The organism is Dyella terrae, assembly GCF_004322705.1.
In the GTDB taxonomy this organism is placed as follows: domain Bacteria; phylum Pseudomonadota; class Gammaproteobacteria; order Xanthomonadales; family Rhodanobacteraceae; genus Dyella_D; species Dyella_D terrae.
In genome coordinates this window covers 171,372-226,393 of record NZ_SIZZ01000002.1, presented here as the reverse complement: position 1 = coordinate 226,393, position 55,022 = coordinate 171,372, and the positions used below count along the sequence as shown (strand labels likewise).

Sequence of the window (55,022 nt, the reverse complement as noted above, 5' to 3'; positions counted from 1 at the left end):
GTGCAGTTCGAACTGCTCGATCACCTCGGGCAGGGCTTCGTATGAAGTTGCGGTTTCCGGATCGAGCCGGCGTACCAGGCGCTGCGCAAGGATGCCGTTGACGGTCGAGCCCAGGAGGTAATCCTCCACGCCCATGTCGAGCATGCGGGTGATGCCGCCCGCAGCGCTGTTGGTGTGCAGGGTCGACAGCACCAGGTGGCCGGTCAGCGCGGACTGGATGGCGATGCGGCAGGTTTCCAGATCGCGCATTTCGCCGATCATGATCACGTCCGGATCCTGGCGCACGATCGAGCGCAGGGCACCGGCAAAATCCAGGCCGATCTGCGGCTTCACCTGGATCTGGTTGATGCCTTCGATCTGGTACTCGACCGGATCCTCGACTGTGATGATCTTCACGTCGGGCGTGTTGATCTTCGAGAGCGCGGTGTAGAGCGTCGTGGTCTTGCCCGAACCGGTCGGACCCGTCACCAGAAGAATGCCGTGCGGACGCTCAAGCACGTCGACGAAGCGCGACTGGAACCGCGGGGTGAAACCCAGCTCCGAGAAATCGAACACCACCGATTCGCGGTCGAGGATACGCATCACCACCGATTCACCGAAGCTGGTCGGCACGGTGGACACGCGCAGGTCCAGCTCCTTGCCCTGCACGCGCAACTGAATGCGACCGTCCTGCGGCAGGCGCCGTTCGGCGATATTGAGCTTGGCCATGATCTTGACGCGCGAAATCACCGCAGCCGTCGAGCTGGAGGGCGGCGCCTCCACTTCGTGCAGCACGCCGTCGATGCGGTAGCGCACCTTCAGGCGGTTTTCGAAGGGCTCGATATGCACGTCGGACGCACGCTGTTCCACGGCGCGTTGCAGGATCAGGTTCACCAGGCGGATGACGGGCGCCTCGGATGCCAGGTCGCGCAGGTGCTCGACGTCGTCTTCGGCGGCGATGCCGCCATCGAGATTTTCCACGATGGTGCCCATCGCCGAACGCCCGCTGCCGTAATACCGCTCGATCAGGTCATCGATCTCCGATCGAAGACCAATGCGCAAGCTGACGGGGCGGCCCGCGGCCAACTCGACCGCCTGAAGGGGATAAGGGTCGGCGGGGTCGGACACCACCAGGGCCAGATCATCGTCGCCCTGGCGGACCGGAACCACGTGGTGGTGCTTCAGGAACCGCAGCGAGAGGTCCAGTTCGGCCGGCGGCAAGTCGGGGGCCTCGCGCGCCGCCATGAGCGGCGTGTGCAGCAGCTCCGACCAGGCATCGGCCAGATCGCGCTCGGACACCAGCCCGAGGCGGGCCAGCAGGGCCGTCAACGTCCCTTCCGGCGACTCTTCATGCAGGCGCCTGGCGCGCGCCAGATCGGTGTCTTTCAGGCGCCCTCGCATGACCAGCAAGTCGCACACGGCGGCCTCGCGGCCCGGCTCCTGCTGACTCTCCATGCTGGTCGCCGGCTTGACCGCTGCCGACATGTCGCCACCTCGTATCGTTGACTGCGCCCGTCATGGGCCACGGGACCGCTTTGCCATCCCGAACCAGGGGTGCATTGGTAGCACAACCCTCACCTAGCGTGGGACCTCGTCGTCTGAATTGGGAGGATTCGCATCAAAATCTGAAAGTCTCCGCTGGTCTGGCCTTCATCCTGCCCCGACACGGCCTTCGATTCGCCGACACCGGCACAGAGCACTCGCCTCTGAGACAATAGGTGTTTTCTGCATCAGATACGCGTATGGAACTGCTCGACATCGGCGCCAACCTCACCCATGAATCGTTTCATCACGATTTTGACGCCGTCATGCAACGCGCCCGTGACCACGGCGTCGTGCAGATGGTGGTCACCGGCGCCTCGAAAGAGGGCAGTACCCATGCGCTGGACCTGGCCCGACGCCTCCCGGGCGAGCTGTACGCCACCGCCGGCGTCCACCCGCACCATGCCATCGACTATGACGACGCCACCGATGCGCTGCTGCGCGAGCTGGCGGATCAACCGGAGGTGCGCGCCGTCGGCGAAACCGGCCTGGACTACAACCGCAACTATTCGCCGCGCGACGTGCAACTGGCCGTGTTCGAACGTCAGCTGCAGATTGCCGTGGACAAGGGCAAACCACTGTTCCTGCACCAGCGCGATGCGCACGAAGATTTCGTGAACCTGCTGCGCCGCTATCGCGAAAAGGTGCCGGCCGCCGTGGTGCATTGCTTCACCGATTCAGGCGACGCGCTGCGCGATTACCTGGCGCTCGACTGCCATATCGGCATCACCGGCTGGATCTGCGATGAGCGGCGAGGCACGCATTTGCGTGAGCTGGTGAAACGGATTCCGTCCCATCGCCTGATGATCGAAACCGATGCGCCGTACCTGCTGCCGCGCACGGTGAAACCCGCGCCGAGCCATCGCCGCAATGAACCGATGTACCTGCGCCACATCTGCCACGAAGTCGCGCGCGATCGTGGCGAGTCGGTGGAGGTGACGGCGGCGAACAGCACGGCGACGGCACGCGCCTTCTTCGGTATCTGAGCCGACTCAGGGCGCGAGCACGCGCGTTTCGCCGGGCGGTAGTCCGTCGAGCGCGTAACCGCCCACGCTGACGCGAATGAGTCGCAGCGTGGGGAATCCCACGGCGGCCGTCATGCGACGCACCTGGCGATTGCGACCTTCGCGCAGGGTGATGCTCAGCCAGCTGGTGGGAATGGCCTTGCGAAACCGCACGGGCGGATCGCGTGGCCACAGCCAGTCCGGTTCGACCGCATGCTCGGCACCGGCCGGCTGCGTGGGGCCATCGTTCAGAACGACGCCGCGTCGCAGGGCCTGCACGGCCTCGTCGGTGGCCGCGCCATCGACTTGCACGAGGTACGTCTTGGGTTGCTTGTGGCGCGGATCGGTGAGCCGGTGCGCCAGCCCACCATCATCCGTAAGCAGCAACAGGCCTTCGCTGTCGTAATCGAGCCGTCCCGCCGGATAGACGTTTTTCTGCTGCACGAATTCAGCCAGCGTGCGCTTGTCGCCTTCGCGGGTGAACTGGCACAGCACGTTGAACGGCTTGTTGAGCGCGATCAGCATGCGCTTCAGTGACTCGCGACGGACGCGGCCTCCGGCTTGACGAAACGCAGCGTCATGCGATCAGACTCGCCGATGGCCAGGTATTTGGCCTTGTCCTGCTCGCCCAGCGTCAGTGTCGGCGGCAAGGTCCAGACACCCTTCGGGTAATCCTTGGTGTCCTTCGGATTGGCGTTGACCTCGCTTTGCGCCTCAAGCTTGAAACCCGCCTCGGTCGCCAGCTTGATCACGTATGCCGTGGGCAGATAGCCGGATTCCTTGATGTCCTCGACGCGCGCCGTATCGAGCGCGCGATGATCGACAACGCCCAGCGTGCCGCCCGGACGCAGCGAGGCGAAGAAGGCCTTGAACATGGCCGGTGCCGTGTCCGCTTCGACCCAGTTGTGCACATTGCGGAACGTCAGCACGAGATCCGCCTTGCCCGGCTCGCCGATAACCGGCGCCTTCGGATCGAACTCGATGATCTGGGCCTTGCCGTAATGCGCCGGGTCCGCGGCGAATTTGGTGTGCAGGCCGCTGGCATCACGACGGGCCTCGCCTTCACCGGCGGGCCGTGCGATGGCGGCGATGTAATGGCCGTTGTCCTGCAGCAGCGGCGCCAGCACTTCGCTGTACCAGCCGCCCCCGGGGGTGATTTCGATAACCGTCATGTCCGGACGCAGGCCGAAGAACTGCAAGGTTTCCTTCGGATGACGATAGACATCGCGGGCGCGGTTCTTTTCCGATCGCCAGTCACCGGCCAGCACGGCATCGATCTGCGAGGCAGTGTAGTCGGTGGCACTGGTCGGCGGCACCAGGCCGCTTGCCGGCTGGTCCTGCGCGGCCGCCGTGCTCGCGGGTATGGAGTTGCCGCTGCAGGCGGCCAGCAAGGCGGTAACCAATACGGCGGAAAGATGGCGCTTCGACATGCGTGAGGCTCGGATGAAGGGTTCGGCGGCAGGCTAGCCGGCGGATTGTGGGGGCGTTGTGAGTACAGGACGGCCCGGAGGGGCCATCCTGCAAGTGTGTAGCCCGATGGCGCACGGTGCCATCGGGCGTTCGGCAGAGTTGCCAGGCGCGGGCGGATGAGACACCCGCCCGGGCGAGCTCAGAATTTGATCACCGAGCGAATCACCTTGCCCTCATGCATCAGGTCGAAGGCATCGTTGATGCGTTCCAGCGGCAGCACTTCGGTGATCATCTCGTCGATCTTGATCTCGCCGCCCATATAGCGCTCGACGTAGCCGGGCAGCTGCGAGCGACCCTTCACGCCGCCAAAGGCGGAGCCGCGCCACACGCGACCGGTCACCAGCTGGAACGGACGCGTGCTGATTTCCTGGCCCGCGCCGGCGACGCCGATAATCACCGACTCGCCCCAGCCCTTGTGGCAGCACTCGAGGGCCGAACGCATGACGTTGACGTTGCCGATGCACTCGAACGAATAGTCGACGCCGCCGTCGGTGAGGTCGACGATCACCTGCTGCACCGGCGTATCCGGGTAATCACGCGGATTGACGAAGTCCGTGGCGCCCAGCGCCTTCGCCATGGCGAATTTGTCCGGATTGGTGTCGACCACGACGATGCGGCCGGCCTTCGCCATCACCGCGCCCTGCACCACGGACAAGCCAATGCCGCCGAGGCCGAACACGGCCACGCTCGCACCCGGCTCCACCTTGGCCGTGTTGAGCACCGCGCCGATACCGGTGGTGATGCCGCAGCCGAGCAGGCATACCTTGTCCAGCGGCGCTTCCTTGCTGATCTTTGCCAGCGAAATTTCCGGCAGCACGGTGTATTCGCTGAACGTGCTGGTGCCCATGTAATGCAGGATCGGCTTGCCGTTGAGCGAGAAGCGCGACGTACCATCCGGCATCAGGCCCTTGCCCTGCGTTACGCGAATTTTCTGGCAGAGGTTGGTCTTGCCTGAGAGACAGAACTTGCACTCGCCGCATTCGGGCGTGTACAGCGGAATGACGTGGTCGCCCGGCTTGAGCGTGGTAACGCCTTCGCCGACTTCTTCCACGATGCCGCCGCCTTCATGGCCCAGGATCACCGGGAACAAGCCTTCCGGATCGGCGCCCGACAGCGTGAAGGCGTCGGTATGACACACGCCCGTGGCGACGATGCGCACGAGCACTTCGCCAGCCCTGGGCTTGGCGACGTCCACTTCCTCGATGGTGAGGGGCTTGCCTGCTTCCCAGGCGACCGCGGCACGAGATTTCATGGGGTGTTTCCTTCTGATCAAAAACCTAACGGACTATTGTGGGGTTTCGCGACGGAGAGGGGTAGCGTTATGTCGCCTCGCCGCGTCCTTCGGCGGCACTCGCCATCGCCGCGGCATAGCATTTGGCTTCGCCACGGATCCAGTCGCGGAAAATGTTGAGGCCCGCGTGATCGCGCGAACGCGCCGGATAGACGAGGTAATAGGCCTCCGGAATGCGCATGTACTGATTGCCCAGCACCTGCAGCAAACCGGCCTCGACGAGCGGTCGCGCCGTGACCATGCGCCCGAGGGCGACGCCCATGCCTTCGAGCGCGGCGCGCTGCAGCGCGTCGGTGTTGTCGAATTGCGCGACGAAGCGTTTGGGCGGTGCACCACCAAAGCGCGCAAACCAACCCGCCCAGCGGCCACCCGGATCGCCCAGCAGCGGCCACTCTTCCACGCTGGTGGCATTGAGGTGAGACATGCGCGCCATCAGCGACGGCGCGGCCACGGGCGCGATCCATTCGCCGAAGAGGTGTTCGGTCTGCACGCCGGGCCAGGTGCCCATGCCATAACGCAAAGTGGCATCGACGGGATCGCGCTCGAAGTCGACCAGCTCGACGCTCGACTGCAGGTTGAGCTCAAGCTCCGGATGCGCCGCCACCAGGCGGGCAAGCCGGGGCACCAGCCAACTCGACATGACGCCGGGAATCGTATTGATGGTCAGCGCCTCTTCGCGTCGGCAGCGGTAGGTCGCCATGGCGCGATCGATGCCCTCGAAGTGATGCGCGACGGCCTCAAGCAGGCGGCGCCCTTCCGCCGTGAGTTGCACGCCACGCGGGCCACGATCGAACAGCTTGCGCTCCACGCGCTGCTCCAGCTGGCGGATCTGGTGGCTGAGCGCGCTGACGGTCAGGTTGGACTGCTCGGCGGCACGCGACAGGTTTCCCAGCCGCGCGGCCATGACGAACTGCTGCAACAGGTCCAGCGATATCCGCGACATGTTGAAATCCCCTCAAGCCTGACTTGCGAATATATCGCTTTTTCGGGACCTGGGACCTGGCTACCTTGAGCGCCCTGCCAGTTGGCAGTCACTCGTGAGGTGTCGTCATGGCTTCCTTGTTTACGGGTTTGCTGTTTATGCACGGGCACATTACGGATCCGGAGCTCGCCCGGCGGCTTGCCGGGGTGGAGTCGGAGGCTGCGCCTCCTGTGAAGCCGGCTGCATACAGAGCAGTGAAGCCGGAGGCTGCGCCTCCTGTGAAGCCGGCCGCTGTCGCAGCCTGTAAAGCCGCTCGCTAACGCGAGCTGTAAACGGGGAAAAGCGGAGATCCGCGGCGAACAGGGCCTGAGGCTTTTCCCTGTTCCCTGTTTACAGCCCGCGAAGCGGGCGGCTTTACAGGCTGCGCAGCAGCCGGCCCCGCAGCCCGCGCAGCAGGCGACTTAACGGCGGCGCGACTTGCGGTCTGCTACCCATAGAGCGACCACCCTCCCAACACCCTCAACTCGCCGCCCCACCGCCATGGCCCAGCGCATCCTGCTCGCCGCCCGCCCCAAGGGTGAACCCACGCCGGCCGATTTCCGGCTCGAGGACGTCGAACTCGCCGAGCCGTCCCAAGGCCAGGTTTTGCTTCGCGTGCTCTACCTCTCGCTGGATCCGTACATGCGTGGCCGGATGAGCACCGCGAAGTCCTACGCCAAACCGGTAGAGATCGGCGAGGTGATGGAAGGTGGCACCGTCGCCCAGGTCATCGCCTCCAGGGATCCTGCGTATCAGGCCGGCGACATCGTGCTCGCCTACGCAGGCTGGCAAACGCATGCACTGGCATCGCCGAAGCAGATCGTGCGCAAGCTCGATCCCACGCAGGCGCCGGTGTCCACGGCGCTTGGCGTCTACGGGATGCCGGGCTTCACGGCGTGGTCCGGCTTGCGCGAAATCGGCAAGCCCAAGGCGGGTGAAACGCTGGTGGTGGCGGCCGCCAGTGGGGCCGTCGGTTCCGTGGTGGGGCAAATCGCGAAGCTGCACGGCGCGCGTGCCGTCGGTATCGCCGGCGGCCCCGACAAGTGCGCCTATGTGCGCGATGAACTGGGCTTCGATGTCGCCATCGATCACCGCGCGCCGGATTTCGCCGGGCAATTGAAGCAGGCCTGCCCCGATGGCATCGATGTCTATTTCGAGAATGTCGGCGGCGCCGTGTGGGATGCCGTGTGGCCGCTGCTCAATACTTACGCCCGCGTGCCGCTGTGCGGACTGATTGCCAGCTACAACGACGACGGCTCGAACAAAGGAGAGAACGATCGCCTTCCCGCGCTCATGCGCAGCGTGCTGACACGCAGCATCACTTTGCGTGGCTTCATCCAGTCGGAGTTCGTGCGTTCGTATCCGGAGTTCCTGAAGGAAATGGGTGGGTGGCTGCGTGATGGCTCGATGCGCTATCGCGAAGACATCGTCGAGGGGCTCGCCAGTGCGCCCGACGCCTTCATCGGTCTGCTCAAGGGTCGCAACTTCGGCAAGCTCCTGGTTCATCTGGGCGACCCGGACTGATCGCCGCAACATCCTTTCGACGTGCCCTCTGGCATGCTTCATCTCTTGCCGCCCAGGAATGACACGTCATGCAACAGCGCCCCCTTGGAAAGTCGTCGCTTACCGTCGCCCCGCTCGCTTTCGGTGGCAACGTCTTCGGCTGGAGCGTCGATGAAAAGCGCTCCTTTGCCCTGCTCGATGCCTTCGTCGATGCGGGCTTCAACCTGATCGATACGGCCGACGCCTACTCGGCGTGGGTGCCGGGCAATCGCGGCGGCGAATCGGAAACCATCATCGGCAAGTGGCTGCGCCAGAGCGGCAAGCGCGACCATGTGGTCATCGCCACCAAGGTCGCCAAGTGGAACGAACATCCGGGCCTGTCGCCGATCAATATCCGCCAGGCCGTGGAGGGTTCGCTCCAGCGCCTGCAAACCGATGTCATCGACCTTTACCAGGCGCATCAGGACGATGCGACCGTGCCTTTGCACGAAACGCTCGGCGAATTCTCGCGACTGATCGAGGAGGGCAAGGTACGCGTGATTGGCGCGTCCAACTACAACGCCGATCGCCTTGAGGAATCGCTGCAGGTCGCCGCGCGATACACCTTGCCGCGCTACGAAACCCTGCAGCCGGAATACAACCTGGTCAGCCGCGCAGGTTACGAGAAGGAACTCGAACCGCTCGCACTGAAGCACGGCCTTGGCGTAATCAACTACTACGCACTGGCCAGCGGCTTCCTCAGCGGCAAGTACCGCACGCAGGCCGATCTGGCCAAGAGCGTGGCGCGGGGCGGCGGCGTGGCGAAATACCTCAATCCCAAGGGACTCGCGGTGCTGGATGCGCTGGACAAGGTGGCGGCGGCGCACAACGCCAGGCCCTCGCAAGTGGCACTGGCATGGCTGATGGCGCGACCGGGCATTACTGCACCGATCGCCAGCGCCACCAGCCTCGATCAGCTCGACGAGCTGCTCGGCGCCACGACGCTTGAACTGCACCGCGACGAGATCGCACTGCTGGACAACGCCAGCGCCTGATCCCTGCGGCGGGAAGGACGTGCGTCAGTTCCCGCCGTTGTCGGCTGCCTGGTCGGCGGCTTCGTCCTGCTCCTGCGGCGACTGCACCGTATAGCCACGCGCCTTGAGCTGGGCGAGGTAGCCGTTCGCGGAAAGGACTTCGTCCATCGGCAGCAAGGCAAACGTCTGCGCGTTGCTGGACAGAGCGCGATCGACCGATTCGAACCACAACTGGCGGACGTGTTGCTCAACGTCCTTGAAGCCCAGCTTTTCCGCGAAACTCGCGCCGGTGATCGCCTGGATGCAGGCTTCGCGGCCATCCTTCATCGGCAGGCTGCGCAGGGCGTCGATATCGCCAACGGCCCAGGCATTGGCGCGCGCCGTCACCTGGCCCAGGCCGTGCTCAACGGTGTCCAGCGTCTGGGTGAAGCACGGCCGGTCTTCCATTGACGCGCTCTTGAACATCTTCACCGCGGCGCGCGGCTCCTCGATTTCCATCTGGTAACGCGTGGCTGTGACCTTCACATTGTGCTTCTTGGCCAGGTCGCGCACGGTGTCCTTGACGCCGCCGGAACTATTGAGGCCATTGCGCTTGATGGCTTTTTCGTAAAGCTCGAAAGCCGCGAACATGGGCCGCCAGTCCTCGATGCTGCGATCGCTGCCAATGTATTGCTGCTTGAGGCGCGTCCAGCGCGCGTAGTCTTCCGGCGAAACCTCTTCCTGCAAACTCTTGCCATCGGGGTTCTTGCGCGCGCCGATCAGTGACGGCAGCAGGAACAGCTTGCCGAAAAAGCCCGTCTTGGCCTTGAGGCCGAATGCCGGCGCCGTCAGCACTTCCTGCGAGTGCGCGATGACGTCGTCGATTTCGTCGGTCTTCCACTGCATGCGCTCAGGCAAGGGCGACAGGGTGCCGAGCACCCACATCACGTGGTCACCCTTGGTGACTTTCCACAGGCCCGGGCCCGGCTGGATGCCGCTGACGACCACTGCATCGAGATTGGCGACCGAACCTGCCGGTGCAGGTGCCGCGTCCTGCGCCATGGCAGAGCCAGAGGCAAGCAGCATCAAGGCAACAAGCGAACGCAACTTACGCATCAATCCGGACTCCTGTGGATGGGATCATTCGCGGCGACCTTGCCGCGTCCCGTCAGACGAAGGATCGCATGAAAGGTTCAATACGACGGAACCAGGGCATTCAGCGCGCAGGCGGCCAACACGCACCAGCACACCGCAGCCCAGGCCGGCAGCCGCCAACGCCATGCCGCCAGCCAGGCGATGGCCACGATGCCCACGTCGCCCGGCGCATGGATGGCCCCTATCCAGACCGGATTCCAGAAGGCCGCCAGCAACAAGCCAACCACGGCGGCATGCACGCCAGCCGCCGCGTGGCGCCACCGGTCGTGCGCGGCGAATCGGTGCCACCACGGCAACACGCCGACGACCAGCAGCAGTCCCGGCACGAACATCGCCAGCAATCCAGCCAACGCCCCCGGCCATCCAGCGATGCGTTGGCCGAGGAAGGTCGCCAGCGAGAACATCGGCCCCGGCACCGCCTGGGCAGCACCGTAACCGGCGAGGAAACTGTTCTCGTCAATCAGTCCGGGCACCACCAGCGATTGTTTGAGCAAGGGCAGCACGACATGGCCACCCCCAAAGACCAGCGCACCCGCCTGGTACAAGGCTGCCGTCGTGCGTTGCCAAAGCGGACCATGCGCGATGAATGCGAAGCTGGCGACCAGCATCAGCGCGTAACCGATCAACGCCCAGCTTCCGCTGCCGCGCGCTGCCGGCGCTACGGCTACTTCACCGCATGACATGTCGCGACGCAGGGCCAGGCCGAGTCCCGCCGCCAGCAACACGGCCAGCCATGACATCCACGGCTGTGGCCAGAACAACAACGCTGCTCCCACCAGCACGGCGATGCATCGACGCGGCGCGTCGGGGATCAGGTTGCGCCACATCCCGGCCATCGCCTGCCCGACCACCACGACGGCCACCAGCTTCAAGCCGTGGATGACCGCGCCACCCCACGGACCACGCGGCAGCCACAGCGCGAACGCGAACATCAGCAAGGCCGACGGAAGCGTGAACCCCGCAAACGCCGCCAGCCCGCCACGCCATCCGGCGCGATGCAGGCCGATGGCGAAACCCAGCTGGCTGCTGGCCGGCCCTGGCAGAAGCTGGCACAGGCCCAGCAAGTGCGCGAAATGGGTTTCGTCCAGCCACTGACGTTGCGTCACGAACGCGCGACGAAAGTATCCCAGGTGCGCGATGGGTCCACCGAACGACGTCAGGCCCAGGGACAGGAAGGCCAGGAAAACGTGCCAGGCGGCATGGGGCTTGGGAGTCGGCATGGTTGAAGACTAGCGGGCCGTCCTTGCGAACGTGTTGCGCTGGCGAGGCGGCGGTGCGATCGGGCACCCAAGAATTTACGCGTTCTATACGCCAACGCTGGATTTCGCTACCCCTTTGTTATGCGCCGCTTTCGACAATGGGCACCGTTCCCAACCCACACGGCGCCTTGATTCCATGGACGTCATCTACCTGCTCTTTTCGTTCGTCCTGCTCGCCGCATCGATCGGTTTCCTGCTGATCTGCGACCGACTCGGTCGCCGTCCCTGACGCGGAGTTTCCCCATGAACATTTTCTATGCCCTGGCCGCGGTCATCGCCGTGGCCTTGCTGGGTTACCTGTGCGTGGCCCTGCTCAAGCCGGAGTGGTTTGAATGACTTCCAATGACTTGCTCCAACTGGCGATCTACCTGGTCGTGCTGTTGCTGCTGGTGAAGCCCGTCGGTGCGTATATGGCCCTGGTCTTCGCCGAGCAGGCCAACGGCGTGACACGCAAGGGTGCGCCGATCGAAAAGGCTCTGTACCGCCTCAGCGGCGTCGATGCGGGCGAGCAGATGGGCTGGCGTCGCTACGCGTTCGCCATGCTGCTGTTCAACATGGCTGGCTTGCTGGTGGTGTATGCGCTGCAGCGCGTGCAGCAGTGGTTGCCGCTGAATCCGCAGCACTTTGGTGCAGTGACGCCGGACTCGGCGATGAACACCGCCATCAGCTTTGTCGCCAATACCAACTGGCAGGGTTACGGCGGCGAAAGCACGATGAGCTATCTCACGCAGATGCTCGGCCTGGCCGTACAGAATTTCCTCTCGGCGGCGACGGGCATTGCCGTGCTAGTGGCCGTGGTGCGTGGCTTCGCCCGTCGCAGCGCCGACAGCGTCGGCAACTTCTGGGTCGACATGACGCGCAGCACGGTCTACATCCTGTTGCCGTTCTCGTTCATCCTGGCTTTGCTGCTGGCATCGCAGGGCGTGGTGCAGAACCTGCGTGACTACGTCGATGTCCCGACGGTGCAGGCCACGACCATGACCGAAACCGTCAAGGATGCTAACGGCAATGTCGTCAAGGATGCGCAGGGCCACGATGTCACGCGTACGTCACCGGTGAGTTCGCAAACCCTGCCGATGGGCCCCGCCGCGTCGCAGATCGCGATCAAGCAGCTGGGTACCAATGGCGGTGGCTTTTTCAACGCCAACTCCGCGCATCCGTACGAAAACCCGACACCTTTCAGCAATTTCCTCGAGATGCTGGCGATCTTTTTGATCCCGGCGGGACTTTGCTACACCTTCGGCAGCATGGTGGGAGACCGGCGGCAGGGCTGGGCGATCCTCGCCACCATGCTGCTGATCTTCATCCCGCTCACCGCTGGCGTCATTGCCGCCGAGCAGGCCGCCAGCCCCGCCATGCACGGCCTGGCGCTCGATACCCATGCCAGCGCCTTGCAGTCGGGCGGCAACATGGAGGGCAAGGAAACCCGTTTTGGCATCGCCTCCAGCGGCTTGTTCACCGCGATTACCACGGCCGCTTCCTGTGGCGCGGTCAACAACATGCACGACTCGCTCACGCCGCTCGGTGGCCTCGTTCCCATGTGGCTGATGCAGCTGGGCGAGGTGATCTTCGGCGGCGTCGGCTCGGGTCTTTACGGCATGCTGGCCTTCGCGGTGGTGGCCGTTTTCATCGCCGGACTGATGGTCGGCCGCACGCCGGAGTACCTCGGCAAGAAGATTGAAGCGCACGAAATGAAAATGGCCAGCCTCGCCGTGCTGGTGCCTTGCGCGCTCGTGGTGGTGGGTACGGCCGTTGCTGTAATGACGCCTGCGGGTGTTGCGGGCGTCGCCAATCCGGGTGCGCACGGCTTCAGCGAAATGCTTTATGCCGTGACCTCCGCCGCGAACAACAACGGCAGCGCCTTCGGTGGCCTGTCCGCCAATACGCCCTTCTGGAACGTCCTGCTTGGCATCTGCATGTTCCTGGCGCGCTTCCTCCTGGCCATCGCCATGCTCGCCATGGCCGGTTCGCTCGCCGCCAAGCGCCATGTACCTGCCTCCGCCGGCACGCTGCCGACGCATACGCCGCTCTTCGTGGTCCTGCTCGCCTGCATCGTCATCGTGGTCGGCGCACTTACCTTCCTTCCCGCACTGGCACTTGGCCCGATCGCCGAGTTCCTGATGTCGGCTCATTGATTCACGAGGCATCGACTCATGTCATCGCATTCGCATGCAATGCGCGGTTTCGATCGCGAACTGATTCTCAAGGCCATGGCCGACGCCGTGCGCAAGCTGTCGCCGAAGCAGCAGTTCCGCAATCCGGTGATGTTCGTGGTCTTCGTATGCAGCGTGCTGACCACGCTGCTGTGGGGCCAGGCGCTGGCCGGGCACGGCGAGGCGCCCGCCAGCTTCATCTTCTGGGTGAGCATCTGGCTGTGGTTCACGCTGCTGTTCGCCAACTTCGCCGAAGCCATTGCCGAAGGACGCGGCAAGGCGCAGGCCGAGTCGCTGCGCAGCTCGCGCAAGGACGTACTGGCCAAGAAGCTGTCGGCGCCGCACAAGGATTCCTCGGTGGTGTTCGTCACCTCCAGTGACCTTCGCAGCGGCGACCTGGTGCTGGTCGAAGCCGGCGAGACGCTGCCTGGCGATGGCGAAGTGGTGGTCGGTGCAGCAAGCGTCGATGAGAGCGCCATCACGGGTGAATCCGCACCGGTGATCCGCGAGTCGGGCGGCGATCGCAGCGCCGTCACCGGTGGCACGCGCGTGCTCTCCGACTGGCTGGTCGTGCGCATCACCAGCAATCCGGGCGAGAGCTTCCTCGACCGAATGATCGCGATGGTCGAAGGCGCATCGCGTCGCAAGACGCCGAACGAAATCGCCCTCACGATCATGCTGGCGAAGTTCACGCTGATCTTCCTGCTGGCCTGCGCCACGCTGCTGCCCTACTCGATCTACAGCGTGCAGGCCGCTGGCCACGGCCATCCGATCACGCTCACCGTGCTGGTCGCGCTGCTGGTCTGCCTGATCCCCACCACCATTGGCGCGCTTCTCTCCGCCATCGGCATTGCCGGCATGGAGCGCATGATCCGCGCCAACGTGATCGCCACGTCCGGTCGCGCAGTTGAGGCGGCCGGCGACGTGGACGTGCTTCTGCTCGACAAGACCGGAACGATCACGCTGGGCAATCGCCAGGCGGTGGCGTTCCTGCCGGCGCCGGGTGTCGAGGAATCGATCCTCGCCGATGCCGCGCAACTCGCCTCGCTGGCGGACGAAACACCCGAAGGCCGCAGCGTCGTGGTGCTGGCGAAGGAGCGTTTCGGCCTGCGCGAGCGCCAGATTGAACAGGACCATGCGGTGTTCGTGCCCTTCACGGCACAGACCCGCATGAGTGGCGTGGATATCGGCGAACGTCACATCCGCAAGGGCGCGCTCGATGCAGTGGAGAAGTATCTGGAGGCCGGTGGCAGCCATCTCCCGCCGCTCGTGAAGCGAGTCGCCGAGGAAGTGGCCCGCCGGGGCGCAACGCCGTTGATTGTCACCGAAGGGTCGACCGCATTGGGCGTGATCGAGCTGAAGGACATCGTCAAGGGCGGCATTCGCGAACGCTTCGCTGAAATGCGCCGCATGGGGATCAAGACGGTGATGATCACCGGCGACAATCCGCTGACGGCCGCTGCCATTGCTGCTGAAGCCGGTGTCGATGACTTTCTCGCCGAAGCCACGCCGGAAGCCAAGCTCAAGTTGATCCGCAAGATTCAGGCGGAAAACCGCCTGGTGGCGATGTGTGGCGACGGGACCAACGATGCGCCCGCCCTGGCGCAGGCGGACGTGGCCGTCGCCATGAACACCGGCACGCAGGCCGCGAAAGAAGCCGGCAACATGGTCGACCTGGATTCGAATCCGACCAAGCTCATCGAAGTGGTGGCGATCGGCAAGCAGATGCTGATCACGCGCGGTGCGTTGACGACGTTCTCGATCGCCAACGACATCGCGAAGTACTTCGCCATCATTCCGGCGGCCTTCGCCACGACCTACCCCGCGCTTGACACTCTCAACGTCATGCACCTGGCCACGCCGCAGAGCGCCATCCTGTCGGCGGTGATCTTCAACGCGCTGATCATCATCTGCCTGATCCCGCTGGCACTGAAAGGCGTGAAGTATCGCGCGCTGGGCGCCGCTGCCCTGCTTCGCCGCAACCTGCTGGTCTATGGCCTTGGCGGCATGGTCGTGCCGTTCGCCGGCATCAAGTTGATCGACATGTTGCTGGTGCTGATCGGGCTCGCCTGATCGCACCGACCTTTGCTGGAGATCCTCATGCACACCCTCACACTTTCCGTTTCGCTCCCCGACGCCGCGCATCCCGCGATGGAACTGCGCCTGTCGTCGGACGACTCGCCTTGCGACGTCGTGATTGCGCTGCCTGCGCCGAACGCGTCCAACGTGATTCCCCTGCCGCCGCGCCAGCGCGATGACGCATCCGCTGACGACGACTACGTGCTTGGCGGTTACGCCGGCATTTGATTTCACCTTCTGCAGCGCGCAGCGCGCGCCGGAGTCCTTCATGAATTACCGTTCCTCCCTTCCGCTTTCCCTTCTTGCCGCGCTCGGATGTCTGGCCAGCACCTCGGCTGATGCCGAGACCACCGTGACGGGCAATGTCGCCGTCACTTCCGACTATCTGTTTCGCGGACTCACCCAGACCTGGGCCCATCCGGCGATCCAGGGCGGCGCCGACCTGAGCCTTGATAATGGCTTCGCCGCCGGCACCTGGGCGTCCAGCGTCAGTGACCACAGTTACCCGCATGGCTCCATGGAGTGGGACGTCTACGCCAGCTACGGCACGTCGTTCGGCAAGGACTGGTCATGGCGCGCCGGCGTGTACGGCTACCTGTACCCGGGTGCCGAACTGAGCCTGCCCGGCATGCACCGCCGCTCCTTCGATACGGCCGAGGCCAATGTCAGCCTCACCTGGAAGTATGTGACGCTGAAGTACAACCAGGCGCTTACCGACTACTTCGGCGTCGATGTGGAGCAGGGCTACCGTGGCGACTCCCGCGGCACCTCCTATCTCCAGGTGGACGCTTCCGTGCCCCTGAGCGATGCGTGGAGCCTGTTGCTTCACGCGGGCCACACGCACTACACCACCACGCTGGTGACGCCGTTGGCGAACGGTGCGAGGGATCCGGGCTACAGCGACGCCAGTGTCGCCGCGAAATACCAGATCAGCACGCATGTCGCGGTCACCGCTGGCCTGTCGTATGCGGACAACCACGACTTCTACGGCAAGACGTGCAGTTTCATGCAGGCGTCGACGTGCCGTGACGTCGGCGGCAGTCGCGTCTTCGTCACCCTCCAGGGCACGTTCTGAGGACATTCGCCATGGGCAAGCTCATTCGACAATCCATCATGATGCTAGTGCTGCTGAGCATCGTCACTGGCATCGCCTATCCGCTCGCCGTCACCGGTGCGGCCCAGCTGCTGTTCCCCCGCCTGGCCAATGGCAGTTTGGTGATGGAGCACGGCAAAGCGGTCGGCTCGTCGCTGATCGGGCAATCCTTCACCGAGCCGAAGTACTTCTGGGGACGGCCGTCAGCCACCGCGCCGATGGCCAACAACGGTGCATCGTCATCCGGCTCCAACCAGGGCCCGAGCAATCCCGCCCTGACGGAGGCTATCCAGCAGCGTATCGACGCGTTGCGCGCAGTCGATCCGGGCAATGCGGCGCCGGTGCCGGTGGATCTGGTGACCGCGTCGGGAAGTGGCCTGGATCCGGACATTTCGCCCGCTGCCGCGCAGTATCAGATCGCCAGGGTCGCGCGCGTCCGGGGCATGACGGAGGCCAACGTGCAGGCCATGGTGGATCGCGCGACAAGTGGCCGTCAGTTTGGCGTACTGGGTGAGCCGCGCGTCAACGTGCTGGCGCTGAATATGGCGCTGGACGGCCGATAAGGCATACCGTATGCACACCCCCGACGCGGCCTTCTCCAGCCCATGAGTGTTTCCTCCCGCGATGCCCGCGCCGATGCCCTGCTCGATCAGGTCGCGGCGGCGTCGAACCATCGGCTGAAGGTTTTCCTGGGCGCGGCGCCGGGCGTGGGCAAGACCTTTGCCATGCTGTCGGCGGCGCGCGAGCTCAAGCGCCAGGGTGTGGACGTGGTCGTGGGTCTTGTCGAGACCCACGGCCGGCCGGAAACGGCGGCGTTGATGGAAGGCCTGGAAATCTTGCCGCGTCGCACGGTCAACTACCGTGGACGCGACTTCACCGAGTTCGATCTCGACGCGGCGCTGGCGCGCAAACCCGCCGTGTTGCTCGTCGACGAACTGGCGCATACCAATCTTCCCGGCGGACGCCACCAACGTCGCTGGCAGGACATCGCCGAGCTGCTGGACGCGGGCATCGAGGTGTATACCGCGCTCAATGTGCAGCACCTGGAAAGCCTCAACGACCAGATCCGTCGCATCACCAACGTGCATGTTCGCGAGACCGTGCCGGATGTCTTCCTTGATCGCGCGCGCGATATCGTGCTGGTGGACCTCCCGCCGCGCGAGCTGATCCAGCGCCTGAAACAGGGCAAGGTCTACGTGCCGGAAACGGCAGCCGCCGCGCTCGATGCCTTCTTCTCGCCAACCAATCTCGCGGCGCTGCGTGAACTGGCGGTCGACACCGTCGCCGGCCATGTCGACAGCGACCTTCGCGATCACATGCTGGCAAAAGGTAGCGCCATGCCGGTGCGGCGGCGCGTACTGGCCGCCATCGACGGGCATGGCCAGAGCGAATACCTGGTGCGCGTGGCGCGGCGCATCGCCGAGCGACGCGGCGCGCCATGGAGCGTCGCGTTTGTCGACACCGGCGCATCGCTGGATACGGCACGGCGAGAGCGACTTGACGCGGCGATGCGCCTGGCGCGGCGCCTTGGTGGCGACACCATCGTCTTGCGCGGCCATGTCGTCGCGGACGAACTGATCGCGCACGCGGATCGCGAAGGCATCGGCCAGATCATCCTCGGACGCACGCGCGAACGGCCGCTGGCGCGCATGCTGGGTCGATCGCTGACGCAAATGCTGTTGCGCAAGGGTGCGCACCTTGAACTGACCATCATCGCGACGCCCGCCGAGCGCGCGCAATCGCGCCGGCGCCTGCACATGACAGGCGGACGTGGTCGTCGCGGCGAGTACGTCTACGCGACGATGGCCACGCTGGTGGCCTTTGGGCTTTCGTTTATCGCCGACCGTTACCTTTCGGTCGCCAATCTGTCGCTGATTTTCCTTACGGCCGTGTTGGTGGTCGCGGTGCGCACGCGCATGGCGGTGGCGGTCTATACAGCCATCCTGTGTTTTCTTGGCTACAACTTTTTCTTCGCGCCGCCGCGTTACACGCTGGCCATTTCCAGCTTCGACGATGTGCTTGCGGTCTGCCTGTTCCTGCTCGCAGCCCTCATTTGCAGCCGGCTGGCCACGCGACTGGCCAGCCAGGTGGAGTCGATGCGTGCGGCGCACGCGCATACGCGCGCACTGCTGTCCCTGGGACAGCGTCTGACGGCCAGCACCGACGCGCCGGCCGTGCGTGATGCTGGCGTCGTGGCGCTCGCGCATGCTTTGCGCTGCGATGCAGCCATCCTGCATCGCGACCCGTCACGCGTACTGCAGATCGCTATCGCGTCGCCGCGCGACATGGCGCTCACGCCCCAGGACCTGGCCGCAGCCGACTGGGCCGAACAGCACAGCGAAGCCGCCGGGCGCTTCACTGATACGCTGAATGCGGCGCCTTGCTGGGTGCTGCCGCTGGGCAGCGGCGGTGCGGCGGTCGGCGTGGTTGCCCTTCGCTTCGGCAAGGACATCCGTGAGCTTTCGCCGGATCAGCGCGGTCTCGCGCTGGCCATGGTGCAGGACATCGCGCAGGCCCTGGAGCGCGCGCGACTGGCCGATGAGCTGGAAGGCGCGCGCGTGCAAGGCGAGACGGAACGCCTGCGCAACGCGTTGCTGTCGTCGGTTTCGCACGATCTGCGTTCGCCGCTTGCCTCGATGATTGGCTCGGCAGGCACGCTGCTGAGCTACGACGCACAACTGCCGCCCCATGAGCGCCACGAACTCCTCGAGGCCATCCTGGGCGAGGGGCAGCGCCTGGATCGCTACATCCAGAACCTGCTCGACATGACCCGCCTGGGCCACGGCACGCTCAAGCTCAATCGTGACTGGACCGACGTCGCCGAAATCGTGGGCGCGGCCGTGCATCGCCTGCACAAGCTTTTTCCCGACCTGCGCGTCGACGTGGCGCTGCCACCGGAAACCCTGCTGCTTTACGCCCATCCGGCGCTCATTGAGCAGGCGCTGTTCAACATCCTGGAGAACGCGGCGCGCTTCTCGCCGCCGGGACAGCCCGTCCGCGTCCAGGCGTCGCGCATCGGCGAGCAGCTGCGCATCGACGTCACCGACCGCGGCCCGGGCATTCCCGAGGACGAACGCGCCCGCATCTTCGATATGTTCTTTTCCGTCTCGCGTGGCGACAGGGCACCGCAGGGCACGGGCCTGGGCCTGGCCATATGCCGCGGGATGATCGGCGCGCACGGCGGCAGCGTCGAGGCCTTGCCCGGCGACGGCGGTGGCACCACCATTCGCATCACCCTGCCCCTGCCGGCACCGCCCCAAGAAGCCTGATGAGTCACGCCACGCCCAGCGTCCTGGTCATCGACGACGAAGCGCAGATCCGCAAGTTCCTTGATATCGGCTTGCGCGCCGAGGGTTATGACGTGCTTCTGGCGGCCACCGGGAGCGAAGGACTGGCGCTGGCCGCCACGCGCTCGCCGGACCTGGTGATCCTGGATATCGGCCTGCCGGACAAGGAGGGCCACGAGGTGCTGGCCGAGTTGCGTGAATGGAGCCAGGTGCCGGTGCTGATGCTTTCGGTGCGCGACGCGGAAGCAGAAAAGGTCCGTGCGCTCGACGCCGGTGCCAACGATTACGTCACCAAGCCCTTCAGCATCCAGGAACTGATGGCCCGGCTTCGCGTCCTGCTGCGCACGCGAAGCGGTGAGGTAACGCGCGCGCCCCAGCGCTTTGACGACGGCCGGCTGGTGATCGATCTTGCCTTGCGCGAGGCGACGCTGGATAGCGCGCCGTTGTCGCTGACGCGCAAGGAGTATGCGGTGCTGGCCATGCTGGTCCAGCATGCCGGCCGTGTGGTCACGCAGCAGCAATTGCTTCGTGACATCTGGGGCCCGACGCATGTGCATGACACGCATTACCTGCGCATCGTGCTGGGCAAGTTGCGGCAGAAGCTGGGCGACGACCCCACCGAACCGCGCTGGCTGAAAACCGAGCCTGGCGTCGGCTATCGCTTCATGCCCGGCACGTCATCCTGATCCTCATCGTCAATTGACGGTTCACGACGTTAGTCCCCGTCAGCACGACACAGCGCGACCGTGGCGCCTCGCCTAAGCCCGGCCTGATTGCCCGTCTGCGTACGCGATTCCCACACTGAAAGCGTGGATGTGTCGCCGCGGCGCGCATGCACGCGCGCACGCCCGGTCGCGTTCGGTACCGGGCGCCGAAGACGTCAAGGAATTCACCATGAAGTGGATGTTCAGGCACGGCCCGCGACTTCTCTACGCCGCCAGCGCGGTCGCGATTACGCTCCTTTCCCTGGCCATTGCGTCCGATGCCCTGGGTGCGCCCGTGGTGCCGATGTCGGTGAGCACCCGACTACCGGTTGGCCACATGCCTCCACGGCAGGAGCCCGCGTCGCGCGTTCACGCAAACGCGCGGCATCACGCCAACGTTTGCTTGACGTGAAGACCCGATGACGGCGGCGGGCGACGCGTGCGTGGTTCATACTGGCGCACCCCTTTGCGGAGCCACCCCGTGCATCGCCACAGCACCCCTTTCCTGTTCGATCTTGACGGCACGCTGGTCGACAGCGTTTACCAGCACGTGCTGGCGTGGAAAGAGGCGCTCGATGCCGAAGGCGTCGAACTGTCGGTGTGGCGCATTCATCGCAAGATCGGCATGAGCGGCGGACTGTTCACGAATATCCTGCTGCGCGAAACCGGGCTCGATATCACCGAAGAACGCCTCAAGCGCCTGCAGCAACGCCATGCCGATGCGTTCAATCGCCAGCACACGCAAGGTTCGGTGCGGCCGCTTCCCGGCGCGCGGGAATTGCTGGCGTATCTCACCGACCAGGGTTATCCGTGGGCGATCGCGACCAGCGGACGCATGGAAACGGCCGCGCCGAATCTGAAGGCGCTCGGCGTCGACCCGTCGAAGGTGCCGGTGGTAACGCGCGACCAGGTCAAGCATGCCAAGCCCGATCCGGATCTGTTCCTTGCGGCGGCCGAACGACTCGGCGTCGACATCCAGCAGTCGCTCGTCATCGGCGACAGCGTGTGGGACATGCTGGCAGCGCAGCGTGCGCGCGGCCTGGGCGTGGGCCTGCTGTCGGGCGGTTATGGCGAGGAAGAGCTGGCGCGCTCAGGGGCGTTCCGCGTGTACGACGATCCGGCCGACCTGCTGCGCCACATCGACGAAGTGGCCGCCCGGCCGTGAGTGAGCCTTCGCCCGATCAGGTGATGGACGAACTGATCGCGCGTGAGCCGATCTTTCATCGTCCGGAATTCGGCACCGCGCGTGCCGACTTCGAGCGCATGACCGATCCGTCCTTTTTCGAGATCGGTGCTTCCGGCCATGTGTATTCGCGCTCGCACGTGCTGGACGTGCTTGAGCAGCGTCACCGTAGTCCCGTGGTCGAAGATCTCGACGCATCGGACTTCCACGTCGTGCGTCTGGCGAACGACGTCTACCTGCTCACCTACACGCTGCACCAGGCCGAACGCATGACGCGGCGTACCACGCTGTGGAAGCGCGGGGACGGCACGTGGCGTGCGTTGTTCCATCAGGGCACCGTCGTTGCGCCAGGTGCGTGACGCCACGGCGTCAGGTTCGATTCACCAGCGGGGCGACGGACCGACGTAAGCTCGACGATGGTCCACCGAACGGAGCATCCGCATGCGCCGTATCATTTTCCTAACGATTCCGCTTGCCGCCATCGTCGCCGCCTGTTCATCGCCGTCGACGCCGCATCCGAATGAACCGCCCAAGCCCCAGGCGGAAGCCGCCGCACCCGTCAACGCCACGCTGGGTTCGAAGGAATGGTTCGAATGGGTCGACCAGCGCCTGGGCGTGAGTGACAGCCAGGCGCATGGCCCGGACTATGGTTCGGTGGAATGGAACAACGCCGTGCAACGGCGACTCGGCCAGGAAGCGCCGCAACTGAGGCCCGGCACGCCCGAATGGCAACAGGCGGTGGATGCCTTGCTGCGCACGCGGGCGACGCCCGCGTCCTAAGGCTCAGTAGCGTCGGCGCAAGCGCACGTAGGTAAAGCGCTGTTCGGCGTCCCACGGCGTACGATGCGATTCGGTTGCCGTTTCGAGCAACTCGAAGGCCTCGCGCCCGAAGGCGTCGTGCAGCGTGTCGACGTCGTAGCGCATCACGGGCAATCCGCTGCATCGTTCCGGACCGTCAAGCGCGAACGTGGCGACGATAAGCTGTCCACGGGGTGCAAGGCTCCGCGCGAGACCTTGCAGGTAGGTCGTGCGATCGGCGGAATCCGTAAGGAAGTGGAAAACCGCCCGGTCGTGCCAAAGATCGAAGGATGCCGGAGCGTCCACGTATCGGGCATCTTGCACCAGCCACTGGACCGATGATGCGACGGCACCCAGGCGTTCGCGTGCCCGGCGCATGCCGCCGTCAGCTATGTCCAGCACGCTGATGCGATCGAAGCCTTCGGCGAGCAGATGATCGACCAGGGTCGATGCACCGCCGCCGACATCGATGATGCGGGCGTCACGCGGTAGCTGCGCGTGGGCGATCAGCGACAACGAAACGTCGGGACGACGCTGGTACCAGCTCACGGCATCCGGCGTTTTGCTGTCCCAGACCGCGTTCCAATGCTGCAAAGGGGTTTCATCGACCATGCGCTTGTCCCAGTGGCGTGTGGAAGGCGATCTCGCGACCACGCTGCCCCGTGGCCTCAACCCGGCGCCAGCAGCGCATCCAGGTCGTCCTGGTCGAAGCTGAGCCGCTCGCGCGTGCCACCGCCCTCGAGGACGGCTTCGGCGAGTTCGGCCTTGCGCGCTTTCAGTTCCTCAATGCGCTCTTCGACCGTGCCCGAGGTGATCAGGCGGAAAACGAACACCGGCTTGTCCTGGCCGATGCGATGCGCGCGGTCGCTGGCCTGCGCCTCGGCGGCCGGGTTCCACCACGGGTCGTAATGGATGACCGTATCGGCGGCAGTGAGGTTAAGGCCCACGCCACCGGCCTTGAGCGACAGCAGGAACAGCGGCACGTCGCCTTCCTGGAACTGGCGCACAGGTTCGGCACGGTCCCGGGTTTCGCCGGTCAGCGTGACGTAACTGATGCGGCGGCGATCGAGCTCGTGCGCAATCAGCTTGAGCATTTCGGTGAACTGCGAGAACAGCAGCACCTTGCGCCCCTCGGCGAGCAGCGCAGGCAGCATGTCCATCAGCAGTTCGAACTTGGCCGATTCGCGCACGCCGCGCGCTGCCTCGAGCTTCACGAGGCGTGGATCGCAGCAAACCTGACGCAGCTTGAGCAACGCATCCAGCACCACGATGCCGCTATGGGCGATGCCGCGCTGCGCGATGACCTCGCGCAGCTCTTCGGCGAGCGACAGGCGCAGGCCTTCGTACAGTTCGCGCTGCTTGCCTTCGAGCACCACGCGCCGTGTGATCTCGGTCTTGGGCGGCAGTTCGGAAGCCACCTGGGCTTTCGTGCGGCGCAGGATGAACGGCGCGAGGCGGCGGTTGAGGCGATCCTGCACGTCAGTGTCGTGCTGCTTTTCGATCGGCACGCGATAGTGACGACGGAACGCGCCTTCATCACCGAGCAAACCCGGCACGGCCAGATCGACCTGCGACCACAGTTCACCCAGGTGGTTTTCCAGCGGCGTGCCGGTGAGGCAGATGCAGCGCGGCGCGCGCAGGCTCAGCACGGCGCGACGCGCCTGGGTGCGTGGGTTCTTCACCTGCTGCGCTTCGTCGAGCACGATGAGTGAAAACGCCTGTTTGCGCAGCGTCACCACGTCACGGGGAATCAGCGCGTAGCTGGTCAGCACGATGTCCTGCGCGCCCAGCTGCGAGAAGTCGCCGCCACGCTGCGGGCCGTGCAGGGCAAGTACTTTCAGCGATGGCGCAAAGCGCGCGACTTCGGAAAGCCAGTTCGGAATCAAGCTGGTCGGCACCACGATCAGCGCCGGCCGCGCCAGCGCCCCACGCTGCTTGAGCGCCAGCAGATGGGTGATCAACTGCAGTGTTTTGCCCAAGCCCATGTCGTCGGCCAGCACGCCGCCGACACCCGCCTCGGCCAGCGCATTGAGCCAGCGCAGGCCTTCGCGCTGGTAGGGGCGCAGTTCGACGGTGAGACCTTCCGGCACAGCGTCACTGGCACGCTCGGCGGCATCGCGCAGGCGCGCGGTAAAGCCGCGCAGTTGCTCGGGCGCTTCGAGCGCACCACCGGCGGGCAGTGCTTCGACGATTTCTTCGAGGCGGCCGGCCTGGACGCGCGGCAGGTGGAGTTTTTTGCGCGGTCGTTCGAGGTATTCGGCTAGCGGCGCCAGCAGGCCGCGCAGTTCTTTCAGGCGCACGGGCACGCGGCGACGTTCGTCGACCGGGGCGTACCACACGGCATCCTCGGGCTCGTTCGGCGTGGGGCTGAGGTTGAGCTGGTGCTCGGCCAGGGCCTGCGCCACGGCGGGCAGCAGGTTGTGGCGCTTGCCTTCCAGTTCGATGCCGATTTCCAGGTCGAAGGCATGGTCGTCGGTGTCTTCCACCGCGTTGCCGTACCAACGCACGGGACCCTCCAGCACTTCGAAGGGGAAGCTGGGCGCGTAGTCGAGCTGGAAACCTTCCACTTCCAGTTTCGGTCGCAGCGCCAGCCATCGCGCCGGGGTGTTCACTTCCAGCGCACCGGCGTAGCCCTTGCCGGGGAACAGCCACGCATCCTCGGGCAAGGTGTCGGCCAGGTCCCAGGGCAAGCCCTCGGTGTCGACGCCCGGCGTGAGGCCGGCGCGTTCGAGCTGCTCCATCGCCGTGAGTTCTTCGGCGCGACGGCGGGTGATTTCGACCAGCGCACCGTTGCGCACGCGTCGCACCAGGGGTTCGCCGCCTCGACCGGGCAGGCGTTCACCCGCGTAGTCGAAGGCCAGGCGCGCATACGCCAGCGGCGGCGTGCCAGCGGCGAGGCGGGCGTGGCGCGTGAGGGCGTGCAGGGTGAGGACGGGCTTGGGTGTCAGCTCCGCGCGCTGCAATGCGTCGAACACCTGCGGCAGCGGCACGCGGTGCGAGAGGCGACTGGCCGGCAGGGCATCGCGCAAATGGCGACTGTCTTCGTGCTTGAGCGCGGGCAGGTCCAGCCAGTGGGTTTCTTCAGGCGCCGCCTCGAGATGGCCAAGCTCGGCGCGCTCGGCATCCAGGAACCACAACGCATCAATGCGCAGCAGGCGGTGATTGACGGGCAGTGACGGCAACAGGCGCTGGCTGCCGTCCTTCTCCAGGTGCCAGTGCCAGTTCAGCTGATGCGAGCGTCCGCGCGACAGGCGCAGGCCGGCGAGGCCACCGAGGAAGCACGGCGCGGTATCGAGGATTTCCGCCAGCAAGGTGTCGCCGACATGGCCGGACAGGCGCGCATAGTTGCGCGTCTTGCGCACGGTTTGCGGAAGGCCCAGCACGGTGGCGGCCAGGCGCTGTTCGTGCGGTTCGAGCGGCTGCTGCGTGAGATGGCGACTGTCGAGCGGTGCCGGTCGCGTATAGCGGCCCTGGTCGCCGATGACGAGCAAGACGGGCGCGACGTCCAGACGACCGTAAGGCTGGCCCTCTTCGGGAACGACATCGAAGAAGAAGCCCAGCACGCTGCGTTCGTGCGAATGCGCTTGCGCGCTTTCGGCCAGCAGTTTGCGCCAGACCGGCGGCAAGGTCTCGCCCGGGTCGTCACCCGACGACGCCGTGGTTTCGCCCAACTGTTTGTCGTCCGGTTGCTGCATGCGCGTGCGGTCCGATGGGGCGATCAAAAGACCGAGATTAGCAAGACCAATGCCCGGATGGGCAAGCCTCGCCTAGGTTTTTTTCTTAGTGCGATTCAGTTTGTGCGGGCGCGCGGCGTCTCAGGATGGGGCGAGCCTGACGAAGGCGCGAACAGACGGGCGCGTCGCTCTCGCGACGCGCCCGCTGCGTTCATCGGATTCAGAAAGGACCGAACAGGCCTTGCGGGTATTCGGGCTTCTGCTCGCGCGACATCAGCGCCTTGAGGCCTTCCACCGGGGTCACCTCGCCGTGCAGGACGGCGCGCACACCCTGGCTGATAGGAAGATCCAGGCCATGCTTGTGGGCAAGGCGCGCGACTTCGTCGGCAGTGACCACGCTTTCCACCACCTGCCCGATCTGGCGCACGGCGTCGTCGATGGCAATGCCGCGACCCAGGGCCAGGCCCAGTCGGCGGTTGCGCGACAGGTCGCCCGTGCAGGTCAGTACGAGGTCGCCCAGACCGGAGAGGCCCATCAGGGTTTCCGGTCGCGCACCAAGCGCCACGCCCAGGCGCAGCATCTCGTTCATGCCTCGCGTGATCAGGCCGGCGCGGGCATTGAGGCCCAGCTCCATGCCGTCAGCCACGCCGGTAGCGACGGCCAGCACGTTTTTCATCGCACCGCCCAGCTCAGCGCCGAGCACGTCGGACCCCGTGTAGGCACGGAAATTCGGCGCGTGAAGCATCGAGGCGAGCTGTTGCGCAAATGCCTCGTCATCCGAATGGACGGTGACGGCGCTGGGCATGCCCAGGGCCACTTCCTTTGCGAACGACGGACCGGTGACGACCGCGCACGCGCGACCCGGCAGCTTCTCAGCCACCAGTTCATGCAGGAACCGGCCGGTACCGGGCTCGAAGCCCTTGGTGGCCCACGCGATGTTGGTGTCCGTGCCCAGGAGCGGAGCGATCTCGTCCAGCATCGAGGCGAAGGCATGGCTGGGCACAACGATCAGGACCGTATCGGCACCGCGCACGGCGGCAGCCAGATCGGCCTGATAGTCGAGTTCAGCCGGCAGCTCGATATCCGGCAGGTAGCGCGAGTTGCGACGGCTCTGCGCCATCGTCGCCAGCGCTGCCGCATCACGGCCCCAAAGTTTCGTGGGAACGCGGTTGCGGGCGGCCAGGGCCGCCAGCGCCGTGCCCCACGAGCCGGCACCAAGGACGGCCAGGGTCGACATGTCAGCCATGGAGTGGGCTCAGCTGTTGAGCACCGGGGTTTCGTCACCGCCCGTCATGCGGCGCTGCTGCTCGGCATACAGGGCGTCGAAGTTGATCGGCTGCAGCAGGAACGGCGGGAAACCACCTTCCAGCACGAGCGAGGAGATCACCTGGCGCGCGTACGGGAACAGGAGATTCGGGCAGTAGCTGCCGATGATGCCGGCCAGGTCAGCTTCGGCGAAGCCGCTGACGCCAAACACGCCGGCCTGCTGCACTTCGGCCAGGTAGGCGGTGCGCTCGCCGAGGGTGCAGGTGAGCGTCAGGCTCAGCACCACTTCGTACATGTCGTTGCCGAGGTCCGTGGCCTTCTGGCCCAGGTTCAGCTGTACCTGCGGCTGCTGGTCGGTCTCGCCAATCTCCTGGAAGATCTGCGGGGCATTGGGAGCCTCGTACGAGACGTCCTTCACATAGATCTTCTGCAGGACCAGCTGCGGCTGGTTGCCCTGGCCATTGGCGGTGACGTCTGCCATTTGGGAAATCCTCTTGAGCGTAAGTGCGGAAACAGCAAAGGGGTTGATTGTTCCATAGAACGACGGGGGAAGTCGCGCCCCTAAATGGGGCGCTGTGGGGTCACTCGCTACGCTCGCTGTAAACAGTGAACGGTAAAAGCGGGAAACTCCGGGGATCCTGGCTTTTTCCCCGTTTACAGCCCGCAACGCGGGCGACTCCTCCGTTCACCGCCCCCCCAGGGGCGGCCTTCCGCCCTAAAGTTGCGTCACCGCTACATTTTCTGGGAGAATACGCGGCTCGGCCATGCCGACCCGGTTCTCCGGGTCCGTCCGCAACGCGATGCGGCCCTTACGGCAGACCCCGAAAGCTTCACCTTCCAGCATCGCGTGGCGCACTGCGTCGCTGGGCCGCTGTCGCCCTGGCCAACGGGCGGTAAACCCAATTACGGAGGTCATCATGGCCCGTGTATGCCAAGTCACCGGAAAGGGTGTGCAGACTGGTAACAACGTCTCGCATGCCAACAACAAGACCCGTCGCCGCTGGTTGCCTAACCTGCATGAGCGTCGCTTCTGGGTCGCCAGCGAAAACCGCTGGGTCAAACTGCGCGTCTCCAGCCAGGCGCTGCGCACGATCGACAAGAAGGGCATCGAGGCCGTGATTGCCGACCTGCGTGCCCGCGGCGAGAAGGTCTGAGGATTGAGCCATGGCTAATAGCAAGCAAGACAAGATTCGTCTGATCTCGTCGGCCGGTACCGGCCACTTCTACACCACGCAGAAGAACAAGAAGAACACCCCGGAAAAGTTCGAGTTCAAGAAGTACGATCCGGTCGTTCGCAAGCACGTGATCTACAAGGAAGGCAAGATCAAGTGACCTGCCTCCGGTAGGTCATCCCTGCGAAAGCAGGGATCCAGTCTTGAATGCCTCAACAAAAAACCCGCCCTCGTGGCGGGTTTTTTGTTTCGCCGGTTTTTGCTTCACATGCGTCGGTTGCCTCGAAGCCCTTCCCTAACCCAGCCAACTTCAGCACCATGCCGCCTGCGCGTCGCGCAAGGGAACAAGGGACAGGGAATGGCTGGCATGCGCGTGGTCGTACTGGGAGCAACCGGCGTCTTCGGCTCGCGCGCGGTGCGCCGGCTGGCGCATGACCCACGATTCAAACTGGTGCTTGCCGGAAGACGCCTGCCGGCACTGGAAGCGCTTCGCGATGAGCTGGGCGATCCATTGATCGACGTCGCAAAGCTGGACATTGGCACGCCTGCATTTGCCGACGCACTGGCCGCGCTTCACCCGCAGCTGGTGATCCACGCAGCGGGACCTTTCCAGGGCCAGGATTACGACGTCGCCGACGCCTGCATCGCTTGCGGCAGCCATTACATCGACCTGGCGGACGCGCGCCAGTTCGTCAACGGGATCACCGCGCTGGACCGACGCGCGCGCGATGCTGGCTGCCTCATCGTGTCAGGCGCATCGAGCGTGCCCGCCCTGAGCGCTGCCGTGGTCGACACCTTCCTTCCGCGCTTCGCCGAACTTCAGACCATCGAGCACGCCATCAATCCCGGCAATCGCACGCCGCGCGGCGACGCCACCGTGGCCGCGATTCTTGGCTACTGCGGCAAACCCATCCGCGCATGGCGCGACGGACGCTGGCAGCAGGTGCACGGCTGGATGGACAGCCGATGGCAGGCCTTTCGATTCGGCCGCCGCTGGACCGGCGCCTGTGACGTGCCTGACCTGGACCTGTTCCCCGAACGCTACCGCGGCGTCCGCACGGTCGTGTTCCGCGCCGGCCTGGAACTGACTTTCCTGCAAGGCGCGACCTGGCTGATGGCATGGCTCGTTCGCTTCGGCTTGATCGACAACCTGGCAAACCACGCGGCACGCCTGCGGCGCATGAGCGAGTGGTTCCTGTCTTTCGGCTCGGACGTTGGCGGCATGGTGGTGGAGATGCGTGGCACGGGGACGGATGGCGCGCCACTGACCCTGCGCTGGTGGCTCGATGCCGATGCCGGAGACGGCCCGCAGGTACCGATCACGCCACTGGTCGTGCTTGCGCGCCGGATGGCCGATGGCCAGGTCGCCGAAACGGGCGCGATGCCCTGCATGGGCCTGATGTCGCTCGATGACATCGTGTCGGACTTCAAAGGCTTCGCCCTGAAATCCGGCGTTGAGGACCTGACCGTCAGTCGATGAATCGCCACGCCTGCCCGGGGTCGGGCAGGTAGCACACGTCACGCTTGCCGAAGAGGCGATAGCGATGGCGGGCAATCCATCGATAGATGGCATCGCGCAGGGACCGCGGCGTCAGGCGCAGAGCCCCGCTTGCGATGCTCCACGGCCCACCCAGCTGGCGCAGCACGCGCACGATGGCGTCCGTATCCTGGTAACCGACACCGTCCTGCACCAGCAGGAACGAACGCGGCGACAGGGCATCCAATCCGTGCGCTTCCAGCATCGCGCGACCTTGTACGCCCTGCATGGCGGCCAGGCGAAACCGACCTTCGCGGTCGTGGCGGACAATGAAACTCGTCCATCGATTGCACAGGACGCAGACGCCGTCGAACACGATGACGGGTTTGTCGGATGACCTCACGGCGCGATCTCCAGCCAGCCCCGATACGCAATCAGACGTCCAAACCAGGGCGGCCGTGCATCAATATGAAAATAATAGCGACCGTCTTTCGCGCCGCTGCGCGAATACACCTCGCCGAGTAAAAATCGCGGCAGCGGCATGCCAAGAAGGCGGGCACCCAGCAGCTGCCAGTCGATACCGTCGCCGTCGCACCGGAGGCGAAAGCGCAACGTCACCGGGCCGAGTCGCTCGAGCAATAAACCCTCCGGCCCTCGCATCAGCGTGGATTGCATCTGGCCGCGCTCGAAGCCGCGCGTCCAGGTTTCACTGCCGGCCTGGCGATCAATGATGAAGGTGATCGGCTGGTCCTGGCCGGGCTCGGGCAACCCAAGGATGCGGCGCAACAGACGCGCATGCCACGCGGTGCTGCCTTCGACATCGGCCGTGCCCGTCGCGCGCAGGCTTTGTGGCGTGCCATGGAGTTGCTGCACGGCCGGCGCGAGATGACCCCAGTCGGCGTCGGAAAGAAGGCTGGGAAAGAGGAGGCGCATGGGGCGCATCCTACCGCGAGCACCGGCATCCATCGCGCCCCTCAAGGCAGAACTGTCATCCGGCCCCGCTGCCTGCCCTCTCCCACTGAAACACGTCGCTCAACGACACGCCAAATACTTCGGCAATACGGAACGCGGCTTCAAGCGACGGCGAGTACTTGCCTGCCTCGATCGCCGCGATCGTCTGACGCGTCACGCCAATGCGCTGGCCCAACTCGCTCTGTGACATCTCACCGTGATGAAAACGCAGCGTGCGGATCTGATTGGAAAGGATGCCGTCCATCAGACCTGCCTGCGATAGCTGACGACGACCACGCTGTAATGAATGATTTCCGCCAGCACGATCGACAGGATCGCCGCGTTGACGATGGACCACCCCACCTGTTTGAACGGCATGATGCAGCCAACCAGGATCACGCCGGCCATCAACGCGTAGTAGGCCGTGGTCATGGCGCGCTGGGTGATTGCGCGGTCGCGCTCGTCCGGCGGGGTACGCGCATCCTCTGGCGAGGCGGAACGCAGGTACAGGTGGCCCACGCCCAGGATGATCATCTGGGTGATGGTGGTGGCAGCGAAGCAGGCCATCAGCGGCAGGTTGGGCAGCGGGTTATCCGCGAAGCGACCCGAGGCAACGATGGCGAAGTACGGCACGAACGTGACACCCATGGCGATCAATGACAGCCAGGCAATTTTTTCCCGGTACGGCATGACGATCCCTCCCTTCAGGTGGATCGCAATGTAAAACCACATTGACTCGATGTCAAGTAGAACTAACATCACGTGCAGAATACCAAACATCCACCCGATCCGGCGGGCCACAAAAAAGCCCGCCATGAAGGCGGGCTTTTCGGTCCCCGAAGGGCAATATCAGGCCGAAGCGACCGAATAGGTCTTCAGGCGCTGGGCGAACTCCTGCAGGGCACGGATACCACTCTGCTCGGCTTCGCTGATCCACTGCTGCAGGCCCTTCAGTGCCTGGTCGGCACCACGCTGCTCCATCAGGTCAGCCAGGCGGGTACGGAACTCGCACACCGTCTTGAGCGTCGGGCGCTTGGCAAGCACGGCCTGCATGCGCTCGCGACTTTCGTTGTCCAGCCAGCGACCGCCATCCTTGAGGGCATGGCGCATGCGGCGCGGGATCGCCTTGATGCTTTCGCCGGCGTGCGCAGCTTCGTCACGCAGGGTAGGCACGATCACGCCGCGGTAGTAGTCGGTCATCGCCTGGAAGCGGTGCGTCAGCACGGCCTTGAGCGTTTCGGCATCCGGCAGGTGCACGTTCGGGCGAACGTCCAGCGTCGGGGCCACACGCAGCACCTTGGCCAAACCGACAGCACGCAATCCGCAGATAGCCGCCCAACCGATATCGAACTCCCACTTGCGCAGGGCGAACTTTGCCGAGCTCGGGAAGGCATGGTGATTGTTGTGCAGCTCTTCGCCGCCGATCCAGAAGCCCCACGGCGACAGGTTGGTCGCGGTGTCGGCGCTCTCGAAATTGCGGTAGCCCCACCAGTGGCCGATGCCATTGACGAAGCCGGCGGCCCAGAACGGGATCCAGATCATCTGCACCGCCCACAGCGCCGCACCAATGACGCCGAACAGCGCCAGATTGATGATGAGCATCAGGGTCGGGCCCCAGTACGGGTGACCACCGAACAGGTGACGCTCGAACCAGTCTTCCGGCGTGCCGCGGCCGTACTTTTCCATATCGGCGCGGTTGTAGCTGGCTTCGCGATAGAGCGACACGCCATCCCAGAACACCTTCTTGATGCCGAAGATCTGCGGGCTATGCGGATCTTCCTCGGTCTCGACCTTGGCGTGGTGCTTGCGATGGATCGCCACCCACTCCTTCACCACCATGCCCGTGGTGAGCCAGTTCCAGAAGCGGAAGAAGTTGGCCAGCACGGGGTGGAAGTCCACGCCGCGATGCGTCTGACTGCGGTGCAGGTACAAGGTCACCGTGAAGATGGTGAGCTGAGTCACCACCAGCATGTAGACCAGCTTGAAACCCCAGCCGGCATTCAAAAGGCCGTTGGAGAGGAAATTGAGCACTGCGTCGAGCATGGGAAACACTCAGAGGGTTTAAGGACCAGTCTAATCGAGGGTTTCCGTACCCACCAGCATGGGAACTTGACCTAAGTCAAGATCGCAGAAGAAAAGTTTTTGCGCGCAAGAACACTCCCCACCGGTTGTTTAAACCATGGGGGCACCCTGACAATCATGCAATGACTCTGCCACAACCCCTGTTAAAGCTTGATCAGCTTCGCCGGCACCGCGCCGGGCGTCCCGCCGTCGAGCGTCTCAGCCTTGCGCTGGACAGGGGCGAGATCCTTGGCCTGCTTGGGGTCAACGGCGCAGGCAAGTCCACGACCTTGTCGATGATTGCCGGGGCCTTGAGGCCCGACAGCGGAACCATCGAACTGGGTGGTAAGAATTTTCTGGAAATGCCCGAGCTGGCGCAAAAGGCCATCGGTTGGCTGCCGGAACGTGCCCCGCTGTGGCAGGAACTGACCGTCCACGAACATCTGCGCACTCATGCACAACTGCGAGGCCTGCGCAGCGCGGCGCTCACGCAGGCCTGCGACGCGGTCATACAGCGGCTGGAACTGACGCCTCTGCTTCGTCGACTCGCCGGCGTGCTGTCGCAAGGCCAGCGCCAGCGCCTGGGCCTCGCCTGCGCGCTCATCCACAGTCCGGACGTCCTGGTGCTGGATGAGCCCGCCAATGCGCTCGATCCGGTGCAGGTAGCGTCGCTGCGCAAAGTCATCCGCGAAGAAGCCGCGCGCGGCGCTGCCGTCATTCTTTCGACGCATCTTCTGGCCGAAGTGACGGCCATCTGCACGCGCGTCGCCATCCTGCACGAAGGTCACCTGCGCCATGACGGCGCCGTGCCGGCGGGCGATCACACCGCGCTGGAGCAGACTTTCTTCGACATCGCCATGCACGGCGCGGGAGCACAGGCCGCATGAGTTCCGTTTTCGCGGTGACCCGGCTCGAAGGGCGACGCCTGCTCGTGCGCCCGCTGGCGTGGGTGCTGGGGGCGTTGTCGCTGGCGATGCTGGCCTGGCGCTTCACTCTGCTGCTGGGCAGTTTCCTCGCCAATCAGGTGCAACTGGCAGCGCTGCCGGGTGGCCCGGGCTACACCGACATCGTCGCCGTGCCCTTGCTGAGCAGCGCGCTGACGCTCGGCATCCTGCCCTTCGGTCTCACCGAACTGGCGCTGCTGGTGGTGCCGCTGATCACCATGAACACGCTCGCTGGTGACCGCGCCCAGGGCACGCTGCCGCTGATGTCGTCGATGGGCCTCTCGCCCACGCGCATCGTGCTGGGCAAGTACATGGCAGTACTCATGTGGCTGCTGGCCTGGCTGGCGCTGACGCTGGCGATGCCACTGAGCCTCGCGCACGGCACGACGCTGGACTGGGGCAAGTTCGCCGCCGCCACGCTGGGTCTCGTGCTGGCACTCGCCGCGCTCGGGGCCATTGGCGTGGCCTGCTCTGCCTTCGTGTCGCATCCGGCCATGGCGGCCGCGGCCAGCCTGATGATCGGTCTCGCGCTGTTCACGATCAATCTCGCGGCACAAAAAGCGGGCATCGATAACGGCGTGATCAACTGGCTGGCCATGAGCATGCATCTGGAAGCGATGCTGCGTGGTCTGGTCTCGGTCGCCGACGTGCTCTGGTTCGTGCTGGTGATCGTGGTGGCGCTGGCGCTGGCATCGCGCCGGCTCGCTGCCGACAAGGAGCGTGGCTGATGCGCGGCACATGGGGACGTCTGGATGGCTGGTTCTTTGCGCTGGCCTTGCTGGTCGGTGCGGGCGCGGTGGGTTATCTGTCCTCGCGACATGACGTGATCGCCGATTGGAGCAAGGACGGTCGCGCCAGCCTTTCGACCGAAAGCCGCGCGGTACTCGATCATCTGAAGGGCCCGGTCGAGATCGTCAGCTACGCGAATCCGCAAAGCGACCTGCGCCAGACGGTGGCGAGTTTCATTGAGCGCTATCGCCGCGCCAAGCCCGATCTTTCGTTGCGCTTCGTCGATCCGCAACAGGATCCCGCCGCGATGCGCGAGCTGGGCATCACGGTCGACGGCGCGCTGATCGTGCATTACGAGGGCCGCGAACAGCGCCTGGACGAACTGTCCGAACGCAGCCTCACCAATGCGCTGGAGCGTCTGGCGCGCGGTGGTGAGCGCATCGTCGCCTTCGTCACCGGCGATGGCGAGCGACGCGCTGACGGCGTGGCCAACGCTGACCTGGGCACGTTCATGTCGCAACTGGAAGGTCGTGGCATGCGCGCCGTGCCACTCAACTTCTCGCAGGTGACCGGTGTACCGCTGCACACCGACCTGGTCGTACTCGCCAGCCCGTCGCTTGCGCTGCCTCCCGGCGCAGTGAAGGCGCTCACGGACTACGTCGACAACGGCGGCAATCTGCTGTGGCTGAGCGAACCGACCAACGACGATCTTGGCCTGCAACCGCTGGCCTCCGCCTTGGGTGTGCGCATCCTTCCCGGCGTGCTGGTCGATGGCCAGGGCGCCGCGCTGGGCCTGAAGGACCCGCGCATGATCGCGCTGGGTGACTACCCGCCACACGCCATCACGCGTGGCCTTACCCTCACCACGCTGTTCCCGCAGGCCTCCGCGCTGGCGCAGGTCACGCAAAGTGGCTGGCAGGTGAAACCGTTCCTGCGCTCGGGCCCGCAAAGCTGGACCGAATTCCAGCCGATCGAAAACGACAAGCCGACGGACATCCGTTTCGACGCCGATGCGGGCGAGCTCAAGGGTCCGCTGGATTTCGGTTTCGCGATGACGCGCCTGTCGCCGAGCCCCGACAAGGGCGAGCAGCGCGCCGTCGTCATCGGCGACGGTGATTTCCTGTCCAACACCTTCCTTGGCAATGGCGGCAACCGTGCGCTGGGTGAGCGCGTGTTCGACTGGCTGCTCGGCGACGACGCCCTGGTCAACATGCCGCCGCGCGGCGCACCGGATCGTGCGTTGCAGATCACGCAGGGCCAGCTCAACGCCGTCACGCTTGGATTCCTGATCGGCTTGCCGCTCTTGCTGCTGATCGCCGGCAGCTTCATCGCCTGGCGGCGACGCCGCGCATGAGTCGCCGTGCGAGCCAGCGCTGGCTTATCGGCGGCGCTGCGGTGTTGCTCGCTGGCCTGGCGATCTGGCAATGGAAGGTCGATCAGCGTCGCGACCCGGGGTTGCTGCTGTCCATCGCCCCGGCCGACGTCGAGCGTATCGACCTGGCGATCCCGGGCACGCCTGACGAGCACTACGCGCGCCGTGACGGCCATTGGCAGGCGGTGGATGGCACCACGGTGGCGGTCGATGCCGGACGCCTGGACGAGCTCACCCAGACGGCAGCAGCCGCCGTGCTCAGCTGGCGGCCAGCCAGCGACTTCGATCCCGCCCGTATTGGGCTGGCCCCGCCGGTCGCCAGCCTCAGCCTCAACGGCCAGCGCCTGGATTTCGGCGAAACGTCCGTCACCGGCCCGCAACGCTATGTGCGTGTCGGCGAACGCGTTGCGCTGATCTCCGTACGGTTCACGCCGCGCCCATCCCAGGGCGTCCAGGCAGCTTCACCCTGACTTGCCCCACACATCCGACTCCCCATATTGCAGGGCATCCCTCGCCTTCGGAGTCACGCCATGAGTCAGTCCACGGTCGGAAAGCCGGAAATCGGTGTCGTCGGCATGGCCGTCATGGGACGCAATCTGGCGCTGAACATCGAGAGCCGCGGGCATACGGTGGCGATCTTCAATCGCAGCCGCGGCAAGACTGACGAGGTCATGGCCGAAAATCCCGATCGCCGGCTCGTTCCCACGTACACACCGCAAGAGTTCGTCGACAGCCTGCAGAAGCCGCGGCGCATCCTGCTGATGGTGAAAGCCGGCGAACCCACCGACGCCACCATCGCCGAGCTCAAGCCTCTGCTCGACAAAGGTGACGTGCTGATCGACGGCGGCAACACGTTCTTCCAGGACACGATCCGCCGCGAGCGCGACCTCAGCGCCAGCGGCCTGCATTTCATCGGCACCGGTGTTTCCGGCGGCGAGGAAGGCGCCCTGCACGGCCCGTCGATCATGCCCGGCGGCCCGCGCGATGCGTATGACCTGGTCGCGCCCATCCTCACCGAAATCGCCGCGCGCGCCCCTGACGGCGAGCCCTGCGTCGCCTACATGGGTGAAAACGGCGCGGGCCACTACGTGAAGATGGTCCACAACGGCATCGAGTACGGCGACATGCAGCTGATCTCCGAGAGCTATGCCGTGCTCAAGCACGTGCTGGGCCTGAAGAACGGCGAGCTGGCCAACGTCTATGCCGAGTGGAACAAGGGCGAACTCGATAGTTACCTGATCGACATCACCGCCGATATCTTTGCCAAGAAGGACCCGGACACCGGCAAGGATCTGGTCGATGTCATCCTCGATCGCGCCGCGCAAAAGGGCACCGGCAAGTGGACGAGCCAGAGCGCGCTGGATCTTGGCGTGCCGCTGCCGCTGATCACCGAATCCGTCTTCGCGCGCCTGATTTCGGCGCTGAAAACCGAGCGCGTGGCCGCCAGCAAAGTACTGAAAGGCCCCGCTCCCGCGTGGTATCGCGGCGATCGCGATGAATATGTCGAATCCGTTCGTCGCGCGCTCTACCTGAGCAAGATCGTGTCCTACGCGCAGGGCTTTGCGCAGCTGCGCGCGGCATCGGCGGAGTACCACTGGAACCTGCCCTACGGCACCATCGCAAAAATTTTCCGCGCCGGTTGCATCATCCGCGCCCGCTTCCTGCAGAAGATCACCGATGCGTACGCGCGCGACGCCGACATCGCCAACCTGCTGCTCGACTCGTACTTCAGCGATATCGCCGAGCGTTATCACCAGGCGCTGCGTGACGTGGTGAGCGCTGCCGTGCAGGCGGGCGTCCCGGTGCCGGGATTTGCCTCGGCGATCGCGTACTACGACAGCTATCGCGCCGCGCACCTGCCCGCGAACCTGATTCAGGCGCAACGCGATTACTTCGGCGCGCACACCTTCGAGCGCGTGGACAAAGCCGGTAGCTTCCACGCCGAGTGGCCCGAAGGCAGCACACCCTCCATCCAACCTACGCACTGATACCGAGACACCGTGCCCGAACTTCCCGAAGTCGAAACCACCCGACGCGGCATCGCCCCGCACCTGATCGGCCGCCGCGTCACCGGCGTGATTCTGCGTCGCCCCGATTTGCGCTGGCCCATCCCGGAAGAGATCTCGACGCTGCTTCCCGGCCAGCGTATCGAGGCTGTCGAACGGCGGGCGAAATACCTGCTGCTGCATACGCAGGTCGGCAGCGCGTTGATCCACCTGGGCATGACCGGCGTGCTGCGCGTGCTGCCGCCGGATGCGCTGGTCGGCAAGCACGATCATGTGGATATCGGACTCGAAGCAACGAGCACGGAAGGCCCCCGCATTCTCCGCTACACCGATGCGCGGCGCTTCGGCTGCGTGCTGTGGCAATCCCCCGGGGGAACGCACGAGCTGTTGTCCGACCTGGGACCGGAGCCGCTCACCGATGATTTCGACGGCGACCTGCTATGGCGCGCCTCGCGCGGTCGCAAGGCGGCGGTGAAACTGTTCCTGATGGACAACGCCATCGTCGTGGGCGTGGGCAACATTTACGCGAGCGAAGCGTTGTTCGCCGCGGGCATCGATCCGCGCAAGGCGGCAGGCACCGTATCCCGGGCGCGTTATGCGCGGCTTGCCGCTGAAGTGAAACGCATCCTGGCGTGGGCCATCGAACGCGGCGGCACGACGCTGCGCGACTTCATCAACCCGGACGGCAAGCCCGGCTATTTCTTCCGCGAACTCATGGTCTACGGCCGCGAAGGCGAGCCGTGCCGCGTGTGCGGCACGGCGATCAGACAGGTGGTGCTGGGGCAGCGTTCAACCTTTTGGTGCCCGTCCTGCCAAAAGTGACTCAGGGCCAGCGGAATTCCACGAACGTGTTGTTGAAGTCCGCGTCCTCTTCCCCGCCACCCAGCTTGGCCACCATGCCGCCCAGCACGCCTTCGGCATCGAGTTCCTGACCGTCGACGAAGTGGGCACCAAGCGCTTCGAGGTCCACCAGACGCTCCGCCAGCATGCCGGCGCGGTTGGAATCACCTTCCGGCACGTTGCGGATGCTGATGTCCGGACGACCCCACTTGCGCATGCCGCGCGTGTGGATCCAGTAGCGACCCGGATTCACTTCGTCTTCGTCGCGCAGTATCAGCAGGTGATTGCGAATCGGCGCTCCGTCGCGCACCAGGTACTGATGGCGCCATTCGTCGGCGCCGTAGAGCGTGAGCACTTGCGGATCGAGGATGGCTACGGCACCGACGTCCAGCAAACCGGCGAGCACGCCGAGCGTGTCGCGCATGTAACCGGTATCGGCGGTGTCCTTGATGCGACCGCGCACCACCAGCACCTGCGGCGACTCGATGGCGGCCTTGTAGGCCTCCGGCGCATCGTCCTTGAACATGCGGCCGATCGCGCCCTTCAGCGGATAGCCGTCCCACTGGCGCAGCGCGTTGTGATGGTGGCTGGTCAGCTCGATGCCCGAGGGCAAGCCGTCGCTGCCGTAGGCCTCGGAAGGGACCCGCCCGTCGCCGAACTGCCCGAACACGTAGAACTGCAGGACGATTTCCTCGTCACTGGGCTGCCAGTGCGGACGCTGCCAGGCGGGGATGGTGATCGGGTTGGCCATGCGGGTCTTCCTTTAGCTCGCCAGGCCAACGCGGCCCCGGCACAAATGGGGTACGGAACGCCTCAGGGCTCGCCCAGCGGCAGGACCGGTTGTTGCAGCTCGATACGGCCGCGTCCTTCGGTGATCTTCTTGAATTCGGGGCGGCTCACGGAGACATAGCGGTCATTGCCGCCGATCTCAACCTGCGGACCCTCGGTCACGGCCCGGCCCTGTTCATCAACGCGCACGACCATCGTGGCCTTGCTGCCGGTGTGACAGATGGTCTTGATCTCCTCCAGCTTGTCCGCCCAGGCCAGCAGGTAACGGCTGCCCTCGAACAGTTCGCCGCGGAAGTCCGTGCGCAGGCCGTAAGCCAGCACCGGGATGTTCAGGCGATCCACCACGTCGGTGATCTGCCAGACCTGCGCCTTGGTCAGGAACTGCGCCTCGTCGACGAACACGCAATGCAGCGGCCCGCGCGCGGCGATATCGGCCTCCACCAGCGCCAGCAGGTTCTCCTCGCCACCGAAGCGGCGGGCATGGGCTTTCAGGCCGATACGCGAAGCCACCACGCCTTCACCGAAACGGTTGTCCAGCGCGGGCGTGAGAATGAGCGTGCGCATGCCGCGCTCGTGGTAGTTGTACGCGCTCTGCAGCAACGTCGTGGTCTTGCCGGCATTCATTGCCGAGTAATAGAAGTAGAGCTTGGCCATGAGGGTGCCGACGGTATGACGGCCTGCATGGTAACGGGGTGACGGGCCAGGGGCGAGGCCGGGTGGCCAGGGGCGTCAAGTCAAGCCTCCCCGCCCACCCCCGCCCCCGCTACCATGCCTGTCCAACCTCCAGCGCACGGCCCCCATGCTCAACCCCCAACAGCTTGCCGCAGTCGAACACTGCGACACCCCGCTTCTCGTGCTGGCTGGCGCCGGCTCGGGCAAGACCAGCGTGATCACGCAGAAAATCGCGCACCTGATCCAGCGGCGGAAGCTGTCGGCCTCGAAGATCGCGGCCATCACCTTCACCAACAAGGCGGCGAAGGAAATGCGCGAGCGCGTGGCCAAGCTGATCAGCAGCGAGGACGCCGCTGCCCTGACCGTGTGCACGTTCCATGCGCTGGGCCTGAAGTTCCTGCAGATCGAACATGCGCGCGCCGGATTGCGTAAGGGCTTTTCCGTGCTGGACGCGGACGACAGCGAAGGCATCGTCAAGGAACTCGCACCCAAGGGCGCCAAGCCCGACGTGCTGTTCGGTATCCGCAACCTGCTCAGCCGCGCCAAGAATGCCGGCCTGTCGCCCGAAGAAGCCATGGCCGCCGCACGCAGCCCGCGTGAGATCGATGCGGCGATGATCTACCAGCTGTACCAGCAGCGCCTGGCCGCCTTCAACGCGGTGGATTTCGACGACTTGATCCGCCTGCCGCTGCGCATCCTCGAAACCGACGAGGAGTGCCGCAATGCCTGGCGCGAGCGCCTGCGTTATCTGCTGGTCGACGAATACCAGGACACCAACGACGCGCAGTACCGCATGGTGCGCGCGCTGGCTGGCGAACGTGGCGGCTTCACTTGCGTGGGTGATGACGACCAGTCGATCTACGCATGGCGTGGCGCGAATCCGGAAAACATCGACCAGCTCAGCAAGGACTGGCCGACGCTGCGCGTGATCAAGCTCGAACAGAACTACCGTTGTGGCAAGCGCATCCTGCGCGCGGCCAACAAGCTGATCGCCAACAACACGCACTTGCACGAAAAAAAGCTGTGGAGCGACCTGCCCGAAGGCATGCCGATCCGCATTCTCGAGTGCAAGGACAATGAACACGAAGCCGAGCGCGTCGCCGCCATCGCGACAACGCTCGCGGAAAAGCACAAGGCGCGCTGGCACGACATCGCCATCTTGTATCGCGGCAATTTCCAGGCTCGCCCGCTGGAGAAGGCCCTGCGACTAGCGCGCGTGCCTTATCACCTCACCGGCGCACTGAGCTTCCTCGATCGCGCTGAAGTGAAGGACGTGCTTTGTTACCTGCGCCTGCTCACCAATCCCAGCGATGACGCGGCGTTTCTGCGCGTGGTGAACGTGCCCAAGCGCGAAATTGGATCGACGACGCTGGAAAAGCTGGGCCAGATTGCGCAGACGCGCAATGCCTCGCTACTCGACGCTGCGCGCAGCGATGCCGTGCTGCGACAGCTGACGCCGCGCCCTGCCGCCGCCCTCGCACAGTTCACGCAATTGATGGATGAGTTGCGTAGCGCCTCGCTGCATGAAAGCGCCGCGGATCTCGTCGAAACGTTGCTCAAGCGCACCGGATACGCCGCGCAGATCGTCGCCAGCACGCCCGACCCCGCCATGCGCGAGCGCCGCCTCGGCAACTTGCGCGAACTGGCCGACTGGTTCCGCGCCATGCAGAAGGGCAACAACAGCGCCGGTGATCTCGCCGGCCAGCTGGCCCTGCTCAGTCACGCTGATCGCGACGAACCGGGCAACGCCGTGCGCATGATGACCATGCATGCGGCCAAAGGCCTTGAGTTCCGCTTCGTGTTCATCGTCGGCTGCGAAGACGGCACGCTGCCGCACGAAGGCGCGCTCGACGAAGGCCGCGTCGATGAAGAACGCCGCCTGATGTACGTAGGCATCACGCGCGCGAAGGAAATGCTGACCTTGTCGTGGTCGGCCAAGACCAAGCGCTATGGCGAGGTGCACAGCAACCAGCCCAGCCGTTTCCTGCACGAACTGCCGCAGGACGACCTGCACTGGCAGGGCAAGGATCCGGAGGCGGACAAGGAAGTGGTGCGCGAGACCGCTGAATCGCACATGGCGAAGATCGCCGCAATGCTCGCTGGCAACTAACCTCCCCTCCCGCACGGGAGAGGAGGTGTGATGGATTACACCGCGTACTTGTCCGCCAGGCCGTCTGTCGCGCGCACCAGCACGTCGGCGATCGTCGGCTCGCCGGCCGCGTGCCCCGCAACAACCACATGGAAATGCGCTTCCGGCCAGTCTGCCGCGAGGTCGAACGCATTCTTCACCGGACACACGATGTCGTAGCGACCGTGCACGATCGTCGTCGGGATATGGCGGATCTTCTGCACGTCACGAATCAACTGCCCCGGTTCCAGCCACGCGCGATTTCGAAAGTAATGCGCCTCAAGGCGCGCCATCGACACGGCCACGCCCGGCTGGGTGAAACTCTCGACGGTATCGGGGCTGGGTTCGAGCGTAAGCATGCCGCTTTCCCAGGCGCTCCACGCCTTGGCCGCCGCCACGCGCACGTCTTCGTCATCGGACGTCAGGCGCTTCCAGTACGCCTCCAGCAGATCGCCGCGCTCGGCTTCCGGAATCGCTTCGACGTAGTGCTTCCAGTTGTCCGGGAAGATGCTCGACGCGCCGCCTTCTTCGTAGAACCAGCGCAGCTCGTCATCACGGCAAAGAAAGATGCCGCGCAGCACCAGACCGAGCACGCGCTCCGGGTGCGTCTGCGCATAAGCGAGCGCCAGCATTGAACCCCACGAGCCACCGAAGACGACCCAACGCTCGATGCCGAGCAGTTCGCGGATCGTTTCGATGTCCTTGACCAGATCCCACGTGGTGTTTTCGCGCAGCTCCGCGAACGGCGTCGACTGCCCGGCGCCGCGCTGGTCGAACAGCACGATGCGGTAGCGCGTGGGATCGAAGAACTGGCGATGGTAGGCGGACTTGCCGGCGCCCGGACCGCCGTGCAGGAAGATCACCGGCAAACCTTCCGGATTGCCGCACTCCTCCACATGCAAGGTATGCAGTTCGCTCACGGCAACCTGGCGGGTGGCGTAGGGTTCGATGGCGGGATAAAGGGTGCGCAACTCGGTCATGTCAGCGTTCTTGGGTCAGTTGGGCGGCGTTGCGCATGGCGAGCGTCAACGGGCGGTTTTCGTGCGACGTCTGCAGCACGATCAAAGTGGTGGTGCTGATGCTGGAATGGATCTTGAGGATCCGGTCCAGCACATCTTCCAGGTGCGCGATCGACATGGCGACGACGCGCAGCAGCGCGGAGTCCTCGCCGGCCAGACGCCGGCAATCCAGCACCTCGGGAATGCCGACCACGAGCTGCCCGACGCGGGCGCAGGTGCCGCCATCGCAGCGCAGGCGAATCATCGCCTCGATGTCATAGCCCAGGCGCTTGGGATTGATGGCGGCGCGGTAGCCCGTGATCACCCCGGCCTCCTCCAGGCGTTTGACGCGCTCGGCGACCGCGGGGGCCGACAGCTGCACTTTGCGGCCGAGTTCGGCGTAGCCCTGGCGCGCGTCCTGCTGCAGGGCTTCGAGAAGCTGCCAGTCCTTGGTGTCCCAGGCGGGTTTCGATTCGAAGGTCAGGGCGTTCATTCTCATTTCGTTCCGTGGCGAAACATGCCCATCCTACGCTGATTCATCATTCCGGCGGAGCCTTCACAGGCATACGATGCGCACATTCCCCACCGGAATTTTCCCCCATGAGCACCCCGGAACGCCTCGACGGGCGAGCCCTGCTTTACGTCGGTATCGCCCTGATCACCTGGTCGTCGGCCTACGCCGCGATCGCCTATGCGCTGGCCTCTTTCACCCCGGGTGAAGTGGCCCTGGCCCGCCTTGGCATCGGCGCGATCAGCTTTGCCATCCTGATGGCGGCCAAGCGCGTCCCCATGCCGGCGAAGCGTGACTGGCCCCAGCTGGCGGCGCTGGGCGTGATCGGCCTGACCGTGTACCACTTGTGCCTCAACACGGCCGAAACCCGCGTGGCCAGCGGCACGGCGGCGATCCTGATTTCGCTGGTGCCGGCCACCACGGCGGCGGTGTCGGCCATCTGGCTGCGCGAACGCCTGTCGCCGCGCACGCTCACCGGCCTGGCAATCGCGCTGATCGGCGTGGTGATGGTCGTGCTGGCCAGCGGCAAGAACGTCCGCTTCGAACCGATGGCGGCCCTGGTGCTGGTAAGCGTGGTGGCTTGCGCGATCTTCTTCGTTGGCCAGAAACCGCTGTTTGCCCGCAACACCTTGCTGGGCGTCACGGGGTTTACCTTCTTCGCCGGGGCGCTCGCCAGCATCCCGTTCGGCCTCGGCTTGCCCGGCGCCCTTGCCCATGCACCGGCGTCGCATATCGCCGCCCTCGTCTACCTGGGCATTGCGCCGACCTTCATCGGGTACATCGCCTGGAACGCGGCCCTGCATCGTGCCTCCGCCTCGCAGGTAAGCAGCTTTATCTACTTCTCGCCGCCGATCGCCGTGCTGATTGGCTGGGCGTGGCTCGGTGAGCAGCCGACACTGCTGACCCTGGTCGGCGGCGTCATCACGGTTGGTGGCGTGGTCCTGGCCAATGCGCGCAAGCGGTCGGCGCCGGCCGTGGTGACGGCTGCGCCCGTGAAACAGTGCTGATCGTGCACATCTCCCTGTAAGCGACCGGCATTAATCTAGGCGGCAGATACCCACATGGATCGGCCGCATGTACACCCTGTACATCGCTAACAAGAATTATTCGTCGTGGTCGTTGCGGCCCTGGTCGGTGATGTCGCAGCTGGGCATCCCCTTCGAGGAAAAGCTCGTTCCCTTTGAGCAGGGCTGCAACTGGGATAGCTTTCGCGCCTTCTCTCCCACCGGCAAAGTGCCATGCCTGCTCGATGGCGACCGCGTCGTGTGGGATTCACTGGCGATTGTCGAGTACCTGGCAGAGCGCCACGACGGCGTCTGGCCATCCGATCCCGACGCCCGCGCGTGGGCACGCTGCGCCGCGGCGGAAATGCATTCGGGCTTCGGCGCGCTGCGTGAGCAGGCATCGATGAACTGCGGCGTGCGCGTTCGCCTGCATCACCTTACGGATGCGCTCAAGTCCGATATCGCCCGCATCGATGAACTGTGGAACGAAGGTCTCGTGCGCTTTGGCGGCCCCTTTCTCGCGGGCGGGCATTTCAGTGCGGTCGACGCATTCTTCGTGCCCGTCGCCTTCCGCATCCTCACCTATGACTTGCCCGTGCAGGCAAGCACGGCCGCGCTCGCGGAGCAGCTTCGCCAGCTTCCATCGTCGCAGCGCTGGTATCAGGACGCGCTACGCGAAACCTGGCGAGACAGCGCGCACGACGACGAAGCGCACCTGGCCGGCGAATGGCTGGAAGACCTGCGCGCACGCTAAGCGCGCTCAGTGATCCTTCTGCGTGCGCACCAGTGAGGCCATGGCCTGCACCGGAGCGTCCGGGGAAACCGCCGTGGTGAGCGTGAAGGTGAGCTGGGTGTTATCGCTCTTGCCAGCCGACCAACCATAGCTGATGGTGTGGATCGGACCGGTCTCGACCATTTTGTTCTGGTCCATGAGCTTTTCGGCGACGAGGGGCTTCGGACTGGTCGAAGCGATCGCATTGAACTGCTGCTCCACCATCACGGTGTCCGCCTTTTGCGCGAATACCGCGCAGATACCGTCATCCCGAAGCGAGACGACATAGCCGACGCCGTCACTGTCGCTACGCACCCAGGCCTTGCCGGGTTGGCCGCCGAGGAAGAATCCGGACTTTTCCGCGGGCAGTTCGGCAGCATGCTCTGCCGCCATCGCGTCCTTCAGGCCCTCGAGATGGGTGTAGTGCTTCATGCACGTGGATGCAAACAGCTGGATGAAGAACGTGTGTCCGTCGGCCGGCGCCGCCCGCGCGGGCATCGCCGGCAGGAGCATCGCAGCGGCAAACAGGACAGCTAGGCTTCGCATCCGAATTCTCCCGGCCCGCCAGGGCGCGCGAATTATGCATCCTGGGCGCAGGCGACGTCAGGCGCGTGACACACCGGCCTCACGACTCACCTGCCAGCGCGCCAGAGCGATCAGGATGGCCGCCACCGCCATGAAGACCAGCAGCACGCCGATCGCGTCCAGCAGCACCCAACCGTAACCCAGGGTCGGTACGTCCAGGAAGGGATAGGGGTACCCGTTGTCCCATGCCCCGCGGATCAGCACGTAGGCGAAGTACGCTGCCGGATAAACCTGCCAGCGCACGACATCGGCCCATCGCAGCGACATCTTGGGCACCCCCAGCCACCACCACAGCACGAAGGCGACCGGCATGACGTCGTGCAGCACGACATCAGCGAAGATCTGCAAGCCATGCGGATGCCACAGTTGCCGCAGCAGCAGGTTGTAGATGGCCCCCACGACGATGATGCTCATCGCCAGCGCCGAATGAACCCCGGCGCGTCCAAACCATCGCGTGCAGGGGCCAACCGGGCCCAGCACGGACGATGCGAGGGCCACCACCACCGCCGCGTTCGTCAGGACGGTGAAGTAGCCCAAAAAGGTCCAGACCCCCGACAGCGTCGACTGACCGCCTTCATGGGCCACATTGATGGCGAGCCAGGCCTGCAGCAGCCAGCTCCCCCCGCCCAGGAGGGCAAAGAGCATGGCGTACCAGCGCAGCCCGGCGCGCATGGGGCGTCCCTCAGGCTCCGCTTGCCACGGCCTGCACCCGCTGGGCGCGGCGCCGGCCCAGCGACGCGAACAGCCGCACGAGGAACGGAATGCCGATCAGGAGGAAGTTGTTGTAGCCCGGCGCGAACCAGGCCGCGATCAGGGACAGCGCGGTTGCCGTCGGCAGGCCCCAGGCGCGCCAGCGCGTGGCGATGATGTCTTCGGCAGGAACGTCGGCGTGAACGTACTCCGGTCGCAAGACCATCGAGAACAGCCATCGCTGCAGCAGGCCGGCCGTCAGCAACGCGCCTGAATAGAACAGCTCGGGCACCCGTGCCAGCGGATTGCTGGCCATGAACGCCGTGGCGAAGGGCATGAAGGCCACCACCATCAGCAGCAACATGTTCGGCCACACGAATTTGGGGTTGTAGTTCTCCAGCATGCCGAACACGCGATGGTGCGCCACCCACAGCGCACCAATCACCAGAAAACTCAGCATGAAGCCCATGAAGCTCGGCTGCAGCTCGCGCAGGGCCTGCCAGAACGCCGCATCGTCGGTGCCGCTCAGGTGCGGTACGTGCACCTCGATGATCAGCAACGTGATGGCGATGGCGAACACCGCGTCCGAAAAGAATGTGAGGCGTTCGAGCTGCGAAGCACTGCGATTCATGTGGCCTTCCCCATGGCATTTTCCGGATCGTGCGGCATGAATGGCAGGGGGATCAAGGGACATCCGCCCGAAATCCAGAAGCGAGGCGACGGCGATGAGTGCAAGCTGGTACTCCTTTTCACCAAACGCACGCTGTGTCAGGCATTTGCATGCACTTCCCTCAACTCCTGACCAAAGCATTGTTCGCGCAGCAGGCCATTGCCGGCCTTGGGAACCCCCGTGCCACCTACGCAGATGTCCAAAGCGACAGGCTTGAAGCAGCGTTCAAGGCCGCTACCAATGAGCTTCCCGCGTTCGGCGCCTTGAAAGTTTGGCAAGCGCAGGACAAGCAAGACACGGCGACGGCTGTACAGCGGATGGCGCGTGCGGCCCCTGACAGCCAGCCGCCCTTTCCCCCCGCGGATTGGGAATCAAGCATTCTTGAAGTCGTCCATGCGCTTCCGTTGCGCACACTGGACCGTGTGCGGATTGATTTCGACGAACCGCCAAAGCTCATGTGTGTCAGCGTCGATAGCGCAACGATGACGCGCCATGCGCCCGAAGGCTGCCGGCCTGAGGCGCTGCGGGAGGCGCGACGTGCCCGGCTCATCGGTGGCGTACGCGTTGGCCCGTCCCGCGACAACAGTGCCATGCAGACATGCGTCCACCCCCGACCGGGTAGCTATCGCAGCGAAGGTGCGCTCAACCCGATACCGATCATCCGCTCCGACGACACCCGGACAACCTATCGCCTGGACGTGCGGTTTTCCCAACCGCCACGCCAGGGGCCACCGACGATTTTCATGCAGATCAAGGAATGTGGCGGCGAACTCAAGAGAGCTTTCGGCCATGGATGCAGCAAGCCTGCGGTCGCGCTGAAAATCACTTCAGAGGGAAGGATCTTTGCGACCATCAACCAGGTCGCGCCTCGCTTCGACGGGAAACCACGCGAGCTCAGGAAAAACATCGACCTTCACTGGCTCAACAGCGAGCGGATGGGCGCAAACGCTGACTTCCAGCAATTCGAGGTAGCGCTGCATCGGGTGCGGGGCGCGCACGGCGTCGTCGTTCGAATGAACGGCAAACTCGTGCTCGCGTATCGGGGTCCTTTTGGTTCGCCGGACTCGAATGCCGAATACGTCAAATGGGGCATTTACTCGCCCCAAAGCCGGGAGAACGGTCCAGGCGAACGGATCTGCCTGCAGTTCGACAACCTCGAGATCCTGCGCGAGGAAATGCCACCCGATGCGGGCCGCGGCATCTCAAGCAGGCAGGTTAAATCTTGTAACCCTTGTGTATGGCCACCACGCCGTTGGTGAGGTTGCGCACTTCCACCTTGCCGAAGCCGGCGCGCGCCATCATGCCCTTGAGCGTTTCCTGATCCGGATGCTTGCGGATGGACTCGGCCAGGTACTGGTAGCTGTCGGCGTCACCGGCGAACAGCTGGCCAAGCTTTGGCAGGATCTTGAACGAATGGAAGTCGTAGAGCTTGCTGAAAGCTTCGCTCTGCACCCGCGAAAACTCGAGGATCAACGCACGGCCGCCCGGCTTGAGCACGCGGCAGATATCGGCCAGCGCCTTGTCCTTGTCGGTGACGTTGCGCAGGCCGAACGCCATGGTCACTGCGTCGAAGCTGTTATCGGGGAACGGCAGGCATTCGGCGTTCATCTGCGCCCAGCGCAGACCGGACACCAGGCCGCGATCGGTCAGGCGATCGCGCCCGACACCCAGCATGGCGGCGTTGATGTCACCCACGACCACCTCGCCATCGGCGCCGACGACCGGCTTGAGCAGCGCGGCGATATCGCCCGTGCCACCGGCCAGGTCGAGCACGCGATCACCCTTGCGCACGCCGCTGATGGCGACGAAATGGCGCTTCCACAGGCGATGCACGCCGAACGACATCAGGTCGTTCATCAGGTCGTAATTGCGCGCCACCGAGGTGAACACCTGGCCGACGAGCTTCTGCTTGTCGCCCACGGGAACGTCACGGAAGCCGAAATGGGTGGTTTTGGACTGATCGCTCATGGGCGCATGGTACCGCAGTGGCCGGTCAGGCCTGGTGAAAAGGGTGGCCGAGCCGCGTCAGGAACGCGGTTCGACGTCGGTGGGGGCCTTGTCATCGACCGTGCGCACCGGCTCATGGGCGTGCTCGTGGTGTTCGGTGGCCACGTGGCGAGCATGCAGATCGTCGCTGGAGGCATCCGGCGGCAGCAAGGACGGCTGCACGGGTGTTTCCTCGACGGACGCCGGCGGCGGTGTGGCGACAGGCGCGGCCTCGGCGGCTGGCGTGGCTTCCTTGTCGTCGCCACCGGGCGTGATCTTGAGGATCGAATGGCGCACTTCACGCGCCAGGATCACGCGCGCATCGCGCACCATCACTTCGAGATTGGCGTCGTAATCGAGCTTGCCGTTCGGATCAGTCCACACGATGCGACTCTCACGCAGCTTCTGGATGAAGCCCCGGAACAGCGCCTTGTCGAAGAATTCCGGTGCGGACAACTCGTTGAGCAGGCTCAGGCGCTGCGCCGTGAGGGTACAGGCGTTTTCCAGCTCGGCGGCCGTGAGCGTATGCGGGCCGTTCTTCACCAGCGCGGCGATGGTGATGTAGTAGCGCTCAAAGGCCTGGATCAGGCTGCGCGCGATCACTTTCAGCTGGAAGGCGCCATCGTCCTGACCCGGGCCGCGCTCCAGCAGGCGACCTTCGCCGCTGGATTCGAGCAAGCCGCGACGCACGAAGAAGTCGATGGTGGCCTGAAGCTGCATGGCGAAACCATCGGCATCCCAGGGCAGGAAGAGTTCGCCCTGGATGAAGGGGTAGATCACCTTGCCAAGTCGCAGCACCGACGCGCGCGACATGCGGCGATTGTTGAGGAAGCAGCAGGCCACCCACGCCGCAGCGGCGGTGAGGTGCAGCACGTTGTTGCGGAAATAGCTCAGCAACACGGCTTGTTCGTCTTCAGTGACCAGCACGTCGCCCAGCGGATGGCGCACGCGGCGAATCCAGCCCATCTGCTCGCCATAGGCGATGATGCCTGGCGGATCCATCGGCGTGAGGGTCATGCGATCGGAGTACGGCAGCTCTTCCAGCAGCGCCTTCATCAACTCCAGCTGCGCCAGCAGATCGTTCTCTGCCATCGCGTGCTTGGGCGTGGCCAACAGCGCCACGGCCAGCAGGTTGATCGGGTTCACGTCGGCGGCGCGGTTGATGTTGATCTGGATCTTCTCGGCCAGATCGTCGACCACGCGACCGAGCCACTCGGGCTTGGCATCGGGGTCGTTCGTGTTCTCGCGCCACTGGGCATCGGCGGCATCGAGGATGGGATTGAGCTCGATGGGTTCGCCGAAATTGAGCGCGACGTGACCGTAGCGCTGGCGCAGCACCTTCAGGCCGCGCAGCAGGCCAATCAGCGATTCCTTTTCCTTCGGCTTGCCGGAGAGCTCGCCGATGTAGCTCTTGCCTTCCATCAGCTTTTCGTAGCCGATGTAGACCGGCTGGAACAGCACCGGTCGACGCGGCGCGCGCAGGAAGGCACGGACGGTCATCGCCAGCATGCCGGCGCGCGGCGCCAGCAGGCGACCCGTGCGCGAGCGGCCGCCTTCGATGAAGTATTCGATCGGCACGCCGCGATCGATCAGCTGCGCGAGGTATTCGTTGAACACCACGGAATACAGCGCGTTGCCCTTGAAGCTTCGGCGCAGGAAGAACGCACCGCCACGGCGCAGGATCGGGCCGATGCCCGGCAGGTTGAGGTTCACGCCGGCCGCGATGTGCGGCACCACCACGCCCGCCTGGTGCAGCTGGTAGCTCAGCAGCAGGTAATCCGTGTGGCTTCGGTGGCAGGGCACGTAAACCACTTCATGACCCGGCGCGGCGGCACGGGCCTTGTCGAAGTGATGCATGGCGATGCCGTCGTACAGCTTGTTCCAGAAATTCGACAGCAGGAACGACACCGAACGCACCACCGGATGGGAGTAGTCGGCGGCGATTTCCATCGCCATGTCCTGCGCGCGACGCCAGGCCTTGGCGGGCGGGATGTTTTCCTTGGCGGCGGTGGCGGCAATCGCCGAGCGCACCGGTTCGGCATTGAGCACGGCGTCGACCACGGTACGGCGGTGCGACAGATCGGGGCCGATCACGGCCGCGCGGATGCGGCGGAAGTGGGTACGCAGCACGCGGGCGATCTTGCGGGCGAAGCGCTCAGGCCGCAGGTCGCCACCTTCGCTCATCACCTGGCGCAGTGACACCGGCGCGGAGAAATGCACCACCGTGTCGCGGCCATTGAGCATCACGGCCAACAGGCGGCGAAAGCGACCGACCACCACCCAGTTTTCCGAGAACAACACGCTGAACCAGCCGGATTCGCGCGTGGGTGCACGACCGACGTAGATCGACACGGGCACGATCTGGATGTCGCGCTCGGGCTCGCCTTCCAGCGAACGCACCAGTTGGCCGAGCGGCTCGTTCGGCGCGCGCTGGCGACTGCGACCGAACAGCCAGCCGTCGCGGCGCGCCAGGGCGAACACCGAGCGCTTGCGGCGCGTGCCGGGCAACGGCTGCATCGGACTGGGCAGGCCCGCCTCGCGGCAGGCACGGTCAAGGATCAGCGCGTCGGAAAATCCGTCGCGCTCGATGACATAGCAAACCGGCGTACCCGGTTGCAGCAAGGTGGCCGGCTCCGCCGGATCGCGGCGGATGCGCACCCACGGCTCAAGCAGCTGCCCGGCGAGGTTGAACCACCAGGGAGCGCGGCTGCGGCTTGGAGAATCGTTGGACATAGTCGGCATCCGCCCATTCTAACGGGTCGAATGTTCAGCCCTTCTTCGGAGACTTGGGTTCGGGTGCTTTCGCCTCGGCTTTGGCCGGGGCTTCGACGGGCGTCGTCGCCGCTTCGACGGCCGAGGTACCGGCCGCCGGCGGCGCCATCAGGCGTTCGTGGGAGTCGTGCACGTTGCGCAGCAGGTCCTCGCTGTACCAGCGCCCGTCCTGCTGGATCAGCACCGATTCGGTCGTGATCGGCTTGCCCTGCAAGGTGTAGTCGATCTTCACGCGCGCCCAGTTGGGGCCCGTTTCCACCGTGGCGACCTTGACCGAATCGAGCGCGGCATCGACCGACAGGCCGTAGACGTTGAGCAGCTCCTTCAGACCGAGGAAGCCGACGGAGTACTTCTGCATGGCCGTGTCGAAATCCATGGCGCGCATGTCGTCGGCACTCTTCAGGTCGAGCTTGCGCGCGGTCGCCACGACGATCCCGATCGCCTGTTTGGCGCGCGCCTGATCGAACCAGGGCGTCTGCTGCGCCCACGGCGCCAGCACGTCAAGCACGTCGGAGACCTGCTTCTTCTGCGTGGAGCTCATGTCCTGGGACTTCTCGATGCCGGCACGCGCAATGCCCTGGAAGATGCCGACCATCAGCGGCAGCTGGTCGCTGTACTGCTGCTGGTACTCGATGAGCTTGGGGCGGGCGGCGGCGAAGAGCTTGTCCTCGGCGCCCGGCTCGGTCAGCTCCTTGATGTGTTCCTTGAATTCGGCCCGGTCCTCGTCCGTCAGTGGCGGCTGGTCCGGCGGGGTCTTGGCCCAGTCGGTGCGCAAGGTTTCATAGTCAGCCGGTGGCAGGGCGTGCTTCCAGAAGCCGGCGAAGTCACCGGTCTTGAGCAGGGTCACGGACTGCTGGACGGCTTCCACGGGGGTGTCGCCACCGGACTGGGCCGCCTGGTCCTTGTCTTTATTGTGGCAAGCCGCCAGCGCCAGCACGCAAAGCAGGCTGATCGAACCGAGGCGGAGGAAAGCACGACGCATGGGCGAGTCTCACGGTGGTAGGCGACAGAGCGCCTGTCAGGGAGCCGAGAGCGGCGGAGCGTACGCGGGCGTGTGGCGATGAAACAAGGGCCGCGGGGACTGGGCCTGTGTTCCTGTTAAGGAGGCCCCAAAAGAAAACCCCGCGGGCGTTGGGCCTCGCGGGGTAATCCGGCAGAGCCGGAAGGGAAATGGCCTTGCCCGCAGAATTTGTAGGTCAGCAGGGTTGGCGGGAGCGATCTTAACCGCACCCTGAAAGCTAAAGCAATACCTTACATTGTATCATGTAAGTTATTGATTTTCATATTTCGACCAAATCAATCAAAGCGCAAGGCGTTGATCTTCAAGCGACGACGCTCGTCGCGTGGCGCGGTCCAGTCGTTATTGAACAGCGACGGCTCCCAGGCGCCATAAGTGGGGTTAGGCAGTACGAACCACCGGGTGCCGATCCACTCCATGTACGGCTTCATGGCCTTCTCGCGACCTTCGGCGTTGTTCGCCAGAACGGTGACAAAATCGCCGATCTGGTCACCAAACTGCATCAAAACGCGATATTTGCGACTGATTAGCTGACGGCGGCAACCCTTTTCGGTGCCGATCTGCTCGCAGTCTTCAACGAAGGTACCCAGGCCCAGGAACGACTGGGGGCCGGACACTGGCAGGCCCGCCTTGCGCAGGTTTGCCAGCGTGGACTGGTCCAGATCCTTGGCGCGATTGGAGATATAGATCACTTCGACGCCATGCTTGGCGGCGAACTGGGTAAACGCGACCACGCCCGGCAGTGCGCGTGCGTTCTGCTCGTTGCACCAGGCGGCCCAGTCGGCTTCGTTGAATTCGCCGCCGCTCTTGATCAGGCGTGCCTGGTAAGGCGAGTTGTCCAGCACGGTTTCGTCGATATCCAGCACGATGGCGGGCTTGAGGCCTGCCACCGGGGCGAGACGATCGTCCTTGGGGAGCGCATCCCAGCTTTTGTCCTTCATGGCTGCCAGCAGGCGAGCCTGGGCGTCACGGTAGGTCTGCAGGTAGATCAGGTCGTGCTCGATCGCCGTTTGCGACCAGGCCACGGCATTGAGGTTGTCGTCAGCGGCAACGCCCGGCGCGGCGGACTTGGCGGCGACCGGGGCGGCAGGCGCCGAGGCATCGGAAGCAGGTTTGACCGGGGCCTGCGAGGCACAGCCAGCCAGCAGGGCGAACGCGACAAGCGTCGCCGGCAATCGAATGGACATGGAGTTCCCTGTTCTTGCGGGTGAAACGGACAGAATGCCCCTAGTTTATGACAGCGTGAATCCGGGCGCTGCGCGCCCTGTGAGGTCGCGCCTACGGCGCTGTGAGGCCGCCCGCTACGCGGGCTGTGAAATCGCGCCTGCGGCGCTGTAAACGGTAAACGGAGAAAAGCAGGACGCAAAGTCACCGGAACCCGCTCTTACCTGTTCACCGTTTACAGCCCGCGCAGCGGGCGGCCTCACAGCTCGCGCAGCGAGCGACTTCACCAGCGTGCAGCGCCCTGCCACACTGCCCCCT

At 64.9% G+C, this 55,022-nt stretch carries 54 protein-coding genes (1 of these 54 only partly in view); 27 read left to right on the top strand and 27 right to left on the bottom strand.

The window, feature by feature from the left end:
* Positions 1-1,464: the 5' portion of a type II secretion system ATPase GspE gene (gene gspE, locus EYV96_RS11940; RefSeq protein WP_131151785.1), read on the bottom strand. The gene continues 270 nt to the left of window position 1, outside the view; 1,464 of the gene's 1,734 nt are visible here — the first part of the coding sequence; its start codon is at positions 1,462-1,464; its stop codon lies beyond the left edge, outside the window.
* A gap of 257 nt (positions 1,465-1,721) precedes the next feature.
* Here gspE and EYV96_RS11935 point away from each other — a divergent pair, with 257 nt between their 5' ends.
* Positions 1,722-2,507: a TatD family hydrolase gene (locus EYV96_RS11935; protein ID WP_131151784.1), complete on the top strand. Its 786-nt coding sequence runs from the start codon at positions 1,722-1,724 to the stop codon at positions 2,505-2,507.
* A gap of 6 nt (positions 2,508-2,513) precedes the next feature.
* On the opposite strand, the gene EYV96_RS11930 is transcribed toward EYV96_RS11935, so the two are convergent.
* From EYV96_RS11930 to EYV96_RS11915, 4 genes are all read right to left on the bottom strand, one after another.
* A complete protein-coding gene (locus EYV96_RS11930) occupies positions 2,514-3,050 on the bottom strand; it encodes a pseudouridine synthase (protein ID WP_131151783.1) in 537 nt (178 codons plus the stop codon).
* 5 nt (positions 3,051-3,055) lie between these two features.
* A complete protein-coding gene (locus EYV96_RS11925; protein ID WP_131151782.1) occupies positions 3,056-3,955 on the bottom strand; it encodes a class I SAM-dependent methyltransferase in 900 nt (299 codons plus the stop codon).
* Positions 3,956-4,134: 179 nt separating this feature from the next.
* Positions 4,135-5,247, bottom strand: coding sequence for an S-(hydroxymethyl)glutathione dehydrogenase/class III alcohol dehydrogenase (locus EYV96_RS11920; protein ID WP_131151781.1), 1,113 nt, complete (start codon positions 5,245-5,247; stop codon positions 4,135-4,137).
* Between the two features lie 67 nt (positions 5,248-5,314).
* Positions 5,315-6,229 carry a LysR substrate-binding domain-containing protein gene (locus EYV96_RS11915; RefSeq protein WP_131151780.1) on the bottom strand — a complete coding sequence of 305 codons (915 nt, stop codon included), beginning with the start codon at positions 6,227-6,229 and terminating at the stop codon, positions 5,315-5,317.
* A 519-nt stretch (positions 6,230-6,748) separates the two neighbouring features.
* Here EYV96_RS11915 and EYV96_RS11905 point away from each other — a divergent pair.
* The gene (locus tag EYV96_RS11905; protein WP_131151778.1) at positions 6,749-7,771 is read left to right on the top strand and encodes an NADP-dependent oxidoreductase; all 1,023 of its coding nucleotides are present in this window, start codon (positions 6,749-6,751) and stop codon (positions 7,769-7,771) included.
* A 68-nt stretch (positions 7,772-7,839) separates the two neighbouring features.
* Positions 7,840-8,784, top strand: coding sequence for an aldo/keto reductase (locus EYV96_RS11900; protein WP_131151777.1), 945 nt, complete (start codon positions 7,840-7,842; stop codon positions 8,782-8,784).
* A 24-nt stretch (positions 8,785-8,808) separates the two neighbouring features.
* Here the strand turns inward: EYV96_RS11900 and EYV96_RS11895 are convergent, their stop codons facing one another.
* On the bottom strand, positions 8,809-9,858 hold the full coding sequence (locus tag EYV96_RS11895) for a TraB/GumN family protein (RefSeq protein ID WP_131151776.1): 1,050 nt from the start codon (positions 9,856-9,858) through the stop codon (positions 8,809-8,811).
* Positions 9,859-9,935: 77 nt separating this feature from the next.
* Positions 9,936-11,117, bottom strand: a complete 1,182-nt coding sequence (chrA, locus tag EYV96_RS11890; protein ID WP_131151775.1) for a chromate efflux transporter — start codon at positions 11,115-11,117, stop codon at positions 9,936-9,938.
* A gap of 282 nt (positions 11,118-11,399) precedes the next feature.
* Here chrA and kdpF point away from each other — a divergent pair, with 282 nt between their 5' ends.
* From kdpF to EYV96_RS11835, 11 genes are all read left to right on the top strand, one after another.
* A complete protein-coding gene (gene kdpF, locus EYV96_RS11885; protein ID WP_131151774.1) occupies positions 11,400-11,492 on the top strand; it encodes a K(+)-transporting ATPase subunit F in 93 nt (30 codons plus the stop codon).
* Entirely contained in the window at positions 11,489-13,291 is a 1,803-nt protein-coding gene (gene kdpA / locus EYV96_RS11880) for a potassium-transporting ATPase subunit KdpA (protein ID WP_131151773.1), read from the top strand. Before kdpF ends, kdpA begins: the two co-directional genes overlap by 4 nt.
* A gap of 18 nt (positions 13,292-13,309) precedes the next feature.
* Complete coding sequence (kdpB, locus tag EYV96_RS11875) at positions 13,310-15,382, top strand: potassium-transporting ATPase subunit KdpB (protein WP_131151772.1); 2,073 nt, start codon at positions 13,310-13,312, stop codon at positions 15,380-15,382.
* Positions 15,383-15,409: 27 nt separating this feature from the next.
* Complete coding sequence (locus EYV96_RS11870; protein ID WP_131151771.1) at positions 15,410-15,616, top strand: hypothetical protein; 207 nt, start codon at positions 15,410-15,412, stop codon at positions 15,614-15,616.
* A 40-nt stretch (positions 15,617-15,656) separates the two neighbouring features.
* Positions 15,657-16,463: a TorF family putative porin gene (locus EYV96_RS11865; protein WP_131151770.1), complete on the top strand. Its 807-nt coding sequence runs from the start codon at positions 15,657-15,659 to the stop codon at positions 16,461-16,463.
* Positions 16,464-16,474: 11 nt separating this feature from the next.
* Positions 16,475-17,044 (top strand): potassium-transporting ATPase subunit KdpC, encoded by a 570-nt coding sequence (gene kdpC, locus EYV96_RS11860; RefSeq protein WP_131151769.1) that lies wholly within the window; start codon positions 16,475-16,477, stop codon positions 17,042-17,044.
* A gap of 42 nt (positions 17,045-17,086) precedes the next feature.
* Entirely contained in the window at positions 17,087-19,750 is a 2,664-nt protein-coding gene (locus EYV96_RS11855; RefSeq protein WP_131151768.1) for a sensor histidine kinase, read from the top strand.
* Positions 19,750-20,454, top strand: a complete 705-nt coding sequence (locus tag EYV96_RS11850) for a response regulator (protein ID WP_131151767.1) — start codon at positions 19,750-19,752, stop codon at positions 20,452-20,454. The genes EYV96_RS11855 and EYV96_RS11850 overlap by 1 nt, the downstream gene beginning before the upstream one ends.
* A 499-nt stretch (positions 20,455-20,953) precedes the next feature.
* Entirely contained in the window at positions 20,954-21,637 is a 684-nt protein-coding gene (locus EYV96_RS11845; RefSeq protein WP_131151766.1) for an HAD family hydrolase, read from the top strand.
* Complete coding sequence (locus EYV96_RS11840) at positions 21,634-22,014, top strand: nuclear transport factor 2 family protein (protein ID WP_240732478.1); 381 nt, start codon at positions 21,634-21,636, stop codon at positions 22,012-22,014. Before EYV96_RS11845 ends, EYV96_RS11840 begins: the two co-directional genes overlap by 4 nt.
* An 82-nt stretch (positions 22,015-22,096) precedes the next feature.
* Positions 22,097-22,435, top strand: a complete 339-nt coding sequence (locus tag EYV96_RS11835; protein WP_131151765.1) for a hypothetical protein — start codon at positions 22,097-22,099, stop codon at positions 22,433-22,435.
* A gap of 3 nt (positions 22,436-22,438) precedes the next feature.
* Here the strand turns inward: EYV96_RS11835 and EYV96_RS11830 are convergent, their stop codons facing one another.
* From EYV96_RS11830 to secB, 4 genes are all read right to left on the bottom strand, one after another.
* The gene (locus tag EYV96_RS11830; RefSeq protein ID WP_131151764.1) at positions 22,439-23,065 is read right to left on the bottom strand and encodes a class I SAM-dependent methyltransferase; all 627 of its coding nucleotides are present in this window, start codon (positions 23,063-23,065) and stop codon (positions 22,439-22,441) included.
* 56 nt (positions 23,066-23,121) lie between these two features.
* A complete protein-coding gene (locus EYV96_RS11825) occupies positions 23,122-26,148 on the bottom strand; it encodes a DEAD/DEAH box helicase (protein WP_131151763.1) in 3,027 nt (1,008 codons plus the stop codon).
* A gap of 199 nt (positions 26,149-26,347) precedes the next feature.
* Positions 26,348-27,373 carry an NAD(P)H-dependent glycerol-3-phosphate dehydrogenase gene (locus tag EYV96_RS11820; RefSeq protein WP_131151762.1) on the bottom strand — a complete coding sequence of 342 codons (1,026 nt, stop codon included), beginning with the start codon at positions 27,371-27,373 and terminating at the stop codon, positions 26,348-26,350.
* Positions 27,374-27,382: 9 nt separating this feature from the next.
* The gene (gene secB, locus EYV96_RS11815; protein ID WP_131151761.1) at positions 27,383-27,874 is read right to left on the bottom strand and encodes a protein-export chaperone SecB; all 492 of its coding nucleotides are present in this window, start codon (positions 27,872-27,874) and stop codon (positions 27,383-27,385) included.
* A 436-nt stretch (positions 27,875-28,310) separates the two neighbouring features.
* Here secB and rpmB point away from each other — a divergent pair, with 436 nt between their 5' ends.
* From rpmB to EYV96_RS11800, 3 genes are all read left to right on the top strand, one after another.
* A complete protein-coding gene (gene rpmB / locus EYV96_RS11810; protein ID WP_131151760.1) occupies positions 28,311-28,547 on the top strand; it encodes a 50S ribosomal protein L28 in 237 nt (78 codons plus the stop codon).
* 10 nt (positions 28,548-28,557) lie between these two features.
* Positions 28,558-28,725, top strand: a complete 168-nt coding sequence (gene rpmG, locus EYV96_RS11805) for a 50S ribosomal protein L33 (protein ID WP_008211962.1) — start codon at positions 28,558-28,560, stop codon at positions 28,723-28,725.
* A 207-nt stretch (positions 28,726-28,932) separates the two neighbouring features.
* Positions 28,933-30,045 (top strand): saccharopine dehydrogenase family protein, encoded by a 1,113-nt coding sequence (locus EYV96_RS11800; protein ID WP_131151759.1) that lies wholly within the window; start codon positions 28,933-28,935, stop codon positions 30,043-30,045.
* On the opposite strand, the gene EYV96_RS11795 is transcribed toward EYV96_RS11800, so the two are convergent.
* From EYV96_RS11795 to EYV96_RS11775, 5 genes are all read right to left on the bottom strand, one after another.
* Positions 30,035-30,445: a thiol-disulfide oxidoreductase DCC family protein gene (locus tag EYV96_RS11795; protein ID WP_240732476.1), complete on the bottom strand. Its 411-nt coding sequence runs from the start codon at positions 30,443-30,445 to the stop codon at positions 30,035-30,037. The two genes, EYV96_RS11800 and EYV96_RS11795, sit on opposite strands and share 11 nt — an antisense overlap.
* On the bottom strand, positions 30,442-30,975 hold the full coding sequence (locus tag EYV96_RS11790; RefSeq protein WP_131151757.1) for a DUF4166 domain-containing protein: 534 nt from the start codon (positions 30,973-30,975) through the stop codon (positions 30,442-30,444). Before EYV96_RS11790 ends, EYV96_RS11795 begins: the two co-directional genes overlap by 4 nt.
* A 55-nt stretch (positions 30,976-31,030) precedes the next feature.
* Complete coding sequence (locus tag EYV96_RS11785) at positions 31,031-31,258, bottom strand: helix-turn-helix transcriptional regulator (protein WP_131151756.1); 228 nt, start codon at positions 31,256-31,258, stop codon at positions 31,031-31,033.
* Entirely contained in the window at positions 31,258-31,773 is a 516-nt protein-coding gene (locus EYV96_RS11780; RefSeq protein ID WP_205746159.1) for a hypothetical protein, read from the bottom strand. Before EYV96_RS11780 ends, EYV96_RS11785 begins: the two co-directional genes overlap by 1 nt.
* A gap of 69 nt (positions 31,774-31,842) precedes the next feature.
* Complete coding sequence (locus EYV96_RS11775) at positions 31,843-33,036, bottom strand: DesA family fatty acid desaturase (protein ID WP_131151755.1); 1,194 nt, start codon at positions 33,034-33,036, stop codon at positions 31,843-31,845.
* Positions 33,037-33,197: 161 nt separating this feature from the next.
* On the opposite strand from EYV96_RS11775, the gene EYV96_RS11770 reads away from it, so the two are divergent.
* Genes EYV96_RS11770 through mutM form a run of 6 tightly spaced genes read left to right on the top strand, consistent with a single transcriptional unit; the run spans position 33,198 to position 38,927 of the window.
* Positions 33,198-33,941 carry an ABC transporter ATP-binding protein gene (locus tag EYV96_RS11770; protein ID WP_131151754.1) on the top strand — a complete coding sequence of 248 codons (744 nt, stop codon included), beginning with the start codon at positions 33,198-33,200 and terminating at the stop codon, positions 33,939-33,941.
* Positions 33,938-34,726, top strand: coding sequence for an ABC transporter permease (locus tag EYV96_RS11765; RefSeq protein ID WP_131151753.1), 789 nt, complete (start codon positions 33,938-33,940; stop codon positions 34,724-34,726). Before EYV96_RS11770 ends, EYV96_RS11765 begins: the two co-directional genes overlap by 4 nt.
* Positions 34,726-36,081, top strand: coding sequence for a GldG family protein (locus tag EYV96_RS11760; RefSeq protein WP_131151752.1), 1,356 nt, complete (start codon positions 34,726-34,728; stop codon positions 36,079-36,081). The genes EYV96_RS11765 and EYV96_RS11760 overlap by 1 nt, the downstream gene beginning before the upstream one ends.
* Complete coding sequence (locus tag EYV96_RS11755; RefSeq protein WP_131151751.1) at positions 36,078-36,569, top strand: hypothetical protein; 492 nt, start codon at positions 36,078-36,080, stop codon at positions 36,567-36,569. Before EYV96_RS11760 ends, EYV96_RS11755 begins: the two co-directional genes overlap by 4 nt.
* Positions 36,570-36,629: 60 nt before the next feature.
* A complete protein-coding gene (gene gndA, locus EYV96_RS11750) occupies positions 36,630-38,087 on the top strand; it encodes an NADP-dependent phosphogluconate dehydrogenase (RefSeq protein ID WP_131151750.1) in 1,458 nt (485 codons plus the stop codon).
* 12 nt (positions 38,088-38,099) lie between these two features.
* The gene (gene mutM, locus EYV96_RS11745) at positions 38,100-38,927 is read left to right on the top strand and encodes a bifunctional DNA-formamidopyrimidine glycosylase/DNA-(apurinic or apyrimidinic site) lyase (protein WP_131151749.1); all 828 of its coding nucleotides are present in this window, start codon (positions 38,100-38,102) and stop codon (positions 38,925-38,927) included.
* Between the two features lies 1 nt (position 38,928).
* Here the strand turns inward: mutM and EYV96_RS11740 are convergent, their stop codons facing one another.
* On the bottom strand, positions 38,929-39,696 hold the full coding sequence (locus EYV96_RS11740) for a hypothetical protein (protein WP_131151748.1): 768 nt from the start codon (positions 39,694-39,696) through the stop codon (positions 38,929-38,931).
* Between the two features lie 62 nt (positions 39,697-39,758).
* Complete coding sequence (locus tag EYV96_RS11735; RefSeq protein WP_131151747.1) at positions 39,759-40,388, bottom strand: thymidine kinase; 630 nt, start codon at positions 40,386-40,388, stop codon at positions 39,759-39,761.
* A 145-nt stretch (positions 40,389-40,533) separates the two neighbouring features.
* Here EYV96_RS11735 and EYV96_RS11730 point away from each other — a divergent pair, with 145 nt between their 5' ends.
* A complete protein-coding gene (locus tag EYV96_RS11730; protein WP_131151746.1) occupies positions 40,534-42,516 on the top strand; it encodes a UvrD-helicase domain-containing protein in 1,983 nt (660 codons plus the stop codon).
* 35 nt (positions 42,517-42,551) lie between these two features.
* Here the strand turns inward: EYV96_RS11730 and pip are convergent, their stop codons facing one another.
* Both pip and EYV96_RS11720 read right to left on the bottom strand, forming a co-directional pair.
* Positions 42,552-43,505, bottom strand: a complete 954-nt coding sequence (gene pip, locus EYV96_RS11725; protein WP_131152432.1) for a prolyl aminopeptidase — start codon at positions 43,503-43,505, stop codon at positions 42,552-42,554.
* Between the two features lie 10 nt (positions 43,506-43,515).
* On the bottom strand, positions 43,516-44,025 hold the full coding sequence (locus EYV96_RS11720) for an Lrp/AsnC family transcriptional regulator (protein ID WP_131151745.1): 510 nt from the start codon (positions 44,023-44,025) through the stop codon (positions 43,516-43,518).
* A gap of 107 nt (positions 44,026-44,132) precedes the next feature.
* Here EYV96_RS11720 and EYV96_RS11715 point away from each other — a divergent pair, with 107 nt between their 5' ends.
* Complete coding sequence (locus EYV96_RS11715) at positions 44,133-45,050, top strand: DMT family transporter (protein WP_131151744.1); 918 nt, start codon at positions 44,133-44,135, stop codon at positions 45,048-45,050.
* 67 nt (positions 45,051-45,117) lie between these two features.
* Positions 45,118-45,801 carry a glutathione S-transferase N-terminal domain-containing protein gene (locus tag EYV96_RS11710; RefSeq protein ID WP_131151743.1) on the top strand — a complete coding sequence of 228 codons (684 nt, stop codon included), beginning with the start codon at positions 45,118-45,120 and terminating at the stop codon, positions 45,799-45,801.
* A gap of 6 nt (positions 45,802-45,807) precedes the next feature.
* Here EYV96_RS11710 and EYV96_RS11705 read toward each other — a convergent pair whose 3' ends face one another.
* From EYV96_RS11705 to EYV96_RS11695, 3 genes are read right to left on the bottom strand one after another with little or no spacing between them, the layout of a single operon-like run.
* Positions 45,808-46,365, bottom strand: a complete 558-nt coding sequence (locus tag EYV96_RS11705) for an NMCC_0638 family (lipo)protein (RefSeq protein WP_131151742.1) — start codon at positions 46,363-46,365, stop codon at positions 45,808-45,810.
* Positions 46,366-46,422: 57 nt separating this feature from the next.
* A complete protein-coding gene (locus EYV96_RS11700) occupies positions 46,423-47,076 on the bottom strand; it encodes a Pr6Pr family membrane protein (RefSeq protein ID WP_131151741.1) in 654 nt (217 codons plus the stop codon).
* 10 nt (positions 47,077-47,086) lie between these two features.
* On the bottom strand, positions 47,087-47,725 hold the full coding sequence (locus EYV96_RS11695; protein WP_165488670.1) for a TMEM175 family protein: 639 nt from the start codon (positions 47,723-47,725) through the stop codon (positions 47,087-47,089).
* Positions 47,726-47,874: 149 nt separating this feature from the next.
* Here EYV96_RS11695 and EYV96_RS11690 point away from each other — a divergent pair, with 149 nt between their 5' ends.
* Positions 47,875-49,023 carry a hypothetical protein gene (locus EYV96_RS11690; RefSeq protein ID WP_131151739.1) on the top strand — a complete coding sequence of 383 codons (1,149 nt, stop codon included), beginning with the start codon at positions 47,875-47,877 and terminating at the stop codon, positions 49,021-49,023.
* Here EYV96_RS11690 and ubiE read toward each other — a convergent pair.
* The 4 genes from ubiE to EYV96_RS11670 all read right to left on the bottom strand — a co-directional run bounded on the left by ubiE (position 48,980) and on the right by EYV96_RS11670 (position 54,727).
* Positions 48,980-49,732 carry a bifunctional demethylmenaquinone methyltransferase/2-methoxy-6-polyprenyl-1,4-benzoquinol methylase UbiE gene (ubiE, locus tag EYV96_RS11685; protein ID WP_131151738.1) on the bottom strand — a complete coding sequence of 251 codons (753 nt, stop codon included), beginning with the start codon at positions 49,730-49,732 and terminating at the stop codon, positions 48,980-48,982. The genes EYV96_RS11690 and ubiE overlap by 44 nt on opposite strands.
* A 57-nt stretch (positions 49,733-49,789) precedes the next feature.
* The gene (gene plsB, locus EYV96_RS11680) at positions 49,790-52,492 is read right to left on the bottom strand and encodes a glycerol-3-phosphate 1-O-acyltransferase PlsB (protein ID WP_131151737.1); all 2,703 of its coding nucleotides are present in this window, start codon (positions 52,490-52,492) and stop codon (positions 49,790-49,792) included.
* 25 nt (positions 52,493-52,517) lie between these two features.
* Entirely contained in the window at positions 52,518-53,504 is a 987-nt protein-coding gene (locus EYV96_RS11675; RefSeq protein ID WP_131151736.1) for a hypothetical protein, read from the bottom strand.
* Positions 53,505-53,818: 314 nt separating this feature from the next.
* Positions 53,819-54,727 (bottom strand): 5'-nucleotidase, lipoprotein e(P4) family, encoded by a 909-nt coding sequence (locus EYV96_RS11670; RefSeq protein ID WP_131151735.1) that lies wholly within the window; start codon positions 54,725-54,727, stop codon positions 53,819-53,821.
* Positions 54,728-55,022 lie beyond the last annotated feature (295 nt).

Excerpts from the sequence above, each read along its gene's own strand:
- EYV96_RS11935 (WP_131151784.1), top strand. The coding sequence starts at position 1,722 with ATGGAACTGCTCGACATCGGCGCCAACCTCACCCATGAATCGTTTCAT.
- EYV96_RS11930 (WP_131151783.1), bottom strand. The coding sequence starts at position 3,050 with ATGCTGATCGCGCTCAACAAGCCGTTCAACGTGCTGTGCCAGTTCACC.
- EYV96_RS11925 (WP_131151782.1), bottom strand. The coding sequence starts at position 3,955 with ATGTCGAAGCGCCATCTTTCCGCCGTATTGGTTACCGCCTTGCTGGCC.
- EYV96_RS11920 (WP_131151781.1), bottom strand. The coding sequence starts at position 5,247 with ATGAAATCTCGTGCCGCGGTCGCCTGGGAAGCAGGCAAGCCCCTCACC.
- EYV96_RS11915 (WP_131151780.1), bottom strand. The coding sequence starts at position 6,229 with ATGTCGCGGATATCGCTGGACCTGTTGCAGCAGTTCGTCATGGCCGCG.
- EYV96_RS11905 (WP_131151778.1), top strand. The coding sequence starts at position 6,749 with ATGGCCCAGCGCATCCTGCTCGCCGCCCGCCCCAAGGGTGAACCCACG.
- EYV96_RS11900 (WP_131151777.1), top strand. The coding sequence starts at position 7,840 with ATGCAACAGCGCCCCCTTGGAAAGTCGTCGCTTACCGTCGCCCCGCTC.
- EYV96_RS11895 (WP_131151776.1), bottom strand. The coding sequence starts at position 9,858 with ATGCGTAAGTTGCGTTCGCTTGTTGCCTTGATGCTGCTTGCCTCTGGC.
- chrA (WP_131151775.1), bottom strand. The coding sequence starts at position 11,117 with ATGCCGACTCCCAAGCCCCATGCCGCCTGGCACGTTTTCCTGGCCTTC.
- kdpF (WP_131151774.1), top strand. The coding sequence starts at position 11,400 with ATGAACATTTTCTATGCCCTGGCCGCGGTCATCGCCGTGGCCTTGCTG.
- kdpA (WP_131151773.1), top strand. The coding sequence starts at position 11,489 with ATGACTTCCAATGACTTGCTCCAACTGGCGATCTACCTGGTCGTGCTG.
- kdpB (WP_131151772.1), top strand. The coding sequence starts at position 13,310 with ATGTCATCGCATTCGCATGCAATGCGCGGTTTCGATCGCGAACTGATT.
- EYV96_RS11870 (WP_131151771.1), top strand. The coding sequence starts at position 15,410 with ATGCACACCCTCACACTTTCCGTTTCGCTCCCCGACGCCGCGCATCCC.
- EYV96_RS11865 (WP_131151770.1), top strand. The coding sequence starts at position 15,657 with ATGAATTACCGTTCCTCCCTTCCGCTTTCCCTTCTTGCCGCGCTCGGA.
- kdpC (WP_131151769.1), top strand. The coding sequence starts at position 16,475 with ATGGGCAAGCTCATTCGACAATCCATCATGATGCTAGTGCTGCTGAGC.
- EYV96_RS11855 (WP_131151768.1), top strand. The coding sequence starts at position 17,087 with ATGAGTGTTTCCTCCCGCGATGCCCGCGCCGATGCCCTGCTCGATCAG.
- EYV96_RS11850 (WP_131151767.1), top strand. The coding sequence starts at position 19,750 with ATGAGTCACGCCACGCCCAGCGTCCTGGTCATCGACGACGAAGCGCAG.
- EYV96_RS11835 (WP_131151765.1), top strand. The coding sequence starts at position 22,097 with ATGCGCCGTATCATTTTCCTAACGATTCCGCTTGCCGCCATCGTCGCC.
- EYV96_RS11830 (WP_131151764.1), bottom strand. The coding sequence starts at position 23,065 with ATGGTCGATGAAACCCCTTTGCAGCATTGGAACGCGGTCTGGGACAGC.
- EYV96_RS11825 (WP_131151763.1), bottom strand. The coding sequence starts at position 26,148 with ATGCAGCAACCGGACGACAAACAGTTGGGCGAAACCACGGCGTCGTCG.
- EYV96_RS11820 (WP_131151762.1), bottom strand. The coding sequence starts at position 27,373 with ATGGCTGACATGTCGACCCTGGCCGTCCTTGGTGCCGGCTCGTGGGGC.
- secB (WP_131151761.1), bottom strand. The coding sequence starts at position 27,874 with ATGGCAGACGTCACCGCCAATGGCCAGGGCAACCAGCCGCAGCTGGTC.
- rpmB (WP_131151760.1), top strand. The coding sequence starts at position 28,311 with ATGGCCCGTGTATGCCAAGTCACCGGAAAGGGTGTGCAGACTGGTAAC.
- rpmG (WP_008211962.1), top strand. The coding sequence starts at position 28,558 with ATGGCTAATAGCAAGCAAGACAAGATTCGTCTGATCTCGTCGGCCGGT.
- EYV96_RS11800 (WP_131151759.1), top strand. The coding sequence starts at position 28,933 with ATGCGCGTGGTCGTACTGGGAGCAACCGGCGTCTTCGGCTCGCGCGCG.
- EYV96_RS11790 (WP_131151757.1), bottom strand. The coding sequence starts at position 30,975 with ATGCGCCTCCTCTTTCCCAGCCTTCTTTCCGACGCCGACTGGGGTCAT.
- EYV96_RS11785 (WP_131151756.1), bottom strand. The coding sequence starts at position 31,258 with ATGGACGGCATCCTTTCCAATCAGATCCGCACGCTGCGTTTTCATCAC.
- EYV96_RS11780 (WP_205746159.1), bottom strand. The coding sequence starts at position 31,773 with ATGTTTGGTATTCTGCACGTGATGTTAGTTCTACTTGACATCGAGTCA.
- EYV96_RS11775 (WP_131151755.1), bottom strand. The coding sequence starts at position 33,036 with ATGCTCGACGCAGTGCTCAATTTCCTCTCCAACGGCCTTTTGAATGCC.
- EYV96_RS11770 (WP_131151754.1), top strand. The coding sequence starts at position 33,198 with ATGACTCTGCCACAACCCCTGTTAAAGCTTGATCAGCTTCGCCGGCAC.
- EYV96_RS11765 (WP_131151753.1), top strand. The coding sequence starts at position 33,938 with ATGAGTTCCGTTTTCGCGGTGACCCGGCTCGAAGGGCGACGCCTGCTC.
- EYV96_RS11760 (WP_131151752.1), top strand. The coding sequence starts at position 34,726 with ATGCGCGGCACATGGGGACGTCTGGATGGCTGGTTCTTTGCGCTGGCC.
- EYV96_RS11755 (WP_131151751.1), top strand. The coding sequence starts at position 36,078 with ATGAGTCGCCGTGCGAGCCAGCGCTGGCTTATCGGCGGCGCTGCGGTG.
- gndA (WP_131151750.1), top strand. The coding sequence starts at position 36,630 with ATGAGTCAGTCCACGGTCGGAAAGCCGGAAATCGGTGTCGTCGGCATG.
- EYV96_RS11740 (WP_131151748.1), bottom strand. The coding sequence starts at position 39,696 with ATGGCCAACCCGATCACCATCCCCGCCTGGCAGCGTCCGCACTGGCAG.
- EYV96_RS11735 (WP_131151747.1), bottom strand. The coding sequence starts at position 40,388 with ATGGCCAAGCTCTACTTCTATTACTCGGCAATGAATGCCGGCAAGACC.
- EYV96_RS11730 (WP_131151746.1), top strand. The coding sequence starts at position 40,534 with ATGCTCAACCCCCAACAGCTTGCCGCAGTCGAACACTGCGACACCCCG.
- EYV96_RS11720 (WP_131151745.1), bottom strand. The coding sequence starts at position 44,025 with ATGAACGCCCTGACCTTCGAATCGAAACCCGCCTGGGACACCAAGGAC.
- EYV96_RS11715 (WP_131151744.1), top strand. The coding sequence starts at position 44,133 with ATGAGCACCCCGGAACGCCTCGACGGGCGAGCCCTGCTTTACGTCGGT.
- EYV96_RS11710 (WP_131151743.1), top strand. The coding sequence starts at position 45,118 with ATGTACACCCTGTACATCGCTAACAAGAATTATTCGTCGTGGTCGTTG.
- EYV96_RS11705 (WP_131151742.1), bottom strand. The coding sequence starts at position 46,365 with ATGCGAAGCCTAGCTGTCCTGTTTGCCGCTGCGATGCTCCTGCCGGCG.
- EYV96_RS11700 (WP_131151741.1), bottom strand. The coding sequence starts at position 47,076 with ATGCGCGCCGGGCTGCGCTGGTACGCCATGCTCTTTGCCCTCCTGGGC.
- EYV96_RS11695 (WP_165488670.1), bottom strand. The coding sequence starts at position 47,725 with ATGAATCGCAGTGCTTCGCAGCTCGAACGCCTCACATTCTTTTCGGAC.
- EYV96_RS11690 (WP_131151739.1), top strand. The coding sequence starts at position 47,875 with ATGCACTTCCCTCAACTCCTGACCAAAGCATTGTTCGCGCAGCAGGCC.
- ubiE (WP_131151738.1), bottom strand. The coding sequence starts at position 49,732 with ATGAGCGATCAGTCCAAAACCACCCATTTCGGCTTCCGTGACGTTCCC.
- plsB (WP_131151737.1), bottom strand. The coding sequence starts at position 52,492 with ATGCCGACTATGTCCAACGATTCTCCAAGCCGCAGCCGCGCTCCCTGG.
- EYV96_RS11675 (WP_131151736.1), bottom strand. The coding sequence starts at position 53,504 with ATGCGTCGTGCTTTCCTCCGCCTCGGTTCGATCAGCCTGCTTTGCGTG.
- EYV96_RS11670 (WP_131151735.1), bottom strand. The coding sequence starts at position 54,727 with ATGTCCATTCGATTGCCGGCGACGCTTGTCGCGTTCGCCCTGCTGGCT.